This is a genomic window from Burkholderia sp. 28_3, assembly GCF_003253915.1.
Classification (GTDB): Bacteria; Pseudomonadota; Gammaproteobacteria; order Burkholderiales; family Burkholderiaceae; genus Burkholderia; species Burkholderia cenocepacia.
This window is the reverse complement of record NZ_QKZF01000012.1, coordinates 171967-213792: the sequence shown is the minus strand read 5'-3', so window position 1 is coordinate 213792 and position 41826 is coordinate 171967. Positions and strand designations below refer to the sequence as shown.

Annotated in this window: 34 protein-coding genes, 8 tRNA genes and 1 pseudogene (1 of these 43 only partly in view); 13 read left to right on the top strand and 30 right to left on the bottom strand. The window is 66.8% G+C overall.

The window, feature by feature from the left end:
• Window positions 1–18: 18 nt before the first annotated feature.
• The 8 genes from DFS13_RS24255 to gltX all read right to left on the bottom strand — a co-directional run bounded on the left by DFS13_RS24255 (window position 19) and on the right by gltX (window position 2586).
• Window positions 19–95, bottom strand: a tRNA-Asp gene (locus DFS13_RS24255).
• 73 nt (window positions 96–168) lie between these two features.
• Window positions 169–244 (bottom strand) — tRNA-Glu (locus DFS13_RS24250).
• Between the two features lie 65 nt (window positions 245–309).
• A tRNA-Asp gene (locus DFS13_RS24245) sits at window positions 310–386 on the bottom strand.
• A gap of 79 nt (window positions 387–465) precedes the next feature.
• A tRNA-Glu gene (locus DFS13_RS24240) sits at window positions 466–541 on the bottom strand.
• 63 nt (window positions 542–604) lie between these two features.
• Window positions 605–681, bottom strand: a tRNA-Asp gene (locus DFS13_RS24235).
• Window positions 682–759: 78 nt separating this feature from the next.
• Window positions 760–835, bottom strand: a tRNA-Glu gene (locus DFS13_RS24230).
• A gap of 137 nt (window positions 836–972) precedes the next feature.
• Window positions 973–1048 (bottom strand) — tRNA-Ala (locus DFS13_RS24225).
• Between the two features lie 128 nt (window positions 1049–1176).
• Entirely contained in the window at window positions 1177–2586 is a 1410-nt protein-coding gene (gltX, locus tag DFS13_RS24220; protein WP_006481951.1) for a glutamate--tRNA ligase, read from the bottom strand.
• Window positions 2587–2865: 279 nt separating this feature from the next.
• Here gltX and DFS13_RS24215 point away from each other — a divergent pair, with 279 nt between their 5' ends.
• Window positions 2866–3783, top strand: coding sequence for a patatin-like phospholipase family protein (locus tag DFS13_RS24215; protein WP_006481941.1), 918 nt, complete (start codon window positions 2866–2868; stop codon window positions 3781–3783).
• 153 nt (window positions 3784–3936) lie between these two features.
• Here the strand turns inward: DFS13_RS24215 and DFS13_RS24210 are convergent, their stop codons facing one another.
• The 6 genes from DFS13_RS24210 to DFS13_RS24185 form a co-directional block, all read right to left on the bottom strand.
• On the bottom strand, window positions 3937–4611 hold the full coding sequence (locus DFS13_RS24210; RefSeq protein ID WP_111442215.1) for a C40 family peptidase: 675 nt from the start codon (window positions 4609–4611) through the stop codon (window positions 3937–3939).
• Between the two features lie 128 nt (window positions 4612–4739).
• Window positions 4740–6362 (bottom strand): ABC transporter ATP-binding protein, encoded by a 1623-nt coding sequence (locus DFS13_RS24205; protein ID WP_111442214.1) that lies wholly within the window; start codon window positions 6360–6362, stop codon window positions 4740–4742.
• A complete protein-coding gene (locus DFS13_RS24200) occupies window positions 6359–7456 on the bottom strand; it encodes an ABC transporter permease (protein WP_006481943.1) in 1098 nt (365 codons plus the stop codon). The genes DFS13_RS24205 and DFS13_RS24200 overlap by 4 nt, the downstream gene beginning before the upstream one ends.
• 48 nt (window positions 7457–7504) lie before the next feature.
• Window positions 7505–8548, bottom strand: coding sequence for a microcin C ABC transporter permease YejB (locus DFS13_RS24195; RefSeq protein ID WP_111442213.1), 1044 nt, complete (start codon window positions 8546–8548; stop codon window positions 7505–7507).
• A 52-nt stretch (window positions 8549–8600) separates the two neighbouring features.
• A complete protein-coding gene (locus DFS13_RS24190) occupies window positions 8601–10475 on the bottom strand; it encodes an extracellular solute-binding protein (protein ID WP_059722805.1) in 1875 nt (624 codons plus the stop codon).
• Between the two features lie 140 nt (window positions 10476–10615).
• On the bottom strand, window positions 10616–10972 hold the full coding sequence (locus DFS13_RS24185; protein ID WP_012328786.1) for a hypothetical protein: 357 nt from the start codon (window positions 10970–10972) through the stop codon (window positions 10616–10618).
• 294 nt (window positions 10973–11266) lie between these two features.
• On the opposite strand from DFS13_RS24185, the gene DFS13_RS24180 reads away from it, so the two are divergent.
• The 4 genes from DFS13_RS24180 (at window position 11267) to DFS13_RS24165 (ending at window position 17426) form a co-directional block, all read left to right on the top strand.
• Entirely contained in the window at window positions 11267–14485 is a 3219-nt protein-coding gene (locus DFS13_RS24180) for an efflux RND transporter permease subunit (protein WP_111442212.1), read from the top strand.
• Complete coding sequence (locus DFS13_RS24175; RefSeq protein WP_111442211.1) at window positions 14475–15650, top strand: efflux RND transporter periplasmic adaptor subunit; 1176 nt, start codon at window positions 14475–14477, stop codon at window positions 15648–15650. Before DFS13_RS24180 ends, DFS13_RS24175 begins: the two co-directional genes overlap by 11 nt.
• Window positions 15643–17058 carry an efflux transporter outer membrane subunit gene (locus tag DFS13_RS24170; RefSeq protein WP_048984790.1) on the top strand — a complete coding sequence of 472 codons (1416 nt, stop codon included), beginning with the start codon at window positions 15643–15645 and terminating at the stop codon, window positions 17056–17058. The genes DFS13_RS24175 and DFS13_RS24170 overlap by 8 nt, the downstream gene beginning before the upstream one ends.
• 110 nt (window positions 17059–17168) lie before the next feature.
• Window positions 17169–17426 (top strand): DUF4148 domain-containing protein, encoded by a 258-nt coding sequence (locus DFS13_RS24165; RefSeq protein WP_111442210.1) that lies wholly within the window; start codon window positions 17169–17171, stop codon window positions 17424–17426.
• An 82-nt stretch (window positions 17427–17508) separates the two neighbouring features.
• Here the strand turns inward: DFS13_RS24165 and DFS13_RS24160 are convergent, their stop codons facing one another.
• The 3 genes from DFS13_RS24160 to DFS13_RS24150 are packed head-to-tail and all read right to left on the bottom strand — an operon-like array spanning window position 17509 to window position 20271.
• Window positions 17509–18174, bottom strand: a complete 666-nt coding sequence (locus tag DFS13_RS24160) for a response regulator transcription factor (protein ID WP_006483996.1) — start codon at window positions 18172–18174, stop codon at window positions 17509–17511.
• A gap of 19 nt (window positions 18175–18193) precedes the next feature.
• Window positions 18194–19585: a HAMP domain-containing sensor histidine kinase gene (locus DFS13_RS24155; protein WP_006498654.1), complete on the bottom strand. Its 1392-nt coding sequence runs from the start codon at window positions 19583–19585 to the stop codon at window positions 18194–18196.
• An 11-nt stretch (window positions 19586–19596) separates the two neighbouring features.
• Complete coding sequence (locus DFS13_RS24150) at window positions 19597–20271, bottom strand: response regulator transcription factor (RefSeq protein WP_006483985.1); 675 nt, start codon at window positions 20269–20271, stop codon at window positions 19597–19599.
• 217 nt (window positions 20272–20488) lie between these two features.
• Here DFS13_RS24150 and DFS13_RS24145 point away from each other — a divergent pair, with 217 nt between their 5' ends.
• Complete coding sequence (locus DFS13_RS24145; protein ID WP_012492696.1) at window positions 20489–20788, top strand: DUF4148 domain-containing protein; 300 nt, start codon at window positions 20489–20491, stop codon at window positions 20786–20788.
• A 108-nt stretch (window positions 20789–20896) separates the two neighbouring features.
• On the opposite strand, the gene cyoD is transcribed toward DFS13_RS24145, so the two are convergent.
• From cyoD to DFS13_RS24120, 5 genes are all read right to left on the bottom strand, one after another.
• The gene (cyoD, locus tag DFS13_RS24140) at window positions 20897–21229 is read right to left on the bottom strand and encodes a cytochrome o ubiquinol oxidase subunit IV (RefSeq protein ID WP_006478441.1); all 333 of its coding nucleotides are present in this window, start codon (window positions 21227–21229) and stop codon (window positions 20897–20899) included.
• Window positions 21230–21838 (bottom strand): cytochrome o ubiquinol oxidase subunit III, encoded by a 609-nt coding sequence (gene cyoC / locus DFS13_RS24135; RefSeq protein ID WP_006483998.1) that lies wholly within the window; start codon window positions 21836–21838, stop codon window positions 21230–21232.
• On the bottom strand, window positions 21838–23844 hold the full coding sequence (gene cyoB / locus DFS13_RS24130; protein ID WP_111442209.1) for a cytochrome o ubiquinol oxidase subunit I: 2007 nt from the start codon (window positions 23842–23844) through the stop codon (window positions 21838–21840). Before cyoB ends, cyoC begins: the two co-directional genes overlap by 1 nt.
• A gap of 3 nt (window positions 23845–23847) precedes the next feature.
• A complete protein-coding gene (gene cyoA, locus DFS13_RS24125) occupies window positions 23848–24735 on the bottom strand; it encodes a ubiquinol oxidase subunit II (RefSeq protein ID WP_012492697.1) in 888 nt (295 codons plus the stop codon).
• Between the two features lie 273 nt (window positions 24736–25008).
• The gene (locus tag DFS13_RS24120; protein WP_006483984.1) at window positions 25009–26538 is read right to left on the bottom strand and encodes a NuoM family protein; all 1530 of its coding nucleotides are present in this window, start codon (window positions 26536–26538) and stop codon (window positions 25009–25011) included.
• Between the two features lie 464 nt (window positions 26539–27002).
• On the opposite strand from DFS13_RS24120, the pseudogene DFS13_RS24115 reads away from it, so the two are divergent.
• Window positions 27003–27316 (top strand): annotated as a pseudogene (locus DFS13_RS24115) (DUF932 domain-containing protein); the annotation flags it as partial.
• A 257-nt stretch (window positions 27317–27573) separates the two neighbouring features.
• Here the strand turns inward: DFS13_RS24115 and DFS13_RS24110 are convergent.
• The 6 genes from DFS13_RS24110 to cysS all read right to left on the bottom strand — a co-directional run bounded on the left by DFS13_RS24110 (window position 27574) and on the right by cysS (window position 34186).
• A tRNA-Ser gene (locus tag DFS13_RS24110) sits at window positions 27574–27667 on the bottom strand.
• A gap of 110 nt (window positions 27668–27777) precedes the next feature.
• Window positions 27778–29031 carry an aspartate kinase gene (locus DFS13_RS24105; RefSeq protein WP_012492698.1) on the bottom strand — a complete coding sequence of 418 codons (1254 nt, stop codon included), beginning with the start codon at window positions 29029–29031 and terminating at the stop codon, window positions 27778–27780.
• Window positions 29032–29374: 343 nt separating this feature from the next.
• Window positions 29375–30796, bottom strand: a complete 1422-nt coding sequence (gene tilS, locus DFS13_RS24100) for a tRNA lysidine(34) synthetase TilS (protein ID WP_111442208.1) — start codon at window positions 30794–30796, stop codon at window positions 29375–29377.
• Between the two features lie 46 nt (window positions 30797–30842).
• Window positions 30843–31814 (bottom strand): acetyl-CoA carboxylase carboxyltransferase subunit alpha, encoded by a 972-nt coding sequence (locus DFS13_RS24095; protein WP_006478433.1) that lies wholly within the window; start codon window positions 31812–31814, stop codon window positions 30843–30845.
• A 103-nt stretch (window positions 31815–31917) separates the two neighbouring features.
• Window positions 31918–32745 carry a DNA-3-methyladenine glycosylase gene (locus DFS13_RS24090; protein WP_006484005.1) on the bottom strand — a complete coding sequence of 276 codons (828 nt, stop codon included), beginning with the start codon at window positions 32743–32745 and terminating at the stop codon, window positions 31918–31920.
• Between the two features lie 43 nt (window positions 32746–32788).
• Window positions 32789–34186: a cysteine--tRNA ligase gene (cysS, locus tag DFS13_RS24085; RefSeq protein WP_006484007.1), complete on the bottom strand. Its 1398-nt coding sequence runs from the start codon at window positions 34184–34186 to the stop codon at window positions 32789–32791.
• Window positions 34187–34420: 234 nt separating this feature from the next.
• On the opposite strand from cysS, the gene DFS13_RS24075 reads away from it, so the two are divergent.
• From DFS13_RS24075 to DFS13_RS24060, 4 genes are all read left to right on the top strand, one after another.
• A complete protein-coding gene (locus DFS13_RS24075; protein WP_080403580.1) occupies window positions 34421–35143 on the top strand; it encodes a tetratricopeptide repeat protein in 723 nt (240 codons plus the stop codon).
• 39 nt (window positions 35144–35182) lie between these two features.
• A complete protein-coding gene (locus tag DFS13_RS24070; protein ID WP_006484003.1) occupies window positions 35183–35758 on the top strand; it encodes a peptidylprolyl isomerase in 576 nt (191 codons plus the stop codon).
• A gap of 88 nt (window positions 35759–35846) precedes the next feature.
• Complete coding sequence (locus DFS13_RS24065; protein ID WP_006483987.1) at window positions 35847–36338, top strand: peptidylprolyl isomerase; 492 nt, start codon at window positions 35847–35849, stop codon at window positions 36336–36338.
• Window positions 36339–36365: 27 nt separating this feature from the next.
• Window positions 36366–37166, top strand: a complete 801-nt coding sequence (locus tag DFS13_RS24060) for a UDP-2,3-diacylglucosamine diphosphatase (RefSeq protein ID WP_006483982.1) — start codon at window positions 36366–36368, stop codon at window positions 37164–37166.
• A gap of 58 nt (window positions 37167–37224) precedes the next feature.
• On the opposite strand, the gene cysE is transcribed toward DFS13_RS24060, so the two are convergent.
• Window positions 37225–37998, bottom strand: a complete 774-nt coding sequence (gene cysE, locus DFS13_RS24055) for a serine O-acetyltransferase (protein WP_012492700.1) — start codon at window positions 37996–37998, stop codon at window positions 37225–37227.
• 295 nt (window positions 37999–38293) lie between these two features.
• Window positions 38294–39118, bottom strand: coding sequence for an RNA methyltransferase (locus DFS13_RS24050; RefSeq protein WP_060265340.1), 825 nt, complete (start codon window positions 39116–39118; stop codon window positions 38294–38296).
• Between the two features lie 282 nt (window positions 39119–39400).
• Between DFS13_RS24050 and DFS13_RS24045 the strand changes: the two genes are divergently transcribed.
• On the top strand, window positions 39401–40204 hold the full coding sequence (locus DFS13_RS24045; RefSeq protein ID WP_006493635.1) for an inositol monophosphatase family protein: 804 nt from the start codon (window positions 39401–39403) through the stop codon (window positions 40202–40204).
• Window positions 40205–40511: 307 nt separating this feature from the next.
• Window positions 40512–41826, top strand: partial view of an NAD(P)/FAD-dependent oxidoreductase gene (locus DFS13_RS24040; protein ID WP_034201564.1) — the 5' portion only. The gene runs 308 nt beyond the window's last position; only the first 1315 of its 1623 coding nucleotides appear in the window; its start codon is at window positions 40512–40514; the stop codon falls past the right edge of the window.

The following is a 41826-nucleotide window of genomic DNA, read 5'->3' as shown; positions in this document are numbered from 1 at the left end:
GCGGGCTTCTTCATTTTCTGGCGGAGCGGACGGGACTCGAACCCGCGACCCCCGGCGTGACAGGCCGGTATTCTAACCGACTGAACTACCGCTCCAGTCTTGCTGCTTGCCTGGCAGGCGTCGGTTACTTCCTGCCGGCGCGTCGTTTGTTCGAACGACGCCGAAATCTGGCGTCCCCTAGGGGATTCGAACCCCTGTACTCACCGTGAAAGGGTGATGTCCTAGGCCTCTAGACGAAGGGGACAACGTACTGCTTACATCTTTAACGAGAAAGCCCGTTCAAAAACGCTTTTTGAACGGGCTTCGTTCTGGCGGAGCGGACGGGGCTCGAACCCGCGACCCCCGGCGTGACAGGCCGGTATTCTAACCAACTGAACTACCGCTCCAGCTTTCTGCACCATCGCCTGCAGGATCTCGTCACGTTCCTGCACACGCTGCGACACTTCTACGAAACGCCGCTGAATCTGGCGTCCCCTAGGGGATTCGAACCCCTGTACTCACCGTGAAAGGGTGATGTCCTAGGCCTCTAGACGAAGGGGACAACGTACTGCTTACATCTTTAATACAAAAGCCCGCTCAAAAACGTCTTGAACGGGCTTCGTTCTGGCGGAGCGGACGGGACTCGAACCCGCGACCCCCGGCGTGACAGGCCGGTATTCTAACCGACTGAACTACCGCTCCAGCTTTCTTACCCAACCTGCAGGACGTCGGTTACGTTCCTGCAAGCCTCGCGACACTTCTATGAAACGCCGCTGAATCTGGCGTCCCCTAGGGGATTCGAACCCCTGTACTCACCGTGAAAGGGTGATGTCCTAGGCCTCTAGACGAAGGGGACAAAATCTTTTCAGATTTGTCTGACTTTCGCTATTCACTTCTGGTCAACAGCGAAGGCCGAAATTCTAACTGCTTTGAATCATTTTGTGAAGCATTTATTACTACCGCTGCTTCGCCAATCAATTCGGTTTGTTCTGTTGGTGGAGGTAAGCGGGATCGAACCGCTGACCTCTTGCATGCCATGCAAGCGCTCTCCCAGCTGAGCTATACCCCCTTGCAGAACAGAAATGAGATTATATGGACCGATTTCGAACTTGTAAATACCCTTTTTACGATTCGCACGAAATTTTTTGCGAAGCCGCCGCGCGCGCATGCGCGGACGGCTTCGCGCACGCACGAACGTCAGGCCAGCGCGGCCTCGATGCGCGACACCACGACGTCGCGACCGAACAGCACGAGCACCGCGTCGATCGACGGCGTGTGCGTCGTGCCCGCCACCAGCAGGCGCACCGGCATCGCGAGCTGCGGCATCTTCAGCTTGTGTGCGGCGAGCGTCGCCTTCAACGCCGCGGATACTGCTTCCTTCGTCCAGTCGGCCGCCTTCAGCGCGGCGACGAGATCGGCCAGCGCCGGGCGCACCGCATCGGTCACGTGCTGCGCGAGCGCATCGGCCTCGGGCGCCGGCACGCGGTAGAACATCGTCGCGCCTTCCGCGATCTCCTTGACCGTCGTCGCACGATCCTTCATCAGGCCGACCACCGCGTCGAGCGCGGGGCCCGTCGCGATCGCCGCGTCATCGATGCCGAGTGCGTCGAGGAACGGCTTCGCGAGTTCGGCAAGGCGCGCGTTGTCGGCTTCCTTGATGTAATGCGCGTTCAGCCAGCTCAGCTTGCTGTGGTCGTACTGCGCGGGCGACTTGCCGAGATGCTCGAGATCGAACCATTCGACGAACTGCTCGCGCGAGAAGATCTCGGCGTCACCGTGCGACCAGCCGAGACGCGCGAGATAGTTGACGACGGCTTCCGGCAGGAAGCCCGCGTCGCGGTACGCCATCACGCTCATCGCGCCATGCCGCTTGCTCATCTTCTCGCCCTGCTCGTTCAGCACGGTCGGCAGGTGCGCATAGACGGGCGGCTCGCCGCCGAGCGCATTCAGGATGTTGATCTGGCGCGGCGTGTTGTTCACGTGGTCGTCGCCACGGATCACGTGCGTGATGCCCATGTCCATGTCGTCCACCACCACGCAGAAGTTGTAGATCGGCGTGCCGTCCGGGCGCGCGATCACGAGGTCGTCGAGTTCCTCGTTCGAGATCTCGACACGCCCCTTCACCGCGTCGTCCCACACGACCGTGCCCGTCAGCGGATTGCGGAAGCGCAGCACCGGCTTCACGCCGGCCGGCGGCTCCGGCAGCACCTTGCCGGGCTCCGGACGCCACGTACCGTCGTAGCGCGGCTTCAGGCCGGCTTCGCGCTGGCGTTCGCGCAGCGCGTCGAGTTCCTCGGCCGACATGTAGCACGGATAGGCGAGACCCTTCTCGAGCATCTGCGCGAGCACTTCGCGATAGCGATCCATCCGCTGCATCTGGTAGATCGGGCCTTCGTCGAAATCCAGCCCGAGCCATTGCATCCCTTCGAGGATCGCATCGACCGCTTCCTGCGACGAGCGCTCGACGTCGGTATCCTCGATGCGCAGCACGAACGTGCCTTTCATCTTGCGGGCGAACGCCCACGGATAGAGTGCGGAGCGGATGTTGCCGAGGTGGATGAAGCCGGTGGGACTCGGCGCGAAGCGGGTACGGACAGGACGGGTCATAAACGGTAACTCGAACGCCTGGGGCGCATGAATGATTCGACGCGGGACGACGACGGCAGCCCGGACAGCAACGGAGCCGGCGGCGCCCGGAACGGGAAAGAAGCCGGAATTATACTCGCGCCGGACATCGCGCCAAGCGCACCGCTTGCTTTATGATGTGCGCGCCGCGGCCGCCAGCCGGCGCGGCGCCGGCCGCACGGAACCTCCTGCGCGGCCGCTCGGAACCTATCGCCGCCGCGGGCCGTGTAACCCGCCGCCAAGCCGCCGGAGAACCATTCGATGTCGTCCCCTCGCCTGTCGCGCCGCCACTTCACGATCGCGTGCGCGTCCGCCAGCCTCGCCGCCTGTACGTCCTTCGGCGACAAGTCCCGCCCCGGCACGGCACCGCCGCAGGAGAAACCCGTCAAGATCGGCATCGCGCTCGGCGGCGGCGCCGCGCGCGGCTTCTCGCACATCGGCGTGCTGAAGGCGCTCGAGGCGCGCGGCATCCCGATCGAGCTCGTCGCCGGGACGAGCGCGGGCTCGGTGGTCGGCGCGCTCTACGCGTCCGGCATGAACGCGCTGCAGATCAACAAGATCGCGCTCGACATGGACCAGGCGTCGATCAGCGACTGGGCGCTGCCGTTTCGCTCGCGCGGCCTGCTGCAAGGCGTCGCGCTGCAGAACTTCCTGAACAAGACGCTCAACAACCGACCGATCGAGAAGATGGCGAAGCCGCTCGGCATCGTCGCGACGGACCTGCAAAGCGGCCAGCCGATCCTGTTCCAGCAGGGCAACACCGGGCTCGCGGTGCGCGCGTCGTGCAGCGTGCCGTCGGTGTTCGAGCCGGTGAAGATCGGCAATCGCGAATATGTGGACGGCGGGCTGGTGAGCCCGGTGCCGGCGTCGTTTGCGCGCAAGATGGGCGCGAGCTTCGTGATCGCGGTCGACATCTCGGCCCGACCGGACGGCGCGGCGACCAACAACCCGATCGAGATGCTGCTGCAGACCTTCACGATCATGGGCCAGACGATCAAGACCTACGAGCTCGACAAGTACGCGGACGTCGTGATTCGCCCGAACCTCGCGGCGATGGGCGGCAGCGACTTCAACCAGCGCAACGCGGCGATCCTCGCGGGCGAGGAAGCGGTCGCGCGCATCATGCCGGAACTGCAGCGCAAGCTCGCGGCGGCGCGCGGCGTGACGGCCGCCGCGTAAGCCACGATGGGCGGGCGGCCACGGCACACGCCGCGTCCCGGCCGCCGACGGAACGGCTTCGGCTTCGTCGCCAACGCCCGCCCCAAAACAAAAAACCCTGCCACCTTTCGGTGACAGGGTTTTTTATCGTCCGGCCCGACCGACCGGCAAACGTCAGTTGTTGCCGTTCGCCGAATCGTCGCCGATCGTCGCGCGCACGCGCTGACGCAGGTCTTCAGGCTTCATCGGGAATTCCGATTCGATCCGGCGCGCGCCGGTGAAACGCTTTTCCCAGTAGCCGCTGTCGAGATCGTCGACGCGCACCGTGCTGCCCGTCGACGGCGAGTGCACGAACTTGTTGTCGCCGATGTAGATGCCGACGTGCGAGAACGTGCGGCGCATCGTGTTGAAGAACACGAGATCGCCCGGCTTCAGGTTGCTCATGCTCACCTTCTCGCCGACGCGGCTCATTTCTTCCGCGCGACGCGGCAGCGACATGCCGAGCGTGTCCTGGAACACGTAGCGCACGAAGCCGCTGCAGTCGAGGCCCGAATCCGGCGAGTTGCCGCCCCAGCGATACCGCACGCCGATCATGTTCAGCGCGCCGACCACCACGTCGCCGGCCTTGCCCGCCATGCCGGCAAGGAACGACTTCGCGCCGCCGCTCGACGGCTGCGCGCTGGTCTGCTGGAGGGGGGAACCCGACCCGATCTGAGTCGAATTGGTGACATTCTGGTTAAAACTGCTGACTTCGTCGGCGAACGCGCCGGGAGCTGCTGCGAACAGGGCGCCGATGAACAGCCCGGCGATGGTGCGCGCGCATGCCTGGGTCAGGGATCGATGCTGCATTGGTCGATGGAATTTGCTTAAAAATCAGCTGATTGGCGGAAAATTTCGGTCGATACTAGCCAGCGCGTAATCGTTTGTCAAAACAAATTAAAAAATACAATCGAGATGGTCAGACCATTGGACGCCTATCACGCTTTCCAGACCGCTTTCAACAGCTTTTGTGTGTAAGGATGTGACGGTCTGGTGAAGACGTCGGACACCTCCCCCGACTCGACGACCGCGCCGTCCTGCATCACCGCGACGCGGTGCGCCATCGCGCCGATCACCTCCAGGTCGTGGCTGATGAACACGTAGCCGAGGTTGTATTTCTGTTGCAAATTCGCGAGCAGCTTCAGCACCTGCTGCTGGATCGACACGTCGAGCGCCGACGTCGGCTCGTCGAGGATCAGGATGCGCGGCTCCAACACCAGCGCGCGCGCGATCGCGATCCGCTGGCGCTGCCCGCCCGAGAATTCGTGCGGATAACGGTGCAGCACCGTGCGGTCGAGGCCGACTTCGCGCAGCACTGCGAGCGACTTCGCGCGGCGCGCGTCGGGCGTCATGTCCGGGCGATGCAGCTCGAGCCCCTCGCCGACGATCCGCTCGATCGTGTGACGCGGCGAAAGCGAACTGAACGGATCCTGAAAGACCACCTGCATGTTCGAGCGCAGCGCGGTCTGTTCGCGGCCGCGATAGGTCGATAGCGCGCGCCCCTGGAATTCGATCTCGCCGCCGGCCGTCTTCTGCAGCCCGAGCAGCGCCATCGCGAGCGTCGACTTCCCCGATCCCGATTCGCCGACGATGCCGAGCGTTTCGCCCTGCCGCACCGACACCGACACGTCGGCGACGGCCGTCACCGGCACCGTGCCGAACCAGCCCACGAAGCCCGGCCGCTTGCGCGCGAACTGCACGCTCACGTGGCGCGCGTCGAGCACGACGGGCGCGATCGGCATCACCGGCATGACCGCGCGTTGCGGCCGGCTGTTCAGCAGCCGCTGCGTATACGGATGCTCGGGTGCCGCGAAGATCCGCTCGACGGGCCCGCTCTCGACGAGCCGGCCGTGCTCCATCACCGCGACGCGCTGCGCGAAGTGCCGCACGAGATTCAGGTCGTGCGTGATCAGCAGGATCGCCATCCCGCGCTTTTCCGCTTCCTCGCGCTGCAGCTCCAGCAGCAGGTCGACGATCTGCGCGCGGATCGTCACGTCGAGCGCGGTGGTCGGCTCGTCGGCCAGCAGCAGGCGCGGCCGGCACGCGAGCGCCATCGCGATCATCGCGCGCTGCCGCTGGCCGCCCGACAACTGGTGCGGGTAGCTGTCGACGCGCTTCTCCGGCTCCGCGATGCCGGTGCGCGCGAGCAACGCGATCGCGCGCTTGCGCGCCTCCACGGCCGAGACGCCGTCGTGCAGCACGATCGTCTCGCCGATCTGCGCGCCGATCGTATACAGCGGGTTGAGCGCCGTCATCGGCTCCTGGAAGATCATCGCGATGTCCGAGCCGCGCAGCCCGCGCATCTCGCGCTCGCTCTTGGCGACCAGATCCTGCCCGGCGAAGCGGATCGCGCCGCTCACTTCGGCGTCGCGCAGCAGCCGCAGGATCGACAGCGCGGTCACGCTCTTGCCGGACCCCGACTCGCCGACGAGCGCGACCCGCTCGCCGCGCCCGATCGCGAGCGTCACGTCGTCCACCGCGACCGTGTCGCCGAAGCGTACGTGCAGACGCTCGAGCGACAGCAGCGGCTCGTGCTGCGTCGATACGGTCGATGTGCTCATCGCTGGCCTCCCGCGGCGCGCACCGAGTCGGCGATCCGCGTGTCGAGCGCGTTGCGCAGCGCGTCGCCCATGAAGGTCAGCAGCAGCAGCGTCGCGACCAGCACGCCGAAGGTCGACAGCGAGATCCACCATGCGTCGAGGTTGCCCTTGCCCTGCGCGAGCAGTTCGCCGAGGCTCGGCGTCGGCGGCGGCACGCCGAGCCCGAGGAAATCGAGGCTCGTCAGCGCGAGGATCGACCCGCTCATCCGGAACGGCAGGAACGTGATCACCGGCGTGAGACTGTTCGGCAGGACGTGGCGCCAGATGATCTGCCAGTTCGTCAGCCCCATCGCGCGCGCCGCGCGCACGTAGTCCTGGGTGCGGTTGCGCAGGAATTCCGCGCGTACGTAGTCGGCGAGCCCGATCCAGCCGAACAGCGACAGCAGCACGATCAGCAGCAGGAAGCTCGGCTCGAAGATCGACGCGAAGATGATCAGCAGGTACAGCTCCGGCAGCGAGCTCCAGATCTCGATCAGCCGCTGCCCGACGATGTCGATGCGTCCGCCGAAGAAGCCCTGCACGGCGCCCGCGGCGATCCCGAGCAGCGTGCCGATCACGGTCAGGATCAGCCCGAACTCGACCGACACGCGGAACCCGTACACGAGCCGCGCGAGCAGGTCGCGGCCCTGCGCGTCGGTGCCGAGCCAGTTCTCGCGCGACGGCGGCGCCGGGTTCGGTACGTTCGAGAAGTAGTTCAGCGTGTCGTAGTAATAGCGGTTCGGCGGATAGACGACGAAGTTGCCGGGCGCCTCGAGCCGCTTGCGCACATACGGATCGAGATAGTCGGCCGGCGTCGGGAAATCGCCGCCGAAGGTCGTCTCCGGGTACGCATGGAACATCGGGAAATAGGTCTGGCCGTCGTAGCGCACGACGAGCGGCTTGTCGTTCGACCACAGCGGCGCCGCGAGGCTCGCGGCAAAGGCCACGACGAAGATCACGAAGCTCCAGTAGCCGACGCGCTGCTGCCTGAAGCGCTGCCACACGCGGCGGGCGGGCGACGGCGACACGCGCGCCCGCGCGGCGTCGAGACGGGAAGAGGCGACGGCCCGGTTCATCGCGCTCCTCGCCCGCTGGCGCCGGGCATGCGCATGGCTCGTTTCATGTCAGCGCTCCAGGTTGTCGAATTGAATGCGCGGATCGACCCACACATAGCAGAGATCGGAGATCAGCTTGGTCGCGAGCCCGATCAGCGTGAACAGGTACAGCGTGCCGAGCACGACCGGATAGTCGCGCCGCACGACCGATTCGTACGACAGCAGCCCGAGGCCGTCGAGCGAGAACAGCGTCTCGATCAGCAGGCTGCCGGTGAAGAACGCACCGATGAACGCGGCCGGGAAACCGACGATCAGCGGCAGCATCGCGTTGCGGAACACGTGCTTCCACAGCACGCTGCGCTCGGAGAGCCCCTTCGCGCGCGCGGTCAGCACGTATTGCCGGCGGATCTCGTCGAGGAACGCGTTCTTCGTGAGCATCGTGACGACCGCGAAGCTGCCGACGACCGACGCGGTGATCGGCAGCGCGATGTGCCACAGGTAGTCGAGCACCTTGCCGACGAGCGACAGCTGCGCGAAGTTGTCCGACGTGAGGCCGCGCAGCGGGAAGAGCTGCCAGAACGAGCCGCCGCCGAACAGCACGAGCAGCAGCACGCCCAGCACGAAGCCTGGAATCGCATAGCCGACGAGCACGACGAGGCTCGTCGCGACGTCGAACGGCGAACCGTTGCGCACCGCCTTCGCGATGCCGAGCGGCACCGAGATCAGGTACGTGAGGAAGAACGTCCACAGCCCGATGCTGATCGACACGGGCAGCTTCTGCACGACCAGCGACCACACGCTCTGGTGGCGGAAATAGCTGTCGCCGAGATCGAAGCGCGCGAAGCGCTTCAGCATCAGCCAGTAGCGTTCGAGCGGCGGCTTGTCGAAGCCGTACAGCGCCTTCAACTGCGCGAGCTGCTGCGCGTCGACGCCGGTGTGCGCGCGCATCCCGAACGGCGTCGCGCCCTGCTCCGTCGCGCCCTTGCGCAACTCCTGCACGGCCTGCTCGACCGGGCCGCCCGGCACGAACTGGATCACCGCGAACGTGAGCGTCAGCACGCCGACGAGCGTCGGGATCATCAGCAGCAGGCGTTTGAGGATGTAGCTCCACATAGGGCGTCGACTCGTGATCGGGTGGCGGGGTTGAACAGAGGGCCGGCGCGGGTCAGTGATCGGGCTTCGCCCACCAGGTCGACACGACCCAGCCCTCGGCCGAATAGTACAGCGGCAGCGTCTGCGGATAGGCAAGCGTGCGCTTGTACGCGATGCGATGCGTCGTGCTGTACCACTGCGGGACCGCATAGTAGCCATGCATCAGCACGCGGTCGAGCGCGTGCGTCGCGTCGAGCAGTTCCTCGCGCGTCTGCGCGGTGCCGAGCGCATGCAGCAGCGCGTCGACGGCCGGCGATTTCAATCCGATGAAGTTGTCGGAGCCCGGCTCGTCGGCGAACTTGCTCGCGTAACGCGAGTATTGCTCGGCGCCCGGCACCTGCACGCCCGGCAGGCGGATCGTCGTCATGTCGTAGTCGAATGCGTCGAGGCGCTTTTGCAGCAGTGCGTAGTCGGCCGTGCGAAACCGCACGGCGATGCCGAGCTTCGCGAGGTTGCGCTGGTAGGCGGTCACGACGCCTTCCATCGCGCCGCCTGCATCGTCGAGGATCTCGAACGCGAACGGCTCGCCCTTCGCATTGCGCAGCGCGCCGTCGCGATAGGTCCAGCCGGCCTGCGCGAGCAGCGCGCGCGCCTTCAGCAGGTTCGCACGCAGCGAGCCCGGCGGATGGGTGTCCGGCTGCGTGACCATCGGGCCGAACACGGCCGGATCGAGCTGCGCGCGCAGCGGCTCCAGCAGCTTCAGCTCGCCCTCGCCCGGCGTACCGGTCGCCTGCAGGTCGGTGTCGGCGAAGTAACTGTTGAGGCGCGTATACGCGCTGTAGAACAGCTGGCGGTTCAGCCATTCGAAGTCGAACGCGAGGTCGAGCGCCTGGCGCACGCGCACGTCGCGAAACAGCGGCCGGCGCAAGTTCATGAAGAAGCCCTGCATGCCGGCGCCGTTATGTTGGCGGAATTCGCGCTTGACGAGCTCGCCGCTATCGAAACGCTTGCCGACGTCGCGCCGCGTCCAGTTGCGCGCGATGTACTCGACGAGCACGTCGTATTCGCCGGCCTTGAACGCCTCGAGCCGCGCGACGCCGTCGCCGTACAGCTTGTACACGATCCGCTCGAAGTTGTTGGTGCCGACCCGTACCGGCAAGTCGGCGCCCCAGTACGCGGGGTTGCGCCGATAGGTGATCGTGCGGCCGTTGTCGTAACGCTCGATCAGGTACGGGCCGCTGCCGATCGGCTGCTCGAACGCGAGCTGGTCGAACGGGATGCGCGAACCGTCCGCGCGCAATCCCCACTTGCGCGAAAACACCGGCACGCCGCCGGCGATCAGCGGCAACTCGCGATTCGCGCTGCGGAACTCGAAGCGCACGGTCGCCGGATCGACGACCACGACCTTCGCGATCTCCGCGAAATACGCGCCGAACTGCGGCGCGGCCTGCTTGCTCTTCAGCGTGTCGAACGAAAACTTGACGTCGTCGGCCGTGACGCGATCGCCGTTCGAAAAGCGTGCGCGCGGATTCAGGTGGAACGTGACCGAACGGCGGTCGGGCGCCACGGCGATGTCGTCGGCCAGCAGCCCGTACGCGGACGCCGGTTCGTCGGAGCTGCCGGTCGCGAGGCTCTCGAACAGCATGTCGATGCCGGGCGCGGCGTTGCCGCGCATCGTGAACGGATTGAACTTGTCGAACGACGTCAGCCGATTCGGGTTCGCGAGCACCAGCGTGCCGCCCTTCGGCGCGTCGGGGTTCACATAGTCGAAATGCTTGAAGCCCGGCGGATACTTCGGCTCGCCGTACTGCGCAATGGCGTAGGCCGCGTGCGCGGCCGGCACGGCCAGCGCCGCGTGCAGCGCCAGCACCGCGGCCACGCGGCCGGCGGCCCGCAGCGCGCCGAGGCGGGCGCGCGCGGCGGCGGCCCGGGGCGAACCCTTCGTCATAGAGGCCCTGTCGGTCGAATGAGGGTAGTAACGTGAACGATTCTACCCATTCAATCCGTCGAGCCAAAAGAAAACCGCCACGCGGGCGGTTTCCTCACGAGCGATCGTTGCGCACGCATCACGCACGCGCGACCGGTCGATCAACGCCAGCCGTTGTGGCGGCCGTGATCCCAGTGACCGCGATCGCCGCCCCAGCCGCGGCCATGGCGGCGGTACCACTCGTCGCGGCCCCAGTAGCGGCGGCCGTCCCAGTAGCGGTCGCCGTGCCAGCCGATCACGATCGCCGGCGCCGGCGCGTACACGGGCGCCGGTGCATAGACAGGCGCCGGCTGGTAGACGACCGGCGGAGGCGGCGGCGCATACACGGGCGCGGGCGCGACGTAGACCGGTGCCGGCACGCCGACGTTGATCCCGACATTGACTCCCGCCATTGCTGCGCCCGACACGAGCAAGGCCGTCATACCGGTCAGGAGCGAGGCAACACGCAAAGTCTTCATGGATTCCTCTTCTGGTTGTGTCATGTGTGATTCGACTATAACGGCAAGCACCGTCCCCGCATATTTCAAGTTTGTAAGAACTGATGCGCGGCATCGCAACGGGAAGCCAGCGCTAACGTCTTGTAACAATCGACGTCGATTGCCCGTCCATACCCTTTCCTAAAACATCTTTCATGCTGCGTCGCGCCCGGCGTTAAGCGGCGCCCCGCACACTGCGCGAGCCGAATCGGGCTCCCGCCGCGCTTCGGCACCTCGCTGACAGGCCGGCGCGTCGCGCCGGCGGAGACCTCGCCGATGCTGAAACTCGTCCGACTCGCGCTCGCGCGCCCCTATACGTTCATCGTCCTCGCACTGCTGATCCTGATCGCCGGGCCGCTCGCGGCGCTGCGCACGCCGACCGACATCTTCCCCGACATCCGGATTCCGGTCATCAGCGTCGTCTGGAACTACGCGGGCCTGCAGCCGGCCGACATGTCCGGGCGCATCGTCACCTACTACGAGCGCACGCTCGGCACGACGGTCAACGACGTCGCGCACATCGAGTCGCAGTCGTTCCGCAGCTTCGGGATCGTCAAGATCTTCTTCCAGCCGAGCGTCGACATCCGCACCGCGACCGCGCAGGTCACGTCGATCTCGCAGACCGTGCTCAAACAGATGCCGCCCGGCACCACGCCGCCGCAGATCCTCAACTACAACGCGTCGACCGTGCCCGTGCTGCAGCTCGCGCTCACCAGCGACACGCTGAACGAACAGCAGCTCGGCGACTACGCGACCAACGTGATCCGGCCGCAGTTGCTGTCCGTCGCCGGTGTCGCGATTCCGTCGCCGTACGGCGGCAAGGTGCGCCAGGTGCAGATCGACCTCGATCCGCAGGCGCTGCAGGCCAAGGGACTGTCCGCGCAGGACGTCGCGACCGCGCTCGCGCAGCAGAACCAGATCATCCCGGCCGGCACGCAGAAGATCGGCGGCTTCGAGTACAACATCCGCCTCAACAACAGCCCGTTGACCATCGACCAGCTCAATGCGCTGCCGATCCGCACCGTGAACGGCGCGGTGATCTTCATGCGCGACGTCGCGCACGTGCGCGACGGCTTTCCGCCGCAGGGCAACATCGTGCGCGTCGACGGCCGCCGCGCGGTGCTGATGAGCGTGCTGAAGAGCGGCTCGGCGTCGACGCTCGACATCATCGCGGGCGTCAAGGCGCAGCTGCCGCGCATCGAGGCGACGCTGCCGCCGTCGCTGCGGCTCGTCGTGATGGGCGACCAGTCGGTATTCGTGAAGGGCGCCGTGAGCGGCGTGGCGCGCGAAGGGCTGATCGCCGCCGCGCTCACGTCCGCGATGATCCTGCTGTTCCTCGGCAGCTGGCGCTCGACGCTGATCATCGCCGCGTCCATCCCGCTCGCGGTGCTGGCGGCGATCGCCGCGCTCGCGGCCGCGGGCGAGACGCTCAACGTGATGACGCTCGGCGGCCTCGCGCTCGCGGTCGGCATTCTGGTCGACGATGCGACCGTCACGATCGAGAACGTCAACTGGCATCTCGAACAGGGCAAGGACGTGCGCAGCGCGATCCTCGACGGCGCGTCGCAGATCGTCGCGCCGGCCTTCGTGTCGCTGCTGTGCGTCTGCATCGTGTTCGTGCCGATGCTGCTGCTCGACGGCGTCGCCCGCTTCCTGTTCGTGCCGATGGCCGAAGCGGTGATCTTCGCGATGATCGCGTCGTTCGTGCTGTCCCGCACGTTCGTGCCGATGATGGCGCACTACCTGCTGAAGGCGCATGCCGCGCATCCGGAAGCCGTGCTCGCGCCGCACGGCGCACCGTTCGCGCCGCCGCGCGCGCGCAATCTGCTGGTGGCGTTCCAGCAAGGGTTCGAGCGCCGCTTCGCGGCGCTGCGCGCGGGCTACCGCGTCGTGCTCGGCCTCGCCCTCGTCCACCGCGCCCGCTTCGTCGCGCTGTTCCTCGCCGCGGTGGCGGTGTCGTTCGCGCTGGTGCCGTGGCTCGGCCGCAATTTCTTCCCGTCGGTCGACGCCGGCGAAATCGCGATTCACGTGCGCGCGCCGATCGGCACGCGCATCGAGGAAACGGCCGCATTGTTCGATCGCGTCGAGCGCACGGTGCGCGGCGTCGTGCCGCCGCATGCGCTCGCGAGCATCGTCGACAACATGGGCTTGCCGAACAGCGGGATCAACCTCACGTACAGCAACAGCGGCACGATCGGCCCGCAGGACGGCGACATCCTCGTGTCGCTCACCGGCGACCACGCGCCGACGGCACGCTACGTGAAGCAGTTGCGCACCGTATTGCCGCGCGCGTTTCCGGGCGTGACGTTTTCGTTCCTGCCCGCCGACATCGTGAGCCAGATTCTCAATTTCGGCGCGCCCGCGCCGATCGACGTGCAGGTGACGGGCCCCGACCGCGCGGCCAACCGCGCGTATGCGACCGAGCTGTTGAGGCGCATCCGCACGGTGCCCGGCGTCGCCGACCCGCGCGTGCAGCAGGCGTCGACCTATCCGCAATTCACGGTGTCGGTCGATCGGGCCCGCGCCGCGCAGCTCGGCGTCACCGAGCAGGACGTCACCAATGCGGTGGTCGCGAGCCTGTCCGGCACGAGCCAGGTGTCGCCGACCTACTGGCTCGATCCACACAACGGCGTGTCCTATCCGATCGTCGCGCAGACCCCGCAGTACCGGATGACGTCACTGTCGGACCTGCGTGCGCTGCCCGTCACCGGCCGCGCGGGCGCGCCGCAACTGCTCGGCGGCCTTGCGACGATCGTGCGCGGACAGACCGATGCGGTCGTGTCGCACTACGACATCGCGCCGCTGTACGACATCTTCGCGACGACGCAGGACCGCGATCTCGGCGCGGTCAGCGCCGGCATCGAACGCGTGCTGCACGCGAGCGCGGCGGACCTGCCGAAAGGCTCGCGCGTGACGATGCGCGGCCAGGTGCAGACGATGAACAGCGCGTTCGGCGGCCTGCTTGCCGGCCTGGCCGGCGCGGTACTGCTGATCTACCTGTTGATCGTCGTGAACTTCCATTCGTGGCGCGACGCGTTCGTGATCGTGAGCGGGCTGCCCGCCGCGCTCGCCGGCATCGTCTGGATGCTGTTCGTCACGCGCACGCCGCTGTCGGTGCCGGCGTTGACGGGCGCGATCCTGTGCATGGGCGTCGCGACCGCGAACAGCATCCTCGTCGTCACCTTCGCGCGCGAACGGCTCGCGCATACCGCCGATGCGGCCGCCGCCGCGCTCGAGGCCGGCTTCACGCGCTTTCGGCCCGTGATGATGACGGCGCTCGCGATGATCATCGGCATGGCGCCGATGGCCCTCGGTCTCGGCGACGGCGGCGAACAGAACGCGCCGCTCGGCCGGGCGGTCATCGGCGGCCTGCTGTGCGCGACCGCCGCGACGCTGGTGTTCGTGCCCGTCGTGTTCAGCCTCGTTCACCGGCGCGATCGCGCGCCGCGCTCCGAATCCCTTTCCGTCACTCCGGGAGAACAGCATGTCCACTGAATTCGAAGTCCGTCCCCCCGGCACGCCGCGTTACCTGAAACCACTCGCGATCGCGGGCGCCGCGGTCGCACTCGTCGCCGCGGCCGCCGGTGTGTTTGCCCGCCAGCACGATGCGCACGCGGTCGCCGCGTGGACCGTGCAACAGGCGGTCCCGACCGTCGCGACGGTCGCGCCGCAGCCGGCCGCGGCCGACGCGCTCGTGCTGCCGGGCCGCCTCGACGCGTATGTCGACGCGCCGATCTATGCACGCGTGCCGGGCTACCTGCATGCGTGGTACGCGGACATCGGCGCGCACGTGAAGGCCGGTCAGTTGCTGGCGTCGATCGACACGCCCGATCTCGACCAGCAGTTGCAGCAGGCTCGAGCCGACCTGCAGAGCGCGAACGCGAACGAGCGGCTCGCGGCCGTCACGGCCGCCCGCTGGGCCGAGATGCTCGCGCAGGATTCCGTGTCGCAGCAGGAAGCCGACGAGAAACGCAGCGACCTCGACGCGAAGCGCGCGGCCGTCGCGGCGAGCACCGCCAACCTGCGGCGGCTCGAAGCGCTCGAATCGTTCAAGCGGCTCACCGCGCCGTTCGACGGCGTCGTGACCGCCCGCAAGACCGATGTCGGCGCGCTGATCGACGCGGGCAGCGGCAACGGCGCCGAACTCTTCACCGTGTCGGACGCGCGGCGTCTGCGCCTGTACATCCACGTGCCGCAAGACGACGCGGCCGCGATCCGCGCGGGCATGCATGTCGCGCTGACCGTGCCCGAGCGCCCCGGCATGACGTTCGACGCCGTGCTCGCGGATTCCGCGCAGTCGATCGATCCCGCTTCCGGCACGCTGCTCGCGCAGTTTTCGATCGCCAATCCGGCCGGCACACTGTTTCCCGGCGAATACGCGCAGGTGCGGATCGCGATGCCCGGCGCCGCGCATGGGCTGACGATTCCGGCCAGCACGCTGATCTTTCGTCACGACGGGTTGCAGGTCGCCGTGCTCGATGCACACGGGCACGCGCGGCTGCGCAACGTGTCGATCGGGACCGACCTCGGCACGCGCGTCGAGATCGCGTCGGGGCTCGCGGCAGGCGATCGCGTGATCGACAACCCGCCCGATTCGCTCGCGGACGGCGACCCCGTGCGCGTCGCCGGCGCGGCCACGACGGAGCACGCGCATGGCTGACCGTCTTCTCGCCGCGTTGCTGGGCAGCGCCGCACTGCTGGCCGGCTGTTCGCTGGCGCCGACGTATCGCGCGCCCGACGTTCCGGTGCCGGCCGCGTTTCGTGAAACGGGCCCGTGGATCGACGCCGCGCCGGCCGACCGCCTGCCGCGCGACGGCTGGTGGCGCGTGTACGGCGACGCGACGCTCGACCGGCTCGAACCGCTCGTCGCGCGCGCGAATCCCGATCTCGCCGCCGCCGTCGCGCGGCACGACGAAGCTGCCGCGCTGTTCGACGAAGCCCATGCGGCGCTGCTGCCGACCGTGGGCATCGGGGCCGAGACCGACCGCGACCGGCAGTCGGCGCGCCGGCCGTTGCGCGGCAGCGGCCAGCCTGACGTCTACGAATCGAACACGCTCGCGGCCGGCATCGGCTACGACGTCGATCTGTGGGGCAAGGTCCGCAATACGGTCGCGGCCGGCCGCGACGACGCGCAGGCGGCCGCCGACGATCTCGCGTCGGTCCAGCTGAGCCTGCAGGCCGGCGTCGCGAGTACCTACTTCGATCTCGCGGGTCTCGACCGCGAAGCCGACACGCTCACGCAAACCATCGACACGTACCGCCGCGCGTGGCAACTGACCGTCAGCCGCCATCGCGGCGGCCTCGCTTCGGGGCTCGACGTGGCGCGTGCGCAGACGCAACTCGCGCTCGCCCAGGCCCGCGCGTCCGACATCGCCGCCCGCCGCGCGCTCGACGAGCACGCGATCGCGGCGCTCGTCGGCGCGTCGGCATCGACGTTCACGCTGCCGTCCGCCGCGGCACTGCCCGGCGTGCCACCGATCCCGACGGGACTTGCCTCGACGCTGCTCGAACGCCGGCCGGACGTCGCCGCCGCCGAGCGCCGCGTCGCGGCCGCGAACGCGCGAATCGGCGTCGCGCGCGCGGCTTTTTTCCCGGACCTGTCGCTCGGCCTCGACGCGGGCTTCCAGAGCGATACGTTCTCGCCGTGGCTCGCCGCGCCGAACGAGATCTGGTCGATCGGGCCGCGTCTCGCGATGACGCTGTTCGACGGCGGCCTGCGCGCGGCCGGCGTGCGCCACGCCCGTGCGCAGTTCGCCGAACAGGGTGCGCGCTACCGGTCCGTCGTGCTGCAGGCGTTCCGCGAAGTCGAGGACGATCTCGCGCTGCTGCACCGCCTCGGCGACGAAGCGGACCAGGACGACGCGGCGCTCGTCGCGGCGCGGCAGTCGCTGATGCTCGCGATGTCGCGCTATCGCGACGGCGCGGTCAGCTATCTCGACGTGGTCACCGCGCAGACGACCGAACTCGATACGCAGATCGCGGCGCTCGATGTCGACACGCGGCGCCTGCAGGCATCCGTCGGGCTCGTACGCGCACTCGGCGGCGGCTGGCGCGGCGCGCGTTCATGAACGTTTCTTCATCGGCACGCCCGGCGTCCGTCGGGGTGTGCCCGATAACGTGTGTCATGCCGGCATCGCCATCGCGGCGACGGCCCCTGCCACCTGAAAAGGATCACGCCATGAAAACCTTGATGTTCGCCACCCTCCTCTCGGCGCTCTGCGTCGCCCTGCCCGGCCAGGCCAGCGCAACGCAAGCCGACGCGGCAATTGCCCCGCTGACGCTCGCATCGTCGACGCCCGCACCGGTGTCGCAGCAATCGGCATGGAATGCACCGCAGGCCGCCCCGCTGACGCGCGCGCAGGTCTATCGCGAACTGGTCCACGCCGAGCGCGATGGCCAGCTCGAGCGGCTCAATCGCGAGCTCTATTCGCATTGAGTGGTCCCGCCTCACGTGACCGGGCATGCCGCGCGACGTGCGGCATGCCTGTCTTGACGAAACGGGGCGCGGCACCCCTCCGTCAGCCGCCCGTGTCGAACCGGAAGCCGTATCGCGCCACCGTTTCGATCCGCGCGGAGAACGCATGCGCGACCAGCTTGCGCCGCAACCGTACGACGAGCGCATTGACCGTTTCGGGTTCGATGTCGGCGTCGCCCCACGCATAGCGCAGCACCGCGTCGCGGCCGACCGGCCGCCCCGCTTCCCGCAGCAGGCATTCGACCACGCGAAACTCCCGTGCGCTGAGCGCGAGCCGCCGGCCCCGCTCCTCGAGTGCGCGCGTCGCCGTGTCGAGCCGGATCGAGTCACGCATCGCGATCACGCCCGCACGGCGCCACAGCGCGCGCAACCGCTCGTGCAATTCGACGAACGAGCATGGATGGGCCAGGCATACGTCGCAGCCCGCCTTCAGCATCTGCGCGCGCTGGGCGGACGTGGCGCCGGCAACGATCGCGGCGATCGTCGCGCTGCCGGCCGATGCGGCGAGCAGCGGCAAGCCATCGAGAACCGCCGGCGCGGCCGCGCCATCGGTGGCGACGATCACGATCGCGTCGAACCGGTCCTGCGTCGCCGCGAAACAGCCATCGCGCCATTCGTCGACGCGTTCGACGCCGTGCATGCTTTCCCGAAACGCCTTGTCGAGCCGCGACACGTCCGGATTCGGCGGAGCAATCAGCAGGATGCGCATCGATCGGTCTCCTGCGCGCTCATGCGAGCGAACGCGGCCAGCATTCGACCGTGATCGCCGCGCCGGCCGGCTGCGCATCGCCGATCCGCAGCGCGAAACCATGTACGCGCATCACCGCCGACACGATGCTTAATCCAAGTCCCGAACCGTTCACGTGGCGGGTGCGCTCGCCGCGATAGAAGCGTTCGAGCACCGCATTGCGCTCACCGGGCGGAATGCCGGGCCCGGTGTCCTCGAACCGGACGAGCGGACCATGCGGCGTCGTCTGGAGCACGACGCGCACGCGGCCGCCCGGCGGTGTGAACTTGATCGCGTTGTCCGCGAGATTGCTGAACGCCTCGAACAGCAACGCACGATCGCCATGGATGCCGTCGACCGTGGCCGCCTCGAGCTCGAACGACACGTCGACGGCCTCGGCCAGCGGCTCGTACAGCTCGCACACGTCGCGCAGCAAGACGGCGACGTCGACCGCGGCAAAGCCGCCGCGCCGGCTCAGCGTGCCGATCTCGGAGATGCGCAGCATCGCGCGAAAACGTTCGAGCAGCCGGTCGGTCTCGTCGCGCGCCGAAGCCAGCAGCGCCGCCGACGCGGGATCGTGGGCGCAGACCGGCTGGTCGGCGAGCCGCGCCAGCATCGTATGCACGCGAGCAAGCGGCGTACGCAGGTCGTGCGCGATCCCGTCGCAGGCATGGCGCACCTCGCCCATCAGCCGCTCGACTTCGTCGAGCATGTGGTTCACGAGATGCGCGAGCAGATCGAGTTCGTCGTAGCGGCCGACCGGCAGCCGCTTGCCGAGATCGCCTTCGGCGATCTGCCGCGTGACGCGCCGGATCGCGGCGACGCGGCGCATCTGCCGCATGCCGAGCATGCTGCCGCCCGCGATGCCGGCGATCAGGATCATCACGCCGCCGACCACGAGCCCGCGGATCGCGACGTCGCGGATCTGGATGAAATGCGACAGGTCGCGCGCGACGACCAGCGTCATCCCGTTGTCGCGGCGCACGGCCATCGCGCGCGCGATCGGCGACGATTGGCCGTCGAGCGGCGCAAGCGTGCGGTTCAGCGTCCGGCCGTGGCGATCGGTGCGCAGCGCCGGCGGCGTCGCGATGTCACCGGCCACGCGGCGCCCGCTCGCATCGAACAGCCCGTAGAAATTCGTGTGCATGTGCTCGTGCTCGAGCCGCCGATGGATCGCGAGCGGCAGCTCGGCATCGGGAATCGAATCGAAATAGATCAGTTGCCACGCGAGCACGTCGTCGGTGTCGCGTGTCATCGTATGCGTCGCGGCGACGCTGATCACGCCCGCGAGCAGCAGCAGCGACACCGAGAAGATCGCCGCGTACGCGCACAGCCAGCGAAACGTCGTCGTATGCCAGCGGCGCGTGAAATTCGCCGCGCGAGCTGCGTCCATCCGTGCCTCCGTCAAGCGAGCATGTAGCCCGATCCGCGCACCGTCTGGATCATCGGGTTCGCGCCAGGCGGATCGATCTTCTTGCGCAGCCGGCCCATGTGGACGTCGATCAGGTTGGTGCCGGGATCGAAGTGATAGCCCCACACGGCCTCGAACAGCATCGTGCGCGTGATCGTCTGGCCCGCGTTGCGCATCATGAATTCGAGCACGCGGAACTCGGTCGGCAGCAGCGGAATCTCGTCGGCGCCGCGACGCGCGCAGCGCGAAATGAGGTCGAGCTCGAGCGCGCCGACCTTCAGCAGCGTCTGCTGCGGCACGCCCGAGGCTTGCCGGCGGCGCAGCAGCACTTCGATGCGCGCGCTCAGTTCGCCCGAATCGAACGGCTTCGTCAGGTAATCGTCGCCGCCCGCGCGCAGCCCGCGAATCCGCTCGTCGACGTCGCCGAGCGCGCTCAGCATCAGCACCGGCGTGTCGATGCCGACCGTGCGCATCGCGGTCAGGATCGCGAGGCCGTCCGCGCCCGGCAGCATCCGGTCGAGCGTGATCGCGTCGTACGAGGCGCTCATCGCCCGCATCATCCCTTCGCGACCGTTGTCGATCCAGTCGACCTCGAATCCGCGCGCGGTCAGTTCGCCGACGATTTCGTTCGCGGTCACCGCATCGTCCTCGACCGTCAGTACTCGCATGATTGCCCTCGCAATGAACCTCAAGACGGGCGCGCACGACGCGCCCGACGCTATCGTAAGCGCCGCGAGCGCCGTGCGGCGCCAGATGAAAATAGCTTCATCCGGCCGCGCGGCCGCACGCGTGAAACATGTTTCATCCAGGCGTCGCCCGCCCCGCGGCCGGTGCCGCCTACGCTCACGTCATGCGGCATCGGGCCGCGAAACCAGGAGCTACCGGATGAAACCGTCGACCACCCTCGCCTGCATGCTGCTCGCCTGCGCCAGCACCGCCGCGTTCGCGGGGCCGCACCTCACCCCGCAGGAATGCAATGCGTACCCGTTCGTGCACACGGGCCACGATGTCACGCGCGCGGACCTCGTGCGCGAGCTGACCGAGCTCGAACAGGTCGGCTACGACCCCGCCCATGCGAGCCCGTATTACCCGGACGATCTCGACGGCGCGAAGCATCGGCTCGCCGCCGAGTACCGCGCCGACTGCACGCATGCGTTGACCGCCGACGCGGGCACGCCGCACTGACTGTACGGTCCGGCGCGACGCAGCCGGAAAAGCAAAAAGGCGGCACCTGCGTGCCGCCTTTTCTTCATGAACACGCATGGATACGAACCCGATGCGCGACGCTGCCGCTCACCGCGACATCATGTTCATGCTGACGTTGTGCATCACCCACAGCGTGCCGACGATCACGATCGCGGCGGTCAGCACCGTATAGCTGAACGCCATCACGTTCCAGCGCTGGCCCGACGAGCCGTTCATGTGCAGGAAGTACACGAGGTGCACGACGATCTGCACGAACGCGAGCACGGCCAGCCCGATCAGCGACGCATGCGGCGACAGCACGCCGCCCATCACCAGGCCGAACGACGCGGCCGTGAGCAGCACCGACAGGATGAAACCGGCGACGTAGCCGCCGACACTGCCGTGCCCTTCTTCGAGTTGAGACGAATGCGAATGGGCCATTTAGATCACGCTCGCGAGATAGACAAAGGAAAACACGCAGATCCACACGATGTCGAGGAAGTGCCAGAACAGGCTCAGGCACGTCAGGCGCCGCAGGTCGCGATCGGTCAGGTCGCCGCCACGGAACACGATCTGCGCGGCCAGCACGAGCATCCACAGCAGGCCGGCCGTCACGTGCAGCCCGTGCGTGCCGACCAGCGTGAAGAACGCCGACAGGAACGCGCTGCGCTGCGGGCCCGCGCCTTCCGCGATCAGGTGCGAGAACTCGCGCAGTTCCATCGCGAGAAACGCCGCGCCGAGCACGAACGTCACCGCGAGCCACGCGAGCAGCGCGCCGCGTTGCTGCTTGTATGCCGCGAGCATCGCGAAACCGTACGTGATGCTCGACAGCAGCAGCGCGGCGGTTTCGACCGCGACGCCCGGAATGTCGAACAGCTCTTTGGCGGTCTGCCCGCCCGCGTACTGGTGACCGAGCACCGCGAACGTCGCGAACAGCGCCGCGAAGATCACGCAGTCGGTCATCAGGTACAGCCAGAACCCGAACACCGAATGCGACGGCGGATGGTCGTCGTGCTCGAGCAGGGTCGCGCTCAAGGTTTTCTGCAACATCAGTTGGCCTCCAGTTCCACGTCGTCGACGCGCGCGGCCGTGCGCTGCGTCGGCTGCTTGTCTTCGGTCTTGCGCACCGTCGACGCAGGGATGTAATAGCCGTCGTTATCGCGCGAGCTGTAGATCACGAGCGTCGCAATGATTCCGATGAGCCCGCCGATCGCCATCCACCAGATGTGCCACACCAGCGCGAAGCCGAGCACCAGGCTGAAGATCGCGATCACGAGGCCCGCGCAGGTATTCGACGGCATGTGGATGTCGCGAATCGCCGCCGGGTTCGGCCGGCCTTCGCCGCGCGCCTTCATGTCCGCGTACGCGTCGAGCGTGCGCACCTGCGGGATCACCGCGAAGTTGTAGTCGGCCGGCGGCGACGACGTCGCCCATTCCAGCGTGCGGCCGCCCCACGGATCGCCCGTGGTGTCGCGGTATTCCGGCAGGTGACGGTTGCGGATGCTGACGACCAGTTGCAACAGCTGGCATGCGATGCCGATCGCGATCAGCACGGCGCCGAATGCGGCGACCAGCAGCCACGGATGCCAGGCCGGGTTGTCGTAGTGGTTCAGGCGGCGTGTCATGCCCATGAAGCCGAGCACGTACAGCGGCACGAACGCGACGTAGAAGCCGACCTGCCAGAACCAGAACGCGGCCTTGCCGAGCTTCTCGTTCAGCTTGAAGCCGAACGCCTTCGGGAACCAGTAGTTGAAGCCCGCGAGATAGCCGAACAGCACGCCGCCGATGATCACGTTGTGGAAGTGCGCGATCAGGAACAGGCTGTTGTGCAGCACGAAGTCCGCGCCGGGGATCGCCATCATCACGCCGGTCATGCCGCCGAGCGTGAACGTGACCATGAAGCCGATCGTCCACAGTACGGGCGTCGTGAACTCGATCCGGCCGCGGTACATCGTGAACAGCCAGTTGAACACCTTCACGCCGGTCGGAATCGCGATGATCATCGTCATGATCCCGAAGAACGCGTTCACGTTCGCGCCCGAGCCCATCGTGAAGAAGTGATGCAGCCACACGAGGAACGACAGCACCATGATCGCGCAGGTCGCGTACACCATCGTCTTGTAGCCGAACAGCGGCTTCTTCGCGAACGTCGCGATGACTTCCGAGAAGATCCCGAACGCCGGCAGGATCAGGATGTACACCTCCGGATGGCCCCACGCCCAGATCAGGTTCAGGTACAGCATCGCGTTGCCGCCGGCTTCGTTCGTGAAGAAATGCATGCCGAGGTAACGGTCGAGGCCGAGCAGCGCGAGCGTCGCGGTCAGGATCGGGAACGACGCCATGATCAGCACGTTCGTGCAGAGCGCCGTCCACGTGAACACCGGCATCTTCATCAGCGTCATGCCCGGCGCGCGCATCTTGATGATCGTCACGAAGAAGTTCACGCCGGTCAGCAGCGTGCCGACCCCGGAGATCTGCAGCGCCCACAGGTAGTAGTCGACCCCTACCCCCGGACTGAACTGCAGCTCCGACAGCGGCGGGTACGCGAGCCAGCCCGTCTGCGCGAATTCGCCGATCACGAGCGACACGTTGATCAGGATCGCGCTGACCGCCGTCATCCAGAACGACAGCGAGTTGATGAACGGGAACGCGACGTCGCGCGCGCCGATCTGCAGCGGCACGATCAGGTTCATCAGGCCGACCATGAATACCATCGCCATGAAGAAGATCATGATCACGCCGTGTGCCGTGAAGATCTGGTCATAGTGGTGCGGCGGCAGGTAGCCGGGCGCGTTGTACGCGAGCGCGAGCTGCATGCGCATCATGATCGCGTCGGCGAAGCCGCGCAGCAGCATGATCAGCGCGACGATGATGTACATCACGCCGAGTCTCTTGTGGTCGACCGTGGTCAGCCATTCCGTCCACAGCCATTTCCAGCGGCCGGTGATCGTCAGCGCGGCGAGAATGCCCAGCACGACCAGCCCCATGAAGGCGCCGGCCCCCATGATGATGGGCTGATCGAACGGGATCGCCGAAAGTGTGAGTTTGCCGAACATGCGTTACCCCTTCGTGCCGCAGGCGGCGTCCTTCAGGTCGAGGACGTGGCCATCGTTGTATTTCGCGATGATGTTGTGGAAGAGCCGCGGATCGACCGACGAGAAGTAGCGCACCGGCGCCTTCTCGCTCGGCTGCGCGACGCTGCCGTACAAGGTCGCGTCGAGCCGGTCCGGCGACGCCTTCACCTTCTGCACCCACGCATCGAACTGCTCGCGCGGCTCGGCGAGCGTGCGGAACTTCATGTCGGAGAAACCGCGGCCGCTGAAGTTGGCGGACGTGCCCGCGTAGTTGCCGGGCTCGTCGGCGATCAGGTGCAGGCGCGTCTGCATGCCGGCCATCGCGTAGACCTGGCCGCCGAGCTGCGGGATGAAGAACGAGTTCATCACCGAATCCGACGTGATGCGGAAGTTCACCGGCGTGCCGACCGGAATCGCGAGCTGGTTCACCGACGCGATACCGAGTTCCGGATAGATGAACAGCCACTTCCAGTCGAGCGCGACCACCTCGACGTCGAGCGGCTTCACCGCCGATTCGAGCGGCTTGTACGGATCGAGCTCGTGAGTGGTCTTCCACGTGAGCACGCCGAGAAACAGGATGATCAGCGTCGGTACGGTCCAGATCACGACCTCGATCGCGGTCGAGTGCGACCAGTTCGGCGCATAGGCGGCGTTGCGGTTCGACGCGCGGTAACGCCACGCGAACCATAGCGTGAGCAGGATCACCGGCACGACGACGATCAGCATCGCCCAGGTGGACGTCGCGATCAGCGCCTTTTCGGCCGCACCCACGCTTCCTTTCGGATTTAGTACATCTAAATTACAACCTGACAGGCTCAATGCCGCGCCCATGGACATCAGCGCCGACCAGCCTCTTGAAGCTCTTCTTTTCATCACACAGCCCGAGGGTCATTGAATCCGTTTGCGTACGCCCGATGCGCATTCGATTCACGAAATTGGCCGAATCATACGTCGCGCGAGTGCGATGAAAAACCGGTGCATGCGGCAAATCATCATTGCAAAATCTGCCGTGAGTCACATTGTCGCGGGGCAATTTCACGCAGCCGGAAGCGGGTCCGGCACGCGCCGTGCCGGACCGCGATCGATGCGCGCGCAACGACGCGCGCCGCGTGAGGCGGCGCGCTTGCGCGGCTCGACGTGCCGGGATCAGTCGTGCGTCGACGCCATGTACGACGGCAGCGCCGGCGTGGGGCCATCCCCTGCCGGCACCTTCGAATGGCTCGCTTCCTGGATCAGCCTGCCGACGGTCGGATCGATCGCATCGGTGAACGGCTTCGGATCGATGCCGACCGCGAGCACGATCAGCGCGAGCGACGCGAACATCACGATCTCGCGACGGTTCAGGTCGGCGAGCTTCGCGATCCGCTGGCTCGCGACCTTGCCGAACACGACGCGCTTGAGCATCCACAGCGTGTACGACGCGCTGAGGATCAGCGTGAGCGCCGCGATCGCGCCGATCCAGAAGTTGAAGCGGATCGCGCCCATGATCACCATGAACTCGCCGACGAACCCCGACGTGCCCGGCAGGCCGACGTTGGCCATCGCGAACAGCAGCGTGAAGGTCGCGAAACGCGGCATCACGCCCGCCACGCCGCCGTACGCGGCGATCTCGCGCTGCTTGGTGCGATCCACGAGCACGTTCACGCACAACAGCATCGCGCCCGCCACGAAGCCGTACGACACGAGCTGCACGATCGCGCCTTCGACGCCGATCCGATTGAACAGGAACAGGCCGAGCGTGACGATCCCCATGTGCGCGACCGTCGAATACGCGAGCAGCTTGCCGAGGTCGGTCTGCGCGAGCGCGACGAGGCTCGCGTAGACGATCGCGAACAGCGACAGCGCGATCACGGCCGGCGCGAAGAAGTGACTCGCGTCCGGCGTGATCGGCAGCGCGAAGCGCAGGAACCCGTAGCCGCCGAGCTTGAGCATCGCGAGCATCAGCGCGGCGCCCGTCGGGCCGTCCGTGTAGACGTCGCTCAGCCACGTGTGGACCGGCCACATCGGCACCTTGACCGCGAACGCGGCGAAGAAGCCGAGGAACACCAGCAACTGCGGCGCGAAACCGAGCTGCAGCGTGCGCCACACGGCCATGTCGAACGTATGCGACTGCGCGTACAGGTACAGCATCGCCATCAGCAGCAACAGCGAGCCGGCGAACGAGATGAAGAAGAACTTCACGGCCGCATACACGCGTCGCTCGCGCCCCCACGTGCCGATCAGCAGGTACAGCGGAATCAGCGTCGCCTCGAAGAAGATGAAGAACAGCAGCCCGTCCTGCGCGACGAACACGCCGACCATCAGCCCGGACAGGATCAGGAACGACGCGTAGTACTGCGCGACGCGCACCGTGACCGATTCCCACGACGCCACCACCACCACGAGCGTCGTGAATGCGGTCAGCACGACGAGCCAGAGCGACGCGCCGTCGATGCCGACCCGCCACCCGGAATTGAATGCCGCCAGCCAGTCGCGTCTTTCGACGAACTGCATCGCGGCCGAATGCGCATCGAAGCCGGCAACGAGCGGAACCACGGCCGCCAGCCCGGCAATCGCGCCGACCAGCGCGATCAGTCGTATCCGGCGTGCCTGCTGGTCGGAACCGGCGCGCAGCAGGCCCGCGCCGAACAGTATCGGAACCCAGATGGCCAGGCTCAGGAAGGGGAAATCATGCATGTCAACAGGGCCTTGAGGAGGTCGCGCCCTGCATCGGGGACAGGCGCGACGAAAGGAACGAAATCAAATCGACAGGTAGATTTCGTGAATCGCCAATGTTGGCAAAATGTAAAGCGGCATCACCGGAAAACTTGACGCCGCTCAAACGCGATCGGGTTAACCAGCATAAGACGATTGATTATTTTCTGCAGCGCAGCAGAGCATCGATTTTCGGCGGCAGCGTAGTTCACTGATTTGTTTGAGTAATTTTTCGTATTGCTTGATGCCGCGTGCGATGAAAATCGACGCAGCGCCGCATTTTTGATGTCAACCGGTCATTTCGGAGGGCCGGAACAGCATGATCGGTGTTCGGCTGTGTCCCGGTCGCTCAGCGCCTCGCTCCTTACAAATAACCTTTCATTGTTATTTCATTTCGTGCCGCGTGCATTTGAGCGAGGATCGGCCGGGCAAGCACGATCCGGCGCCGGCTCGAAGTCTGGAAGCATGCCGCCGGCATGAACGGGCGGATCGAACAAACCGAAGTGCGCTTCGTCGCCGCTGGCAATCGCAGCCTCGGCTCGATTCACGCGCTTCACGAACGGAAGGCTCTCTATCGTTCGGATACCGAAGCACTGCTGTCGGTTGTCTCTGCGCGCTATCAGGTCATGCAATCCGAGGAGATCGGGAGTGTTATCGAGACCTTGCGGAGATCGGCGGCTTACCGCTTGAGACCGCAGCTGTGCTACGGCAGGGCCACCCGCTCCGGGCGCTTGCCCGCAGAGGCCAGTCCGGCATGCTGGGGACGCTCAGCAGCCGCATCCGCCGCATCCGCCGCTTCAGGCGCGTTCCGAAGCATCTCGGATGGGTCTTTTCCCCGGCGTGTCCGGAACGAGCAATCGTCAAGCGCTGCCCTCGCGCTCGACGGCAGCGCGCAATACCAGCGGCGTCAACCGGTACCCACCTATGTCCAGCGCATTCTTGCTGATGGGCCCGCTGAGGACTGAAAAAGAAAAAGCCCCGCAAGTCCGAGAACTTGCGGGGCTTTGTCACCGCTTTTGGCGGAGACGGAGGGATTCGAACCCTCGATCCAGGTTTTGGCCCAGATGCTCCCTTAGCAGGGGAGTGCCTTCGACCTCTCGGCCACGTCTCCCAAACTTTCGCTCGCACCAGGGAGGCAGTGCGACGAGAACGAAATAATATAGGGTTTCGAACCGCCCGTCAATTTCCGTGATGCATTTTCTTCAATGCATCACGAAAAATTCACGATGCCTGGTCGAGTTCGAATGCCTTGTGCAGCGCGCGGACGGCCAGCTCCATGTATTTCTCGTCGATCAGCACCGAAATCTTGATTTCGGACGTCGAGATCATCTGGATGTTGATGCCCTCTTCCGACAACGTGCGGAACATCTTGCTCGCGACGCCCACGTGCGACCGCATGCCGACGCCGACGACCGACACCTTCGACACCTTCGGGTCACCCTGCACGCGCTCGGCGCTCACATGGCCCTGCACCTGGTTGGTGAGGATATCCATCGCCTTCTGGTAGTCGCCGCGACCGACCGTAAACGTGAAGTCGGTTTTGCCTTCGACGCTCTGGTTCTGGATGATCATGTCGACGTCGACGTTCGCATCGGCCACCGGGCCGAGGATCTGATATGCGATGCCCGGCTTGTCGGGCACGCCCATCACAGCAATGCGTGCTTCGTCGCGCTGGAACGCGATGCCGGAAATGACTGCCTTTTCCATGGTCTCGTCTTCTTCAAAAGTAATCAGGGTGCCCGAGCGCATTTCTTCGTCGAGCGCAATCAGCGGATCGGTCAGGCTCGACAGCACACGCGTCTTCACCTGGTATTTGCCGGCGAATTCGACCGAGCGGATCTGCAGGACCTTCGAGCCGAGGCTGGCCATTTCCAGCATTTCCTCGAACGTCACGCGATCGAGGCGGCGCGCCTCTTCGACGACACGCGGATCGGTCGTGTAGACGCCGTCGACGTCGGTATAGATCAGGCACTCTTCGGCACCCAGCGCAGCCGCCACCGCCACCGCCGACGTGTCCGAGCCGCCCCGGCCCAGCGTCGTGATGTGGCCGTCCGGATCAACGCCCTGGAAGCCCGTGATGATCACGACCTTGCCCGCGTTCAGATCGTCCTTCACACGCTCGTCGTCGATCGAGTGAATGCGTGCTTTCGTAAACGCGCTGTCGGTCTTGATCGGCACTTGCCAGCCGGCATAGCTCACGGCCTCGACGCCGATTTCCTGCAGCGCGATCGACAGCAGGCCGACGCTGACCTGCTCGCCGGTCGACGCGATCATGTCGAGCTCACGCGGGCTCGGCTGGCTCGAAATCTCTTTCGCGAGACCGAGCAGACGGTTGGTTTCGCCGGACATCGCCGACGGCACGACCACCATCTGGTGCCCGGCCTGATGCCATTTTGCGACGCGTTTCGCGACGTTCTTGATGCGCTCGACCGAGCCCATCGAAGTGCCGCCGTATTTGTGTACGATGAGTGCCATTGTCGTTCTGAACTGGAGGAGAAACCGCACGGGCGCGCTGGGCAGGCCGCGTAGCCGTTCGGTCACGCGGCTTGTGGCTGTGGACGGACGACGAGGGGGACGGCTGGGACGCAACACGCAAGCGTGACGGATTTTGCCCGGAAGGCCGATCAGGCCGCGCAAACCGGGTACGTCACGCGGAAAACCTGCACAAAACGCTCAAAAATCGAGCCGAGCAAACGACCGAGCGTACCCGATAGAAGCCCGCTTGACAAGCCGCGCGCCGTGTCGGCGGCCGTTCCGGCGCTGTTTACCAAATGGTGAAAACGGGCACGCCATCGCGCCGCCGGCAGGCTGCCCGCCGCTACGCGATCAGCAGGTCGGGACGCCATTCGATCCGGCGCCATGCGGCGGCGCCGGACGTCGCGCCGTCAGGCACGTCGATGTCGCGATTGACGCCCAGCCGCGGCACGTAGATCAGCCGGTCGCCCGCGAACAGCAGCGGCACGTCGCGCTGCCAGGCCGGCACGCCGCGCTCCTGGAGCAGGTTCTTCAGCGTCCGGCCCGGCCCGCCCGGCGACGTACGCATCCGTTCGCCGCCCGCCCGGGCGCGCGCAGCCAGCCGCGCACCGCGCAGCAGCGCCTCCGGTACCGCATCGGCGCTCCCCGCGTCGGCCGGCGCGAACACGAACGTGCCGCGCCATCCCGGCAGATGCCACACTTCCTGCCCGTCCCATGCAAGCGCCGCCTCCGGGTGCGGCGTACCGGTGCCGTCGTCGGCCGGTTCGCTGCTGTCGCCCGCTTCCCAGTACACGACATCGCGATAGAGCCTCAGGCACTGCCCCGCGTGATCGACGCGCAGCGCATGCGCGTCGTGCGCGGCACGCAGTTGCCGCATCATGTTGGCGAGCCGCGCAGCCGACGCGCCCGGCAAACCGAGCCGGCGCATCCAGAAGCGCAGCAGATTCGCACCGCGCGTATCGTCGAATCCGATCAGCGCGTCGCGCGACAGCGCCCGCCCGTCGTCGCGCGCGGCGACGGCGAAATCCAGCTCGGCCAGATCGTCGAGCAGCCGCTGCGCGGCGGCCGCATGCTGGGCCGCGCGACCGAGCGCATCGCGAAAACCCGGAAAATGCACGGCCAGCGCAGGCAGCACGTCGAGGCGCAGCGCATTGCGCGCATAGCGCGTATCGCCGTTCGATTCGTCATCGATCCAGGTCAGCGCATGCTGCTCCGCATAGCGCTCGAGTTGTGCGCGCAACAGCCGCAGCAACGGGCGCACACGCTCGATGCTCACGCCGTCGGGGCGATAACGCGGCGCCATCGCGGCAAGCCCCGCGATTCCCGCCCCGCGCAACAGTTGCAGCAGCACCGTCTCGGCCTGATCGTCCGCATGTTGCGCGAGCCACAGCGTCGCCACGCCGTGGCGTTCGCCCATCGCGTCGAGCGCCGCGTAGCGACGCTCGCGCGCGGTCGCCTCGATGCCGAGCCCGCTGTCGCGCGGCACGTCGACGCGCATCGATTCGAATGCGACACCGAGTCGCGCCGCTTCCGCTTCGGCATGCGCGACCCAGGCGTCCGCGTTCGCGCTCAGGCCGTGATGCACGTGCAGCGCGACGCAGCGCGAGGCGCCCGCGACGCGCACGGCCGCGTCGAGCAGCACGGTCGAATCGAGGCCGCCGCTGTAGGCGATCGCGATGCGCGCATCAGGCGGCAGGCTGGAAAGCGCAACGCCGACCGCGTCGAGTACGGCGCGGTCGGCGGAGAATTCGGTGGGCGGGATCACGAGCGGGACACGCGCGCAACGGCGCGTGAATTGAATACGCAGCCGGTCATGCGCCCGGCGTGGTTTCCTTGAACTTGCCGTAGGCCATCAGGCGCTCGAAGCGACGCTCGCGCAGCGCGTCGATGCTCATGCCCTGGAACTGGCGCAGCGAATCGGCCAGCGCACGGCGCAGCAGCGCGGCCATGCCCTTCGGATCACGATGCGCGCCGCCGAGCGGCTCGTTGATGATCTTGTCGATCAGGCCAAGCGCCTTCAGGCGGTGCGCGGTCAGGCCGAGCGCTTCCGCTGCTTCCGGCGCCTTCGCGGCGCTCTTCCACAGGATCGACGCACAGCCTTCCGGCGAGATCACCGAGTAGGTCGAGAACTGCAGCATCATCACGGTGTCGGCCACCGCGATCGCCAGCGCACCGCCCGAGCCGCCCTCGCCGATCACCGTCGTGATGATCGGCGTCTTCAGCTCGGCCATCACGTACAGGTTGCGGCCGATCGCCTCCGACTGGCCGCGCTCTTCTGCGCCGATGCCCGGGTACGCGCCCGGCGTATCGACGAACGTGAAGATCGGCAGCCCGAACTTCTCGGCCAGACGCATCAGCCGTTCAGCCTTGCGATAGCCTTCCGGGCGCGGCATCCCGAAGTTGCGCGCGGCGCGCTCCTTCGTGTCGCGGCCCTTCTGATGACCGATCACCATGCACGGATGGCCGCCGAAGCGCGCGAGACCGCCGACGATCGACAGGTCGTCCGCGAACGCGCGGTCGCCATGCAGCTCGTGAAAATCGGTAAACAGTTCCGCAACGTAATCGAGCGTGTACGGCCGCTGCGGGTGCCGCGCGATCTGCGAAACCTGCCATGGCGACAGGTTCGCGTAGAGGTCTTTCGTCAGTTGCTGGCTTTTCTTCGACAGCCGCTCGATTTCTTCCGAAATATCGACAGCCGAGTCGTCCTGCACGAATCGCAGCTCTTCGATCTTGGCCTCGAGTTCGGCGATCGGCTGTTCGAAATCCAGAAACGTGGTCTTCATGTGTTCGAATCCTTGGGTCTTGCGGCAGCGCGTATTCTACCCGCGCGGGCGACGCTCAAAACCGGCTCTCAACTATTGATGTTTAAAACCCGATAGCCGACACTCAGGCGTCGGCGTCGGGCGCATCGAGGCTGCGCCACATGTACCAGGTCGCGACGGTGCGCCACGGCTCCCAGTTGGCCGCAACCTCGCGCGCCTCGCTGCGCGTGACGGGTTCCCCGCTGAAGTAATTGACGCTGATCGCACGGATCAGGCCCGGGTCGTCGAGCGGCAGCACGTCCGGCCGCGACAGGTTGAAGATCAGGAACATCTCGGCCGTCCAGCGGCTGATGCCGCGGATCTGCGTGAGTTCCGCGATCACGTCCTCGTCGTCCATCGACATCCATTTGTCGACGTGCAGCGCCCCCGACACGAAATGCTGCGCGAGATCGAGGATGTATTCCGTCTTGCGCTTCGACAACCCGCACGCGATCAGCTTGTCCGCGCCGAGCCGGATCACCGGTTGCGGTGCGAGTTTCGGACAGGCGTCCTCGATGCGCGCCCACAGCGACTGCGCGGACGGCACCGAAATCTGCTGGCCGACGACCGAGCGCGCGAGCGTGACGAACGGGTCGCCGCGCTTCACGAGATGCGCGGGACCGAACTTCGGAATCAGTTTCTTCAGGATCCGGTCGCGCTTGACGAGGTCCGCGCATGCCTTGTCCCAATAGGCAGGACGCACGACGACCTCCTCGCCGTCCGCTTCGGACGCACGTGTCTTGCGGGCCGCGTCGGCGGCCGGCAGCGCGGCCGCCGGCTGCGCATGACCGTTCAGCGCGCCGTTCGGCACGGCGCGCGTCGCGTCCGACTTCGCCGCCGGTACACGCTTGGCTGCCGGACGCGCGGCGACCGGGGTCGCGCGCCTGACCGGCGCTTTTCTGGCCGTTGCCATCTTGCCTCCTACCTGACGGATCGGTCAGTGGAACGCACCGCGCTCATACGCGACGCCATTCGGTCGATCCGCCCGGTTTGTCTTCAAGTGCGATACCGGCTTCGAGCAATTCCGCCCGGATCCGGTCCGCTTCGGCATAGTCCTTCGCTTGCTTCGCCGCGACGCGCGCGGCGATCTTCGCTTCGATCTCGTCGGCCGCGAGCCCGCCCGCCTGCGCGGCGCCCGACGCCTGCTGCAGGAACGCGCGCGGTTCGCGGCCCAGCAGGCCCAGCAGGCCCGCCAGCTGTTTCAGTTGCCGCGCGAGCGACGCGTCGCGCGTGCGATTGACTTCGCCCGCCAGCTCGAACAGCGTCGCCACCGCGACCGGCGTGTTGAAATCGTCGTTCATCGCGGCCGCGAAACGCTGCGCGTGCGGCTCGTTCCAGTCGAGCGCGAGCGTATCGGCGTCGACGTCCTTCAGCGCCGTGTACAGACGCGTGAGCGACGCGCGCGCATCGTCGAGATGCACGTCGCTGTAATTGAGCGGCGAACGATAGTGCGTGCGCACGATGAAGAAGCGCATGACTTCCGCGTCGTAACGCTCGAGCACCTCGCGGATCGTGAAGAAGTTGCCGAGCGATTTCGACATCTTCTCGTTGTCGACCTGCACGAAGCCGTTGTGCATCCAGTAATTGACGAACGTCTCGCCGGTCGCGCCCTCGCTCTGCGCGATCTCGTTCTCGTGGTGCGGGAATTGCAGATCCTGCCCGCCGCCGTGGATGTCGAAATGATTGCCGAGCAGCGAGCAGCCCATCGCCGAGCACTCGATGTGCCAGCCCGGGCGACCCATCCCGTACTTCGACGCCCACGACGCGCCTTCCGGATCTTCCGGCTTCGCACGCTTCCACAGCACGAAATCGAGCGGATCTTCCTTCGCGTCGTTCGCGGCGACGCGTTCGCCCGCGCGCAGATCGTCGAGCGACTTGCCCGACAGCTTCCCGTAGTTCGTGAACTTGCGCACCGAGTAATTGACGTCGCCGTCGCTCGCCTGGTACGCGTAGCCGTTCGTCTCGAGCGTCTCGATCATGCCGAGCATCTGCGGGATGAACTGCGTCGCGCGCGGCTCGATGTCGGGCCGCTGGATGCCCAGCGCGCTTTCGTCCTCGTGCATCGCGCCGATGAAGCGGTCGGTCAGCGACTTGATCGTCTCGCCGTTCTCGACCGCGCGGCGGATGATCTTGTCGTCGATGTCGGTGATGTTGCGCACATACGTGACCCGATAGCCGATCGCACGCAACCAGCGCTGGACGAGGTCGAACACGACCAGCATGCGCGCGTGGCCCACGTGACAATAGTCGTAGACGGTGATCCCGCATACGTACATCCGCACTTCGCCGGACTGGCGCGGCACGAAAACTTGCTTGTCACGCGCGAGCGTGTTGTAGATGCGCAGTGATTCCATAGAGATGAACCGTGAGCCGAAGGAAACCGCCCTGGCGAAGCTCGCCCAGCATGTGAAACGGACGGACCATCTGCTGCGGCGCCAGGCCGCGCGTCCTCGATATCACATGGGGCGGTCAGGCTGCAAGCACAGCGGTGACGGCCACGAGAGGCTAAGAAAGACTGTCTGCCGCTCGCCGGAACGCGCAGACGTTTTGTTAGAATGGCTCGGAGTATAACATTCCGATTTACGCCTATGAAACCTCATCGCGGCCGCGCGCCGAGCGCTGCGACCCTCGTTGCGACCACCGTCATGGGCGTCGCGCTGACGCTTTTCGCGGCTCCCGCGGCGCATGCGCAAAAGGCCCCGGCGGTCGCCGACGGCACCCCCGAAATCGACGCGTCGATCGCCGGCAAGCAGTGGAAGCAGGCGCTCGCGCAGCTCGACGCGCGCATCGCGTCGAATCCGCACGACGTGCAGGCGCAGTTCAAGCGCGGCACCGTGCTGGCCCGCCTGAACCGCGACGACGACGCGATCCAGCAGTTCGTCGCGATCACGCAGGCGTACCCCGAACTGCCCGAGCCGTACAACAACCTCGCGGCGCTCTACGCGAAGCACGGCCGCTATGACGAAGCGCGCACCGCGCTCGTCACCGCGACGCAATCGAACCCGAGCTACTCGCTCGCGTACGAGAACCTCGGCGACCTCTACCTGCGGCTCGCTTCCGAATCGTACAAGCGCGCGCAATCGCTCGGCCGCACGAGCGGCGCGACCGCGCAGCGCCTCGCCGATCTCCAGAAGATCGTGTCGCCGCCGAAAGCCGCGCCGAACGCCCGCGCGACGACGCCGGCCACGCGCGCCTACACCGACCGCGCCGCCGCGAACGTGAGCACCACCACGCTGCCGATGTCGCCGACGTTCCAGTTCAACGGTCCGTCAGGCGCACTGGCGGCACCGTACGTCGCGCCGTCGCAATAAGCGGCGCGCCCTTCCTTCCCTCCCAACCTGAGGATCGCAATGAAACGTCTGTTGCTGGCGCTTGGCGGCGCCGCCCTTCTCGCGACCGCGCCCGCGTTCGCGCAAACGGCCACCGCGCACCCCGTCGTGCAGCTGAAGACCTCGCAGGGCGACATCCGCGTCGAGCTCTATCCGGAGAAGGCGCCGAAATCCGTCGCCAACTTCCTGGATTACGTGAAGGCCGGCCAGTACAACGGCACGATCTTCCATCGCGTGATCAAGGGCTTCATGATCCAGGGCGGCGGCTACAAGACCAACTTCGAGGAAAAGCCGACCCGCGCGCCGATCCCGCTGGAAAGCCGCAATGGTCTGAAGAACCTGACGGGCACGATCGCGATGGCGCGCACGAGCGATCCGAATTCGGCCACCGCGCAGTTCTTCATCAATACGGTCGACAACAGCGGCCTCGACTATCCGAACCCGGACGGCAACGGCTACGCGGTGTTCGGCAAGGTCGTGTCGGGCCTCGACGTCGTGAAGAAGATCGAAGGCGTGGCGACGACCTCGCGCGGCCCGATGCAGGACGTGCCGGCGCAACCGGTCGTGATCGAATCGGCGAGCATCGTCTCGAAGTAAGCACCTGCCGGCACGTCCGGCGCCACACGCGGCCGCGTCGCACGACCGGCCGCGTGCCATTTAAACCGCCTCACCGAAGGAATTCATCATGGTTGAACTGCATACGAACCACGGCGTGATCAAGCTCGAACTCGACGCCGCGAAGGCACCGAAGACGGTCGAAAACTTCCTGAACTACGTGAAGAAGGGCCATTACGACGGCACCGTGTTCCACCGCGTGATCAACGGCTTCATGATCCAGGGCGGCGGCTTCGAGCCGGGCCTGAAGCAGAAGCCGACCGACGCGCCGATCGACAACGAGGCGAACAACGGCCTGAAGAACGACAACTACACGATCGCGATGGCGCGCACGAACGATCCGCACTCGGCGACCGCCCAGTTCTTCATCAACGTGAACGACAACGACTTCCTGAACCACTCGTCGCCGACGCCGCAGGGCTGGGGTTACGCGGTGTTCGGCAAGGTCGTCGAGGGCCAGGACGTGGTCGACAAGATCAAGGGCGTCAAGACGGGCAACGCGGGCTTCCATCAGGACGTGCCGACCGACGACGTCGTGATCGAAAAGGCCGTGGTGGTCTGACGCACCAGCCGTCACGGAGGCACTTCGATGTTGCAGGAGAGTCCGCCGCGAAGCGTCTCCGCGGGCGTGCCGGGCGAGCGCGAGTACGCGCAAGCCGCACGCCCGTTCCTGTTTCTCTCCGATCTGCACCTGAGCGAAGCGATTCCGAAGACGGTCGCCGCGTTCGAGCATTTCGTGAAATACACCGCCGACAGCGCCGATTCGGTGTTCATCCTCGGCGACCTGTTCGAATACTGGATCGGCGACGACATCCTCGACGACGATCCGTTCGCCGCGCGCATGGCCGCGCTGATGCACACGTTCTCGGAGCGCGGCATCGCGCTCTACGTGATGCACGGCAACCGCGATTTCCTGCTCGGCCGGCGCTTCATGAAGGCGGCCGGTGCGATGCTGCTGCCCGACCCCTCGCTGATCATGGCGTTCGGCCAGCGCATCGTGCTCGCGCACGGCGACGCGCAATGCACGGCCGATCGCGGCTATCAGTTGTTCCGGCGCGTCGCGCGCAACCGCGTCGCGCAATGGCTGTTTCTCGCGTGGCCGTTCCGCTGGCGCCGCGCGCTCGCGCAGCGCATGCGCTCGAACAGCGAAGCCGGCCGCATGCGCCCCGTGTCAGCAATCTACGACGTCACGCGGGAAGGCGTGGCCGCGCTGTTCCGGAAAAGTCGCGCAAGCGTGATCATTCACGGCCACACGCACCGCCCCGCGCGCCACGCGGAACCGGGCGGAATCCGCTGGGTACTGCCCGACTGGGATCTCGATCACGGCACGCCGCGCGGCGGCTATCTGCGCGTCGACGCGGAAGGCATCCACGCGATGCCGCTCGACTGACGCCACCGCTGCCGCTGTCGTCGCATCGACCGGCAGCCGTGGGCGCCCTGCTCGTTCGTTACATCTGGCGTTCGACCGTCTTGCCTTCCAGCACCGCGGACAGCCTGCGCAGGTCGAGGCGCGCCGCATCGGCGCCCTGCAGCGTTTCCAGATGCGTACCGAGCCGTTCGAGCGCCGCGACGATCTCGTCGACGCGACGGCTTTCCTTCGCCGCGTGATCGATCAGCCCGTGAATCGCAAGCGACATCGGATCGTCGGCGTTCGGCGTGATCCCGTACGCGCAGAATGCCGCGCGCTCGGGTTGCGGCTTCGGCTGCGCCGGCATCACGATGCGCGCCGGGTTGCCGACCGCCGTGCCGCCGGGCGGCACCGGCTTGACGACCACCGCGTTCGAGCCGATCTTCGCGCCCGCGCCCACCGTGAAACCGCCGAGCACCTTCGCGCCAGCGCCGACGATCACGCCGGCCTCGAGCGTCGGATGGCGCTTCGCGCCGCGCGTGAGCGACGTGCCGCCCAGTGTCACGCCCTGATAGATCGTGCAGTCGTCGCCGATGATCGCCGTCTCGCCGATCACGACACCCATGCCGTGATCGATGAACACGCGCCGGCCGATCGTCGCGCCGGGGTGGATCTCGATCCCGGTCAGGAACCGGCCGGCCTGCGACGCGAACCGCGCGAGCCAGTAGCGCTTCGCGCGCCAGCAGGCGTGCGCGAAACGGTGCAGCACGAGCGCATGCAGCCCCGGATAACAGGTCAGCACTTCCCACGCACTGCGAGCGGCGGGATCCCGCTCGCGAATCGTTGCAACGTCTTCGCGCAGTCTCGTGAACATGATGTGATCTGGGAAAAGGCCGGCGCGCATCGCCGGCAATGCCGGCCGTTATCGCGCCGGGTAATTTGCTTATGACGTCCGGCGATTGTAGGGCCAGTCGCGCGCCGCCGCACGCGGTCGCGCGTTCACCCCGCCACCGGCGCGGGTATTCGGCCGGGACGGGTTTCCGGGGAGGCCCGTCGGGCGAAACTGCAGGGTTCGTCGCTTCCGGCGGATCACCGCATGGCCTGCCCGCCACCCACCACCCGCCGCATCCGTCGGACGCCCCGCACCCCGCGATCAGCGCGCCGGCCGCTTACGCGTCGCCGCCCGGTTTGCCCGACTTCAGCAGGATGTGCTTCGCGACGCCGCGCAGGATGTTGACCTCCTCGCGCTCGAGGCCCGTGCGCGCGAACAGCCGCCGCAGCCGCGGCATCAGCTTCTTCGGGTTGCGCGGATCGAGGAAGTCGAGCGCGATCAGCGCATGCTCGAGGTGCACGTACATCCGCTCGATCTCGTCGCTCTGCGCGAGCATGCCGGCTTCGGCCGGCGGTTGCGCCGACGGCTCGCTCGCCTGCTCGAGAAACGCGACGCGCAACTCGTACGCGAGCACCTGCACGGCCTGCGCGAGGTTCAGCGAACTGTAGGCCGGATTCGCCGGAATGTGCGCGAGCGCGCTGCACTGCTCGACATGCTCGTTCGCGAGACCCGTACGCTCGTTGCCGAACACGAGCGCGATGTCGCCCGTGCCGACCTGCGCGCTCGCCTGCGCGGCGGCCGCGCGCGGCGCGAGCCGCGGCGGCCCGTATTCGCGCGTACGCGCGGTCAGCGCGATCGACCAGTGCACGCCGGACAGCGCTTCGCCGAGCGTCGACACGACATGCGCGGACGCGAGGACGTCGTCCGCGCCGCTGGCCATCGCGATCGCCTCCGGATCGCTCTGCACGTGCGGCACGCGCGGTGCGACCAGCACGAGGCGCGAGAAGCCCATCGTCTTCAGCGCGCGGGCGGCCGCCCCGACGTTGCCGGGATGGCTCGGCTCGACGAGCACGAAGCGGGTGGACGTGAAGCCGCCGGACGGCGGCGGGGACGAGGCCGCGCCCGATTCGGACGGCGCGGCGGTGTTCTGCGGGGTTTCCACTACGAGACGACTCGGTTCATCAGAATGGCCGTATGGTATCGCCATCGCTCCCGCAAACCCACTCGTCCGGATGGCCAGTGGGGGTTTCCCCGCATTCCGGTCGCCTGAAACCGCCAAAAATCGGGTAAAATCATGCCTTTACGCGTTGCGCCGCGGCGCAGCGCGGGTCGTACCCCGCTCTTTGTCAATTCGCGTCTCACCTCGCCCCGGCACGCTTGCGCCGTTCCGGGCGGTTGTCCCACTTCGTGGCGGCCCGTGCCGCCGGCTACAGGATCCAGGCTCATGCATCCCATGCTCAACATTGCTGTCAAGGCTGCGCGCCGCGCCGGACAGATCATCAATCGCGCGTCCCTCGATCTCGACCTGATCGAGATCCGCAAGAAGCAACAGAACGACTTCGTCACCGAAGTGGACAAGGCCGCCGAAGACGCGATCATCGAGACGCTGAAGACCGCCTACCCCGACCACGCGATCCTCGCGGAGGAATCGGGCGAATCCGACAACGAATCCGAATTCAAGTGGATCATCGATCCGCTCGACGGCACGACCAACTTCATCCACGGCTTCCCGTATTACTGCGTATCGATCGCGCTCGAGCACAAGGGCGTCGTCACGCAGGCCGTCGTCTACGATCCGAACAAGAACGACCTGTTCACGGCCACCCGCGGCCGCGGCGCATACCTGAACGACCGCCGCATCCGCGTCGGCCGCCGCGACCGCCTGGCAGACGCACTGGTCGGCACGGGCTTCCCGTTCCGCGAGAAGGACGGCCTCGACGCCTATGCGCGCCTCTTCACCGAAATGACGCAGGCCTGCACGGGCCTGCGCCGTCCGGGCGCGGCGGCGCTCGATCTCGCGAACGTCGCGGCCGGGCGCCTCGACGCGTTCTTCGAGCAAGGCATCAACGTGTGGGACATGGCAGCGGGCAGCCTGCTGATCACCGAGGCCGGCGGCCTCGTCGGGAACTACACGGGCGACGCCGATTTCCTGCATCGCCACGAGATCGTCGCCGCGAACCCGAAGATCTACGCGCAGATGATCCCGATCCTGAACCGCTACAGCCGCGTGCATCCGGCAGCGGAGTAAGCCCGGGCCGCGCCCGCGTGGCGCGGCTTTCGCGCAAACCGCTCGCAGGCATCGTCACGCTGGCGCGCCGATCGCCCCGGAACGCGGGACAATCTTCCGTGCACACGGGTCGCTTCGTGCGCCTATCCTGAAGTTGCCCGAGTTGCCTGGGGCCGGCCGGCGTATCGCCGCCCGCGCCGCTGGTCGCGCAATGCCAGCGAAGGGTTTGCGTCCGGCATGCCCGCGCGGCGACAACGCCGCCGCCGGCATGCCGGCCCCGCCTGTATCAACACCGCCACGGCGCCGTGGCAATCGCATCCGAGTCCTCATGTTACGGCTAAGCGAAATTAAACTCCCCCTCGACCACCCCGAGAGCGCGCTCGAGGCCGCAATTCGCGCGCGCCTCGCGGAGCTTGGCGTGGCGGCAGACGGGCTGCTCCGTTACACCGTGTTCCGCCGCGCGCACGACGCGCGCAAGCGCGCGGACATCAAGCTCACGTACATCGTCGATGTCGAAGTCAAGGACGAAGCGGCCGCGCTCAAGCACATCGCCGGCAAGCCGCATTGCGGCGTGACGCCCGACATGGCGTACCACTTCGTCACGAAGGCGCCCGAACACGCCGATTTCCTGCGCCCGGTCGTGATCGGCATGGGGCCGTGCGGCCTGTTCGCGGGGCTGATCCTCGCGCAGATGGGGTTCCGTCCCATCATCCTCGAACGCGGCAAGGCCGTGCGCGAACGCACCAAGGACACGTTCGGCCTGTGGCGCAAGAGCGTGCTCAATCCCGAATCCAACGTGCAGTTCGGCGAAGGCGGCGCAGGGACGTTCTCCGACGGCAAGCTGTACAGCCAGATCAAGGATCCGAACCACTATGGCCGCAAGGTGCTCGACGAATTCGTCAAGGCCGGCGCGCCCGAGGACATCCTGTACCTGAGCCGCCCGCACATCGGCACGTTCCGCCTCGTCAGCATGGTGGAAAAAATGCGCGCGTCGATCCACGAACTCGGCGGCGAAGTGCGCTTCGAAACCCGTGTCGACGATATCGAAATCGACCAGGGCAAGGTGCGCGCGCTCAAGCTGTCGAACGGGGAAACGTTGCGGTGCGACCGCGTGGTGCTGGCCGTGGGCCACAGCGCGCGCGACACGTTCCAGATGCTGCACGACCGCGGCGTCTATATCGAAGCGAAACCGTTCTCGCTCGGTTTCCGCATCGAGCATCCGCAGGGGTTGATCGACCGCAGCCGCTTCGGCAAGTTCGCGGGTCACAAGCAGCTCGGCGCGGCCGACTACAAGGTGGTCCACCACTGCAGCAACGGGCGCGCGGTCTACAGCTTCTGCATGTGCCCGGGCGGCACGGTGGTCGCCGCGACCTCGGAGCCGGGCCGCGTCGTCACCAACGGGATGAGCCAGTATTCCCGCGCCGAGCGCAATGCGAATGCGGGCATCGTCGTCGGCATCACGCCGGACGACTATCCGGGCGGCCCGCTCGCCGGCATCGCGTTCCAGCGCAAATGGGAAGAACGCGCGTTCGAACTCGGCGGCGGCGATTACCGCGCGCCGGGCCAGCTGGTCGGCGATTTCATCGCGGGCCGGCCGTCGACGTCGCTGGGCTCCGTGGAGCCGTCGTACAAGCCCGGCGTGA

Excerpts from the sequence above, each read along its gene's own strand:
- DFS13_RS24215 (WP_006481941.1), top strand. The coding sequence starts at position 2,866 with ATGTCGTCCCCTCGCCTGTCGCGCCGCCACTTCACGATCGCGTGCGCG.
- DFS13_RS24190 (WP_059722805.1), bottom strand. The coding sequence starts at position 10,475 with ATGACGAAGGGTTCGCCCCGGGCCGCCGCCGCGCGCGCCCGCCTCGGC.
- DFS13_RS24065 (WP_006483987.1), top strand. The coding sequence starts at position 35,847 with ATGGTTGAACTGCATACGAACCACGGCGTGATCAAGCTCGAACTCGAC.
- DFS13_RS24195 (WP_111442213.1), bottom strand. The coding sequence starts at position 8,548 with ATGTGGAGCTACATCCTCAAACGCCTGCTGCTGATGATCCCGACGCTC.
- DFS13_RS24145 (WP_012492696.1), top strand. The coding sequence starts at position 20,489 with ATGAAACCGTCGACCACCCTCGCCTGCATGCTGCTCGCCTGCGCCAGC.
- gltX (WP_006481951.1), bottom strand. The coding sequence starts at position 2,586 with ATGACCCGTCCTGTCCGTACCCGCTTCGCGCCGAGTCCCACCGGCTTC.
- cysE (WP_012492700.1), bottom strand. The coding sequence starts at position 37,998 with ATGTTCACGAGACTGCGCGAAGACGTTGCAACGATTCGCGAGCGGGAT.
- DFS13_RS24175 (WP_111442211.1), top strand. The coding sequence starts at position 14,475 with ATGTCCACTGAATTCGAAGTCCGTCCCCCCGGCACGCCGCGTTACCTG.
- DFS13_RS24120 (WP_006483984.1), bottom strand. The coding sequence starts at position 26,538 with ATGCATGATTTCCCCTTCCTGAGCCTGGCCATCTGGGTTCCGATACTG.
- cyoB (WP_111442209.1), bottom strand. The coding sequence starts at position 23,844 with ATGTTCGGCAAACTCACACTTTCGGCGATCCCGTTCGATCAGCCCATC.
- DFS13_RS24160 (WP_006483996.1), bottom strand. The coding sequence starts at position 18,174 with ATGCGCATCCTGCTGATTGCTCCGCCGAATCCGGACGTGTCGCGGCTC.
- cysS (WP_006484007.1), bottom strand. The coding sequence starts at position 34,186 with ATGGAATCACTGCGCATCTACAACACGCTCGCGCGTGACAAGCAAGTT.
- DFS13_RS24155 (WP_006498654.1), bottom strand. The coding sequence starts at position 19,585 with ATGGACGCAGCTCGCGCGGCGAATTTCACGCGCCGCTGGCATACGACG.
- DFS13_RS24170 (WP_048984790.1), top strand. The coding sequence starts at position 15,643 with ATGGCTGACCGTCTTCTCGCCGCGTTGCTGGGCAGCGCCGCACTGCTG.
- cyoD (WP_006478441.1), bottom strand. The coding sequence starts at position 21,229 with ATGGCCCATTCGCATTCGTCTCAACTCGAAGAAGGGCACGGCAGTGTC.
- DFS13_RS24095 (WP_006478433.1), bottom strand. The coding sequence starts at position 31,814 with ATGAAGACCACGTTTCTGGATTTCGAACAGCCGATCGCCGAACTCGAG.
- cyoA (WP_012492697.1), bottom strand. The coding sequence starts at position 24,735 with ATGAAAAGAAGAGCTTCAAGAGGCTGGTCGGCGCTGATGTCCATGGGC.
- DFS13_RS24150 (WP_006483985.1), bottom strand. The coding sequence starts at position 20,271 with ATGCGAGTACTGACGGTCGAGGACGATGCGGTGACCGCGAACGAAATC.
- DFS13_RS24075 (WP_080403580.1), top strand. The coding sequence starts at position 34,421 with ATGAAACCTCATCGCGGCCGCGCGCCGAGCGCTGCGACCCTCGTTGCG.
- DFS13_RS24090 (WP_006484005.1), bottom strand. The coding sequence starts at position 32,745 with ATGGCAACGGCCAGAAAAGCGCCGGTCAGGCGCGCGACCCCGGTCGCC.
- DFS13_RS24180 (WP_111442212.1), top strand. The coding sequence starts at position 11,267 with ATGCTGAAACTCGTCCGACTCGCGCTCGCGCGCCCCTATACGTTCATC.
- cyoC (WP_006483998.1), bottom strand. The coding sequence starts at position 21,838 with ATGTTGCAGAAAACCTTGAGCGCGACCCTGCTCGAGCACGACGACCAT.
- DFS13_RS24060 (WP_006483982.1), top strand. The coding sequence starts at position 36,366 with ATGTTGCAGGAGAGTCCGCCGCGAAGCGTCTCCGCGGGCGTGCCGGGC.
- DFS13_RS24205 (WP_111442214.1), bottom strand. The coding sequence starts at position 6,362 with ATGAGCACATCGACCGTATCGACGCAGCACGAGCCGCTGCTGTCGCTC.
- DFS13_RS24200 (WP_006481943.1), bottom strand. The coding sequence starts at position 7,456 with ATGAACCGGGCCGTCGCCTCTTCCCGTCTCGACGCCGCGCGGGCGCGC.
- DFS13_RS24105 (WP_012492698.1), bottom strand. The coding sequence starts at position 29,031 with ATGGCACTCATCGTACACAAATACGGCGGCACTTCGATGGGCTCGGTC.
- DFS13_RS24185 (WP_012328786.1), bottom strand. The coding sequence starts at position 10,972 with ATGAAGACTTTGCGTGTTGCCTCGCTCCTGACCGGTATGACGGCCTTG.
- DFS13_RS24045 (WP_006493635.1), top strand. The coding sequence starts at position 39,401 with ATGCATCCCATGCTCAACATTGCTGTCAAGGCTGCGCGCCGCGCCGGA.
- DFS13_RS24165 (WP_111442210.1), top strand. The coding sequence starts at position 17,169 with ATGAAAACCTTGATGTTCGCCACCCTCCTCTCGGCGCTCTGCGTCGCC.
- DFS13_RS24070 (WP_006484003.1), top strand. The coding sequence starts at position 35,183 with ATGAAACGTCTGTTGCTGGCGCTTGGCGGCGCCGCCCTTCTCGCGACC.
- DFS13_RS24210 (WP_111442215.1), bottom strand. The coding sequence starts at position 4,611 with ATGCAGCATCGATCCCTGACCCAGGCATGCGCGCGCACCATCGCCGGG.